At 35.9% G+C, this 57,671-nt stretch carries 54 protein-coding genes, 5 tRNA genes and 2 rRNA genes (1 of these 61 running past the window's edge); 29 read left to right on the forward strand and 32 right to left on the reverse strand.

The annotated features are described in order from the left end of the window. Together Q0Y61_RS02120 and rrf are read left to right on the forward strand one after the other, a co-directional pair. Window positions 1–1,949, forward strand: a 23S ribosomal RNA gene (locus tag Q0Y61_RS02120); the annotation flags it as partial. 246 nt (window positions 1,950–2,195) lie between these two features. After that, a 5S ribosomal RNA gene (rrf, locus tag Q0Y61_RS02125) occupies window positions 2,196–2,311 on the forward strand. Window positions 2,312–2,651: 340 nt separating this feature from the next. Here the strand turns inward: rrf and Q0Y61_RS02130 are convergent. After that, on the reverse strand, window positions 2,652–3,212 hold the full coding sequence (locus Q0Y61_RS02130) for a methyltransferase domain-containing protein (protein ID WP_297810634.1): 561 nt from the start codon (window positions 3,210–3,212) through the stop codon (window positions 2,652–2,654). Between the two features lie 100 nt (window positions 3,213–3,312). Next, window positions 3,313–3,681 carry a PepSY-like domain-containing protein gene (locus Q0Y61_RS02135; RefSeq protein WP_297810637.1) on the reverse strand — a complete coding sequence of 123 codons (369 nt, stop codon included), beginning with the start codon at window positions 3,679–3,681 and terminating at the stop codon, window positions 3,313–3,315. A gap of 255 nt (window positions 3,682–3,936) precedes the next feature. On the opposite strand from Q0Y61_RS02135, the gene rplM reads away from it, so the two are divergent. The 6 genes from rplM (at window position 3,937) to Q0Y61_RS02165 (ending at window position 11,333) form a co-directional block, all read left to right on the forward strand. After that, window positions 3,937–4,365: a 50S ribosomal protein L13 gene (gene rplM / locus Q0Y61_RS02140; protein WP_297810640.1), complete on the forward strand. Its 429-nt coding sequence runs from the start codon at window positions 3,937–3,939 to the stop codon at window positions 4,363–4,365. A gap of 10 nt (window positions 4,366–4,375) precedes the next feature. After that, entirely contained in the window at window positions 4,376–4,765 is a 390-nt protein-coding gene (rpsI, locus tag Q0Y61_RS02145; RefSeq protein WP_297810643.1) for a 30S ribosomal protein S9, read from the forward strand. Between the two features lie 215 nt (window positions 4,766–4,980). Next, window positions 4,981–7,191: an STT3 domain-containing protein gene (locus tag Q0Y61_RS02150; RefSeq protein ID WP_297810646.1), complete on the forward strand. Its 2,211-nt coding sequence runs from the start codon at window positions 4,981–4,983 to the stop codon at window positions 7,189–7,191. A gap of 2 nt (window positions 7,192–7,193) precedes the next feature. Continuing rightward, entirely contained in the window at window positions 7,194–9,059 is a 1,866-nt protein-coding gene (gene asnB / locus Q0Y61_RS02155) for an asparagine synthase (glutamine-hydrolyzing) (RefSeq protein ID WP_297810649.1), read from the forward strand. Further along, on the forward strand, window positions 9,046–9,828 hold the full coding sequence (locus tag Q0Y61_RS02160) for a HesA/MoeB/ThiF family protein (protein WP_297810652.1): 783 nt from the start codon (window positions 9,046–9,048) through the stop codon (window positions 9,826–9,828). The genes asnB and Q0Y61_RS02160 overlap by 14 nt, the downstream gene beginning before the upstream one ends. A 503-nt stretch (window positions 9,829–10,331) precedes the next feature. Continuing rightward, window positions 10,332–11,333 carry an SAM-dependent methyltransferase gene (locus Q0Y61_RS02165; RefSeq protein WP_297810655.1) on the forward strand — a complete coding sequence of 334 codons (1,002 nt, stop codon included), beginning with the start codon at window positions 10,332–10,334 and terminating at the stop codon, window positions 11,331–11,333. Between the two features lie 253 nt (window positions 11,334–11,586). On the opposite strand, the gene Q0Y61_RS02170 is transcribed toward Q0Y61_RS02165, so the two are convergent. The 19 genes from Q0Y61_RS02170 to Q0Y61_RS02260 all read right to left on the reverse strand — a co-directional run bounded on the left by Q0Y61_RS02170 (window position 11,587) and on the right by Q0Y61_RS02260 (window position 33,880). Then, entirely contained in the window at window positions 11,587–13,803 is a 2,217-nt protein-coding gene (locus Q0Y61_RS02170) for an endonuclease MutS2 (RefSeq protein WP_297810848.1), read from the reverse strand. After that, window positions 13,787–14,167: a hypothetical protein gene (locus Q0Y61_RS02175; RefSeq protein WP_297810659.1), complete on the reverse strand. Its 381-nt coding sequence runs from the start codon at window positions 14,165–14,167 to the stop codon at window positions 13,787–13,789. The genes Q0Y61_RS02170 and Q0Y61_RS02175 overlap by 17 nt, the downstream gene beginning before the upstream one ends. Continuing rightward, window positions 14,167–15,507, reverse strand: a complete 1,341-nt coding sequence (gene murC / locus Q0Y61_RS02180) for a UDP-N-acetylmuramate--L-alanine ligase (RefSeq protein WP_297810662.1) — start codon at window positions 15,505–15,507, stop codon at window positions 14,167–14,169. The genes Q0Y61_RS02175 and murC overlap by 1 nt, the downstream gene beginning before the upstream one ends. Further along, the gene (locus tag Q0Y61_RS02185) at window positions 15,498–16,637 is read right to left on the reverse strand and encodes a succinyldiaminopimelate transaminase (RefSeq protein ID WP_297810665.1); all 1,140 of its coding nucleotides are present in this window, start codon (window positions 16,635–16,637) and stop codon (window positions 15,498–15,500) included. The genes murC and Q0Y61_RS02185 overlap by 10 nt, the downstream gene beginning before the upstream one ends. Continuing rightward, complete coding sequence (locus Q0Y61_RS02190; protein WP_297810668.1) at window positions 16,634–18,286, reverse strand: DEAD/DEAH box helicase; 1,653 nt, start codon at window positions 18,284–18,286, stop codon at window positions 16,634–16,636. The genes Q0Y61_RS02185 and Q0Y61_RS02190 overlap by 4 nt, the downstream gene beginning before the upstream one ends. A 53-nt stretch (window positions 18,287–18,339) precedes the next feature. After that, window positions 18,340–19,812, reverse strand: a complete 1,473-nt coding sequence (locus Q0Y61_RS02195) for a hypothetical protein (protein WP_297810670.1) — start codon at window positions 19,810–19,812, stop codon at window positions 18,340–18,342. Window positions 19,813–19,814: 2 nt separating this feature from the next. Further along, a complete protein-coding gene (locus Q0Y61_RS02200) occupies window positions 19,815–20,504 on the reverse strand; it encodes a lysophospholipid acyltransferase family protein (RefSeq protein ID WP_297810673.1) in 690 nt (229 codons plus the stop codon). Next, window positions 20,488–21,897, reverse strand: a complete 1,410-nt coding sequence (locus Q0Y61_RS02205; protein ID WP_297810676.1) for an SH3 domain-containing protein — start codon at window positions 21,895–21,897, stop codon at window positions 20,488–20,490. Before Q0Y61_RS02205 ends, Q0Y61_RS02200 begins: the two co-directional genes overlap by 17 nt. Continuing rightward, window positions 21,894–22,550, reverse strand: coding sequence for a phosphoribosylformylglycinamidine synthase subunit PurQ (gene purQ / locus Q0Y61_RS02210; RefSeq protein WP_297810680.1), 657 nt, complete (start codon window positions 22,548–22,550; stop codon window positions 21,894–21,896). The genes Q0Y61_RS02205 and purQ overlap by 4 nt, the downstream gene beginning before the upstream one ends. Window positions 22,551–22,552: 2 nt before the next feature. After that, entirely contained in the window at window positions 22,553–22,789 is a 237-nt protein-coding gene (gene purS / locus Q0Y61_RS02215; RefSeq protein WP_297810683.1) for a phosphoribosylformylglycinamidine synthase subunit PurS, read from the reverse strand. An 8-nt stretch (window positions 22,790–22,797) separates the two neighbouring features. Continuing rightward, window positions 22,798–23,514 carry a phosphoribosylaminoimidazolesuccinocarboxamide synthase gene (gene purC, locus Q0Y61_RS02220; RefSeq protein ID WP_297810687.1) on the reverse strand — a complete coding sequence of 239 codons (717 nt, stop codon included), beginning with the start codon at window positions 23,512–23,514 and terminating at the stop codon, window positions 22,798–22,800. Between the two features lie 11 nt (window positions 23,515–23,525). Further along, window positions 23,526–24,767 carry a S41 family peptidase gene (locus Q0Y61_RS02225; RefSeq protein ID WP_297810851.1) on the reverse strand — a complete coding sequence of 414 codons (1,242 nt, stop codon included), beginning with the start codon at window positions 24,765–24,767 and terminating at the stop codon, window positions 23,526–23,528. Between the two features lie 160 nt (window positions 24,768–24,927). After that, window positions 24,928–26,082: a GTPase gene (locus tag Q0Y61_RS02230; RefSeq protein ID WP_297810690.1), complete on the reverse strand. Its 1,155-nt coding sequence runs from the start codon at window positions 26,080–26,082 to the stop codon at window positions 24,928–24,930. 115 nt (window positions 26,083–26,197) lie between these two features. Continuing rightward, window positions 26,198–28,096: a tRNA uridine-5-carboxymethylaminomethyl(34) synthesis enzyme MnmG gene (gene mnmG / locus Q0Y61_RS02235; RefSeq protein WP_297810693.1), complete on the reverse strand. Its 1,899-nt coding sequence runs from the start codon at window positions 28,094–28,096 to the stop codon at window positions 26,198–26,200. 216 nt (window positions 28,097–28,312) lie between these two features. Then, on the reverse strand, window positions 28,313–30,424 hold the full coding sequence (locus Q0Y61_RS02240) for a methyl-accepting chemotaxis protein (protein WP_297810697.1): 2,112 nt from the start codon (window positions 30,422–30,424) through the stop codon (window positions 28,313–28,315). A gap of 123 nt (window positions 30,425–30,547) precedes the next feature. Further along, the gene (locus Q0Y61_RS02245) at window positions 30,548–31,282 is read right to left on the reverse strand and encodes a phosphate ABC transporter ATP-binding protein (protein ID WP_297810700.1); all 735 of its coding nucleotides are present in this window, start codon (window positions 31,280–31,282) and stop codon (window positions 30,548–30,550) included. Next, a complete protein-coding gene (locus tag Q0Y61_RS02250) occupies window positions 31,272–32,150 on the reverse strand; it encodes an ABC transporter permease subunit (protein ID WP_297810703.1) in 879 nt (292 codons plus the stop codon). Before Q0Y61_RS02250 ends, Q0Y61_RS02245 begins: the two co-directional genes overlap by 11 nt. 9 nt (window positions 32,151–32,159) lie before the next feature. Next, a complete protein-coding gene (locus Q0Y61_RS02255; protein WP_297810706.1) occupies window positions 32,160–32,999 on the reverse strand; it encodes an ABC transporter permease subunit in 840 nt (279 codons plus the stop codon). Then, window positions 32,996–33,880 (reverse strand): phosphate ABC transporter substrate-binding protein, encoded by an 885-nt coding sequence (locus Q0Y61_RS02260; RefSeq protein WP_297810709.1) that lies wholly within the window; start codon window positions 33,878–33,880, stop codon window positions 32,996–32,998. Before Q0Y61_RS02260 ends, Q0Y61_RS02255 begins: the two co-directional genes overlap by 4 nt. An 85-nt stretch (window positions 33,881–33,965) precedes the next feature. On the opposite strand from Q0Y61_RS02260, the gene Q0Y61_RS02265 reads away from it, so the two are divergent. The 6 genes from Q0Y61_RS02265 to Q0Y61_RS02290 all read left to right on the forward strand — a co-directional run bounded on the left by Q0Y61_RS02265 (window position 33,966) and on the right by Q0Y61_RS02290 (window position 37,311). Continuing rightward, complete coding sequence (locus tag Q0Y61_RS02265) at window positions 33,966–34,091, forward strand: hypothetical protein (protein ID WP_297810712.1); 126 nt, start codon at window positions 33,966–33,968, stop codon at window positions 34,089–34,091. Window positions 34,092–34,120: 29 nt separating this feature from the next. Continuing rightward, window positions 34,121–35,110, forward strand: coding sequence for a cation transporter (locus tag Q0Y61_RS02270; RefSeq protein WP_297810715.1), 990 nt, complete (start codon window positions 34,121–34,123; stop codon window positions 35,108–35,110). A 146-nt stretch (window positions 35,111–35,256) separates the two neighbouring features. Beyond that, entirely contained in the window at window positions 35,257–35,670 is a 414-nt protein-coding gene (locus Q0Y61_RS02275) for a hypothetical protein (protein ID WP_297810718.1), read from the forward strand. A 9-nt stretch (window positions 35,671–35,679) separates the two neighbouring features. Continuing rightward, complete coding sequence (gene fliN / locus Q0Y61_RS02280) at window positions 35,680–36,039, forward strand: flagellar motor switch protein FliN (RefSeq protein WP_297810721.1); 360 nt, start codon at window positions 35,680–35,682, stop codon at window positions 36,037–36,039. Next, complete coding sequence (locus tag Q0Y61_RS02285) at window positions 36,036–36,560, forward strand: hypothetical protein (protein ID WP_297810724.1); 525 nt, start codon at window positions 36,036–36,038, stop codon at window positions 36,558–36,560. Before fliN ends, Q0Y61_RS02285 begins: the two co-directional genes overlap by 4 nt. Next, the gene (locus tag Q0Y61_RS02290; RefSeq protein WP_297810728.1) at window positions 36,547–37,311 is read left to right on the forward strand and encodes an energy transducer TonB; all 765 of its coding nucleotides are present in this window, start codon (window positions 36,547–36,549) and stop codon (window positions 37,309–37,311) included. The genes Q0Y61_RS02285 and Q0Y61_RS02290 overlap by 14 nt, the downstream gene beginning before the upstream one ends. 4 nt (window positions 37,312–37,315) lie before the next feature. Here the strand turns inward: Q0Y61_RS02290 and Q0Y61_RS02295 are convergent, their stop codons facing one another. From Q0Y61_RS02295 to Q0Y61_RS02320, 6 genes are read right to left on the reverse strand one after another with little or no spacing between them, the layout of a single operon-like run. Then, window positions 37,316–38,251, reverse strand: a complete 936-nt coding sequence (locus Q0Y61_RS02295; RefSeq protein WP_297810730.1) for a beta-1,4-N-acetylgalactosaminyltransferase — start codon at window positions 38,249–38,251, stop codon at window positions 37,316–37,318. A 9-nt stretch (window positions 38,252–38,260) separates the two neighbouring features. Next, window positions 38,261–38,566 carry a hypothetical protein gene (locus Q0Y61_RS02300; protein ID WP_297810733.1) on the reverse strand — a complete coding sequence of 102 codons (306 nt, stop codon included), beginning with the start codon at window positions 38,564–38,566 and terminating at the stop codon, window positions 38,261–38,263. Next, window positions 38,567–39,712, reverse strand: coding sequence for a hypothetical protein (locus Q0Y61_RS02305; RefSeq protein WP_297810737.1), 1,146 nt, complete (start codon window positions 39,710–39,712; stop codon window positions 38,567–38,569). It abuts the gene before it with no gap. After that, complete coding sequence (locus Q0Y61_RS02310) at window positions 39,713–40,726, reverse strand: glycosyltransferase (protein ID WP_297810740.1); 1,014 nt, start codon at window positions 40,724–40,726, stop codon at window positions 39,713–39,715. Continuing rightward, on the reverse strand, window positions 40,716–42,134 hold the full coding sequence (locus Q0Y61_RS02315; RefSeq protein WP_297810743.1) for a hypothetical protein: 1,419 nt from the start codon (window positions 42,132–42,134) through the stop codon (window positions 40,716–40,718). Before Q0Y61_RS02315 ends, Q0Y61_RS02310 begins: the two co-directional genes overlap by 11 nt. 3 nt (window positions 42,135–42,137) lie before the next feature. Next, complete coding sequence (locus Q0Y61_RS02320) at window positions 42,138–42,974, reverse strand: glycosyltransferase (protein WP_297810746.1); 837 nt, start codon at window positions 42,972–42,974, stop codon at window positions 42,138–42,140. Window positions 42,975–43,046: 72 nt separating this feature from the next. Here Q0Y61_RS02320 and Q0Y61_RS02325 point away from each other — a divergent pair, with 72 nt between their 5' ends. Further along, complete coding sequence (locus Q0Y61_RS02325) at window positions 43,047–43,859, forward strand: class I SAM-dependent methyltransferase (protein ID WP_297810749.1); 813 nt, start codon at window positions 43,047–43,049, stop codon at window positions 43,857–43,859. Between the two features lie 11 nt (window positions 43,860–43,870). Here the strand turns inward: Q0Y61_RS02325 and Q0Y61_RS02330 are convergent, their stop codons facing one another. The 5 genes from Q0Y61_RS02330 to Q0Y61_RS02350 form a co-directional block, all read right to left on the reverse strand. Next, window positions 43,871–44,986: a glycosyltransferase family 9 protein gene (locus Q0Y61_RS02330; RefSeq protein WP_297810752.1), complete on the reverse strand. Its 1,116-nt coding sequence runs from the start codon at window positions 44,984–44,986 to the stop codon at window positions 43,871–43,873. A 3-nt stretch (window positions 44,987–44,989) separates the two neighbouring features. Then, the gene (gene rny / locus Q0Y61_RS02335; RefSeq protein ID WP_297810755.1) at window positions 44,990–46,561 is read right to left on the reverse strand and encodes a ribonuclease Y; all 1,572 of its coding nucleotides are present in this window, start codon (window positions 46,559–46,561) and stop codon (window positions 44,990–44,992) included. A 152-nt stretch (window positions 46,562–46,713) separates the two neighbouring features. Continuing rightward, complete coding sequence (locus Q0Y61_RS02340) at window positions 46,714–47,391, reverse strand: 5-formyltetrahydrofolate cyclo-ligase (protein ID WP_297810758.1); 678 nt, start codon at window positions 47,389–47,391, stop codon at window positions 46,714–46,716. A gap of 2 nt (window positions 47,392–47,393) precedes the next feature. Further along, a complete protein-coding gene (locus tag Q0Y61_RS02345) occupies window positions 47,394–48,005 on the reverse strand; it encodes a hypothetical protein (protein WP_297810761.1) in 612 nt (203 codons plus the stop codon). Beyond that, the gene (locus tag Q0Y61_RS02350) at window positions 47,959–49,914 is read right to left on the reverse strand and encodes a TonB-dependent receptor (RefSeq protein ID WP_297810764.1); all 1,956 of its coding nucleotides are present in this window, start codon (window positions 49,912–49,914) and stop codon (window positions 47,959–47,961) included. The genes Q0Y61_RS02345 and Q0Y61_RS02350 overlap by 47 nt, the downstream gene beginning before the upstream one ends. A gap of 154 nt (window positions 49,915–50,068) precedes the next feature. Between Q0Y61_RS02350 and Q0Y61_RS02355 the strand changes: the two genes are divergently transcribed. From Q0Y61_RS02355 to Q0Y61_RS02420, 14 genes are all read left to right on the forward strand, one after another. Further along, window positions 50,069–50,144, forward strand: a tRNA-Thr gene (locus tag Q0Y61_RS02355). Between the two features lie 55 nt (window positions 50,145–50,199). Further along, window positions 50,200–50,284: transfer RNA gene (locus Q0Y61_RS02360), tRNA-Tyr, on the forward strand. Window positions 50,285–50,291: 7 nt separating this feature from the next. Beyond that, window positions 50,292–50,368: transfer RNA gene (locus tag Q0Y61_RS02365), tRNA-Gly, on the forward strand. Window positions 50,369–50,437: 69 nt separating this feature from the next. Further along, window positions 50,438–50,512: transfer RNA gene (locus tag Q0Y61_RS02370), tRNA-Thr, on the forward strand. A gap of 113 nt (window positions 50,513–50,625) precedes the next feature. Continuing rightward, the gene (gene tuf / locus Q0Y61_RS02375) at window positions 50,626–51,825 is read left to right on the forward strand and encodes an elongation factor Tu (protein WP_297810767.1); all 1,200 of its coding nucleotides are present in this window, start codon (window positions 50,626–50,628) and stop codon (window positions 51,823–51,825) included. Between the two features lie 8 nt (window positions 51,826–51,833). Continuing rightward, window positions 51,834–52,004 (forward strand): 50S ribosomal protein L33, encoded by a 171-nt coding sequence (rpmG, locus tag Q0Y61_RS02380; RefSeq protein WP_034290214.1) that lies wholly within the window; start codon window positions 51,834–51,836, stop codon window positions 52,002–52,004. A 37-nt stretch (window positions 52,005–52,041) separates the two neighbouring features. Next, window positions 52,042–52,117 (forward strand) — tRNA-Trp (locus Q0Y61_RS02385). Between the two features lie 30 nt (window positions 52,118–52,147). Next, window positions 52,148–52,327, forward strand: a complete 180-nt coding sequence (secE, locus tag Q0Y61_RS02390) for a preprotein translocase subunit SecE (protein ID WP_297810771.1) — start codon at window positions 52,148–52,150, stop codon at window positions 52,325–52,327. A gap of 22 nt (window positions 52,328–52,349) precedes the next feature. After that, on the forward strand, window positions 52,350–52,874 hold the full coding sequence (nusG, locus tag Q0Y61_RS02395; RefSeq protein WP_297810854.1) for a transcription termination/antitermination protein NusG: 525 nt from the start codon (window positions 52,350–52,352) through the stop codon (window positions 52,872–52,874). A 22-nt stretch (window positions 52,875–52,896) separates the two neighbouring features. Then, window positions 52,897–53,322 (forward strand): 50S ribosomal protein L11, encoded by a 426-nt coding sequence (gene rplK, locus Q0Y61_RS02400; RefSeq protein WP_297810774.1) that lies wholly within the window; start codon window positions 52,897–52,899, stop codon window positions 53,320–53,322. Window positions 53,323–53,345: 23 nt separating this feature from the next. Beyond that, entirely contained in the window at window positions 53,346–54,050 is a 705-nt protein-coding gene (gene rplA / locus Q0Y61_RS02405; protein ID WP_297810777.1) for a 50S ribosomal protein L1, read from the forward strand. 91 nt (window positions 54,051–54,141) lie between these two features. Then, window positions 54,142–54,624 carry a 50S ribosomal protein L10 gene (gene rplJ, locus Q0Y61_RS02410; protein WP_297810780.1) on the forward strand — a complete coding sequence of 161 codons (483 nt, stop codon included), beginning with the start codon at window positions 54,142–54,144 and terminating at the stop codon, window positions 54,622–54,624. 16 nt (window positions 54,625–54,640) lie between these two features. Further along, window positions 54,641–55,015 (forward strand): 50S ribosomal protein L7/L12, encoded by a 375-nt coding sequence (gene rplL, locus Q0Y61_RS02415; protein ID WP_297810783.1) that lies wholly within the window; start codon window positions 54,641–54,643, stop codon window positions 55,013–55,015. Between the two features lie 69 nt (window positions 55,016–55,084). After that, on the forward strand, window positions 55,085–57,671 hold the start of the coding sequence (locus Q0Y61_RS02420) for a DNA-directed RNA polymerase subunit beta/beta' (protein WP_297810786.1). The gene runs 6,059 nt beyond the window's last position; the window shows 2,587 of its 8,646 coding nt (coding positions 1–2,587); its start codon is at window positions 55,085–55,087; the stop codon falls past the right edge of the window.

Consider the following 57,671-nt stretch of genomic DNA (forward strand, 5'->3'; position numbering starts at 1 on the left):
GAATACCTATTACCGTATCTTGGGAGTCAGGCGGTGGGTGATAAAATCAATCGTCTAAAGGGGAACAACCCAGACTACCAACTAAGGTCCCAAAGTTCTATTCTAAGTGGAAAAAGATGTGGAGTTACTCAGACAACCAGGAGGTTGGCTTAGAAGCAGCCATCCTTTAAAGATAGCGTAACAGCTCACTGGTCTAGTGATTCTGCGCTGAAAATATAACGGGGCTAAGATAGACACCGAAGTTGTAGATTGTGCTGATGCACAGTGGTAGAAGAGCGTTCGTATCTGCGTTGAAGCCATACCGGTAAGGAGTGGTGGAGCGATGCGAAGTGAGTATGCAGGAATGAGTAGCGATAAAAGTGGTGAGAATCCACTTCGCCGAAAATCTAAGGTTTCCTACGCTATGCTCGTCATCGTAGGGTTAGTCGGGTCCTAAGACAAGTCCGAAAGGGGTAGTCGATGGAAAATTGGTTAATATTCCAATACCAATATTAGTGTGCGATGTGGGGACGCATAGGGTCAAGACAAGCTGACGGATAGAAGTGTCAGTCGAAAGGTGCAAGTTAGGAGATTGGTAAATCCGCTCCCGTATCCCAAACCCAACAGGCTCTTTGAAATCTTCGGATGGAGAGGAGAATTGTTAAGATCGTCGTGCCAAGAAAAGCCTCTAAGTTTAGCTAATATTGCCCGTACCGCAAACCGACACAGGTAGATGAGATGAGTATTCTAAGGCGCGTGAAAGAACTCTCTTTAAGGAACTCTGCAAACTAACACCGTAAGTTCGCGATAAGGTGTGCCATAGCAATATGGTCTCAGCAAAGAGTCCCTCCCGACTGTTTACCAAAAACACAGCACTTTGCCAACTCGTAAGAGGAAGTATAAGGTGTGACGCCTGCCCGGTGCTCGAAGGTTAAGAGGATTAGTCAGCCGCAAGGTGAAGCTTTGAATTGAAGCCCGAGTAAACGGCGGCCGTAACTATAACGGTCCTAAGGTAGCGAAATTCCTTGTCGGTTAAATACCGACCTGCATGAATGGCGTAACGAGATGGGAGCTGTCTCAAAGAGTGATTCAGTGAAATTGTAGTGGAGGTGAAAATTCCTCCTACCCGCGGCAAGACGGAAAGACCCCGTGGACCTTTACTACAGCTTGGCACTGCCGATGGGAGCATTATGCGCAGCATAGGTGGGAGGCTTTGAAATCTTTACTCTGGTAGAGATGGAGCCATCGTTGAGATACCACCCTTAATGTTTCTGTCTGCTAACTAGCTTGAGTTATCCTCAAGTAGGACAATGCCTGGTGGGTAGTTTGACTGGGGCGGTCGCCTCCTAAAAAGTAACGGAGGCTTGCAAAGGTTGGCTCAAAATGGTTGGAAATCATTTGTAGAGTGTAATGGCATAAGCCAGCCTGACTGTAAGACAAACAAGTCAAGCAGAGACGAAAGTCGGTCATAGTGATCCGGTGATTCTGTGTGGAAGGGTCATCGCTCAAAGGATAAAAGGTACCCCGGGGATAACAGGCTGATCTCCCCCAAGAGCTCACATCGACGGGGAGGTTTGGCACCTCGATGTCGGCTCATCGCATCCTGGGGCTGGAGCAGGTCCCAAGGGTATGGCTGTTCGCCATTTAAAGCGGTACGCGAGCTGGGTTCAGAACGTCGTGAGACAGTTCGGTCCCTATCTGCCGTGGGCGTAGGAAAGTTGAGGAGATCTGTCCCTAGTACGAGAGGACCGGGATGGACATACCACTGGTGTAGCTGTTGTCCTGCTAAGGGCATCGCAGCGTAGCTACGTATGGATGTGATAAACGCTGAAAGCATCTAAGCGTGAAGCCAACTCCAAGATGAACTTTCCCTGAAGGTCGCAGGAAGACTACCTGCTTGATAGGGTAGAGGTGTAAGCATAGTAATATGTTTAGCTGACTACTACTAATAGACCGATTGGCTTAATTGATAATAAGCCACTGCCTTAATGAGTGTAAAGCACTCTAAAAAGCAATTAAAATTTATTTGCAAAAGTAAAGATGATCGTCTTATTACTTAAGAATTTCAGGTTTAAGAATAAAAGACTTAGATTTTTCTAGTGTTTCATAATTTTTTCTCTTTTAAAGAGAAAAAAAGAGGAATCTCAAAGTCTTTATAAAAGATTGTATAAGAGTTTTTTATTTTTTATCTGATTTTAGGCTTTTTACATTGTCATCTTCGTGCTAATAGAGAAGAGGTCCCACCTAGCCCCATTCCGAACCTAGCAGTTAAGCTCTTCTTCGCTGATGATACTGCTCTTTGCAAGAGTGGTAAAGTAGGACGGTGCGGAGATGAGAGTGTAAAGAAATAAAACAAGGGTTGTGATTCTATTCTATCTATTAAATTCCTCATTCCTAGTTCTTGTTATCACATAGATTAGAAAATAATGTTTGTTGTTGGCGATAGAACCATAAATGCATTGATAGGTTTATTTGTTTTATGCAATAAATATTATTGTTGCTGTGGTAGCTGATGTTTGAATATTAAGATTCTGCATTATAAATTGTATTCATCAGTGGAAAATAAATTTATATTAGATTATGCTTTGCTAGCATTTGCAAAGATAGAAGGAAGTTATATTATAGGTTTGCACTCAAGCAAGTTAAACTAGAAAGGGTAAGTAAAAGAACTTTTATTTTCTGCAATAATACACAAAAGCGGGTGGAATATTATTCCATACAATTTTAGATCTTTTAATTTCACTAAATATTTTATCTCCATAGATTATTTTACGAAATCTCCGTGCTCCCATTGTGGGTAAAATGTAGGCAAAGGTGGCAAAGTATCCTCCAGGTTTGAGTACATTATAAATATTTTCTAAAATACATTTTTGCGTTACTTGATTTAAGAGTGCCCAAGGAATCCCAGATACAATTACATCAGCGGAGGACATTTGTCTCTCTTGCATTATTGTTTCTAAAAACTCTGCAGAACCCAATGCAACATCAAGATTTGGAAATCTCTTATGTAATTTCTGCGCAATTTTGGGATTAATTTCAACAGCAAAGAATTGAGCTAAATCAGTTTTTTTGCGCAGTATGACTTTTGTAAAAGCTCCCATTCCTGGTCCAATTTCAATAATATTAGAAGCTTGTTCAATGCCAATATTTTTTGTAATCATCTCTGCGAGATATTGTGAGCTAGAGCATAAAGCGCCAGTCCGCTTTGGATTTGCGAGATAATAGGGTAACAATTAATCCTCCCAATTAAAAATTTCTATTTTACGCTTTTAAGAATTAAAAAACTTTAAATATTGAAAGATTATTTCACTTATTTATTAAGACTTTAAAGATTTAATCCCACTTTTGCCATAATAGATTCCCATTCATATCAAATAATAATTCTAAACTATCATTAATTTCAATTTCATAACCAAAGCCTTTATAATCTACATCAGTAATAAATGAACCCGGGTATATTTGCTGCACTTTAGTAAAAATATTTTGCAGAGAAGCACTATAGCCTCCCATTGCATTGTTTGGATAAGTATTCATCGGTTGTGTTGGAGTCATATTTCCTTGTGTAGGTGGTATCTGATTTACTGTTGGAGCAGTTTGTTGCGTTTGGTTTTGTAAGGGGATAGTTTCTTCTATTGGGGTAGTAGGATTTGCCAATAAAGCGGAACTTGAGAACAAAAGAGATAAGAAAAGTTTGGATTTCATTTTATTTCCTTTTTGTTTGAATATCGAACCGAGAGATTAAGATAATTTTGTTAAGTTTTTGTGAAGATTTATCGAATATTTTATTAAGTTTAATTGTAGAATCTCGCTAATTATCATAAGTAAAATTAACTATTATGTCCTCAAACATAATTAATAATATAAAATATAACTTAATTTAAGAAAAAAATTATAAAAATGCGCTATAATTCAGCCTTTAATTCTTAATAAAGATAAATTACTTATGAAAGGTAAAATATGAATATTACCAAAATGGCAAAAGCCAATGAAATTAAACGTGATTGGGTTGTTTTGGATGCGGAAGGTAAAACATTTGGTCGCCTTATCACTGAAATTGCTACTCTTTTAAGAGGTAAGCATAAACCAAGTTATACTCCTAATGTAGATTGTGGCGATTTTGTGATTGTTGTCAATGCGCCTAAAGCAAAATTTAGCGGAATGAAATTAGAGGATAAAGAATATTTTACTCATTCGGGGTATTTTGGCAGCACCAAATCAAAAACACTTCAGGAAATGTTGCAAAAACACCCAGAGAAGCTTTATAAACTAGCGGTTCGTGGCATGCTCCCTAAAACAAAACTAGGTCGAGCAATGATTAAAAAATTAAAAGTCTATTGTGATGCAAATCATCCACATAGCGCACAAGTCTCCAAAGAATCAAAATAAGGATTAATAAATGGCAAAAATTTATGCAACAGGAAAAAGAAAAACAGCAATTGCAAAAGTATGGCTAACACCCGGTAGCGGCAAACTAAGTATTAATGAAATGAATCTTAATGATTGGCTTGGAGGACACGAGGCAATTAAGATGAAAGTAATGCAGCCTTTACTTTTAACAAAACAAGAGAAAAGTGTAGATATTGTCGCTGTCGCTTTTGGAAGCGGTTATTCTGCTCAAGCTGAAGCACTTAGGCACGGAATTTCTAAAGCTTTAGCACTCTATGATGTTAATTTTAGAGCAATTCTTAAGCCCAAAGGCTTATTAACGCGTGATTCAAGAGTGGTAGAGCGCAAAAAATACGGAAAACGTAAAGCAAGAAGAAGTCCGCAATTCTCAAAAAGATAATAGAAATTTTATTTCAAAAGCTTATATGTTTAAGCTTTTGGATAGGTTAATTTCTCTTTCAAGTCGTCTATATAAGTGGTGCATTTCTTAAAATGTTTGTTAATTGTTTTTGAAATCAATGGATTGATACTCAAGGAATCATAGGAATTAATTATACAATCTTGGGGTAATTTAGAAAAATTCTACAAATATCTGCCAATCTAAAGAGAAATAAAATGTTAAAAGCAATAGGGCAATATCTTGATATCCAAACCTTAAATTTTAATCCCACCTTATTGATTCATCTATTCTTTATTTTGGTGTTGTGTTTGATTCATTTAGGATTCCATTTTATAGATTTTCTACATTTAAAAACTCCTCAAAATTTTTTTGAAGGAGCTTTGATTCTCACCTCTATGGACGCTTATCATTATGCTAAAGGTAGCCGTGATCTCCTTGATTTATTAAATATAAATCCCAACATAACAGAGATATTTCAGGTATTTAGCACCTTACATCCTCTTGCGCTTCTTTGTGGAATCTTTGCAAAATGGACGAACTTAGACTTTATTTTAACTTGGAGTAGTGTTCTTTTTAGCACAAGTGTAGGTATTGCACTTTATTGGTTGGTTTATCAAATCCTTATGAATGTTTTACAAGTTTGTTTTTCTGTCAAACAAACCACGGAATCGCAAATCAACAATTTAGAGTTTTGGATATTCTTTATTCCCTTGCTGTCTTTTTTGGGAAGCTTGATTGCGATTCTTTCACCTAGCTTTTATCAGCGTGTAGGAGTGGGATATTTTGATACAGATATGCTCTTGCTAACTTTTCCTTTGCTTGCATTTATTTTTTTATTACAATTTCTACGCAAACCAAATCTTTCTTTTAAATCACTCGTGCTTTTTGCACTTTTTGGATATTTAGCAATTATTTGGCATAATGGAGTCCAAAATTTACTGCTTTTGGGATTCATACTTTTTCTTTGTTTAGAATTTATGGATTTTCTAAAGACACGTAAGATTTTACCAAAAGATATTTTATTAATTTCTGTCTTTTTGGTAATTCTTACCCCCTCGTTTATCAGTTGGTTAATCTTAATTTTGCTTTTAATTGGAATCGCAAGGTTTCCCCAATGGTTTTGGATATGGCTCATTCTTGGCATCTTGTATGCTGCGATTTTTGGATTATTTAATCCCCTTTTTTCACAAATCAACGCTTATATTTTTGGCGCAACACAATATGCAAACACTTATGTGTATGCTTCTGTTGTCAATGGAATCTTAGAAACGATGCCCTCAAACTTACCTACACTGATTGAGAGAAGCGGGGGAATTGGAGTTTTTAGCTGCGCATTTTTAGGATTTTTAAGTTTTGGAATTTTTAGTCTTTGCGTGAAGTTTAATTTTTATCCTTTATTTTTAAAATTCAATTTAAAATTTTTTAGACATTGTTTTATTAATAATCGTCAGGGATTTAAAGAATTTTTATCCATTTTTCTTTTTCTCTTACCCTTTAGTTTATTGGGTCTAGGGGCTATTAAGCTTGGTATGCGTTTTAGCTTTTTTTTAACCCCCATTATTGCTTTGGGTATTGCCTTTTTTATATTTGGTCTTTTGAGCATTTTTAAGCGACTTTCTACTCTAATTTTATTAGCTGTTGCTGTTGTTGTAGCACTTTTCATTGCAAATTTGCGTTATAAGATTCCACCTCCTATTCTAACGCATACAGAAATTAGGGTTTTTAAGAGTTTAGATTCTAAATTAAATCCTCAAGATATTCTATTTTCGTGGTGGGATTATGGGTATGCATTAAGATATTTTACTAAAGCACAAGTATTGCTTGATGGTGCAAGACACTCTGGTGCAATCAACTTTCCAATTGCTAAGATTTTGCTTAGTCCCTCACCCACATTGTTTTATAATTTTTCTTTGAATCTCGCAACTGCTATGCAAACCCTTCCTGCTAAAAAATGGAATCAAATCTTTGAAATACTTTCTCAAGATAAGGGAGCAAATCTCTATTTAAAAGCATTGGAGTTAGAATCAAAACCACCCAAATTAGCCAATGAAGCAAAAGTTTATTGGGTTTTGCCTCTGCGCATTTTGCCATTATTGGCAAATATTGATAGTTTTTCTAATGTGAATTTAGAGAATGGTAAGCCTTTAAAGTCAAACACTTTTATCTTTTGGGATTCCAAGCAAAATCCTCCAAATTTAGCACCTCAAGCCATCATTAATCTTTATAATGGCTTTTATACAAGTTATACAACTGAGCAAATGGATACATTATTAACACAAATCAATTTTGGTGAAAATTCACTTTTGTTAAGCAAGGATTATTTAAAAAGTAATATGATTCAAATTTTACTTTTTGCCAACTATCCTGATAAAATTAGCGCAAGTGGTAACATCGTGCGTATATTGCAGCTTGATGAAGGAGCGTAGAAATGTGTGGAATTGCTGGAATATTAAATGGCGCAAAACTTCCTTTGGACCAAATTTATAGCTTTATGAGACATCGCGGACCTGATGATAAAGGAAGCTTTAGCGATTTTACACAGGGTGGATTGTTGCAGTTTTTTCACGCGCGCCTTAGTATTCAAGATTTAAGTACTTTGGCACATCAACCGATGGTTTATAAGGATTTATGTCTTGTCTTTAATGGAGAGATTTATAATCATTTGCAATTACGTGAGGGATTGGAGTTTGACTTTCAAACTCATAGCGACACAGAGACGCTTTTAGCAATGTTTGCGCATTTTGGTGAGAATTTCTTAGAGAATTTAAATCAATTAGATGGTATGTTTGCATTTGCTCTTTATGATAAAAAGAATCAAAAACTTTATTTTGCACGTGATAGAATGGGTAAAAAACCACTATTTTGCTACAAAAAAGATACTAAATTTGTTTTTGCAAGTGAGTTAAACGCACTTTGTAGGATCGTAAAATCTCTCAATTTATCTTTAGAACTGGATTATGACGCAATTAATTTTTATCTACAAGGCGGTTTTTTCTATCGTGATGGCACACCTTATAAAAATGTATTCGCAATTCCAAGTGCACATTATGGAATCCTAGATGTCCGCACACATAATTTAATATTAAAACCTTATTTCAAGCTAGAATCTTGTTACAAGATGCCAAAAATTAAAGATGAAAATCAAGCTTTAACACTTTGTGAGGAATTGTTAAAGCAAAGTATTCGAAACCGCATAGAATCGTCTGATTTGGAAGTAGGGGCGTTTTTAAGTGGAGGAATTGATAGTTCTCTCATTGTTGCTTTAGCTTCTCAAATAAAACCTAATTTGCGCACTTTTACAATTAGCTTTGAAAACACAGCTTTTGATGAATCTTCTTTAGCGCAAAAAACAGCAAATCAGTTTGGCACTTCCCATCAAAATTTAAAAATTAGCACAAATCTAGTTCAAGATGTGCCGAGAATCTTACAAGCCTATGGGCGTCCGTTTTTTGATAGCTCTGCAATTCCTAGTTTTTATGTGGCACAAGCAGCAAAAGAACATTTGAGTGTTGTGCTAAATGGCGATGGAGCGGACGAGTTGTTTGGAGGTTATCGGCGGTATGTGGGGCATTTGTTAATGCCAAAAATTTTACCCTTTGTCTTTTTGAAAGATTTTTTGCCAAATCCTAAATCTAAGCAATCTCTTTATAATTATTTTTATCGGCTTTTACAAATGGCAGGAGCATATAAGCGAGATTTAGGAGAATATTATTTGCGTGCAAGCACGGATATTTTTGTAGGATTTCATTCTTTTGAGAGTGAAAATTATAAACAATTTCAAACAGAAGTAAAAATGATTTTTAAGGCTGGATATCCCTCTCTCTCACAAATGTTGCTTTTGGATTCTTCTCATTTACTTTTGTGTGATTTATTACCCAAAATGGACATCGCGACAATGGCGCATTCTTTAGAAGCACGTTCACCGTTTTTATCCAAAAGTCTAGTAGAGTTTGCACCCACTTTAGAGGAGAATTTAAAAGTGCGCGGCACAATCACAAAATATTTGCTTAGGAAATTGGCGCAAAAGTATTTAGTAAAAGAGGTTGTTAATGCGCCTAAAAGGGGTTTTGAAGTGCCACTTAGTGCTTGGATAGAGGGTGAGATTAAAGAGTTGGTTTTAGACAATCTACAATCTTCTAAATTCGTGCAAGAATTTTTGCCTAAAAATATGATAGAATCACTCTGTAATGCACCGCAAAAATATCCCAAAGAAAAGCGTGCAAAAATGCTCTGGTGCTTGTTTGCGCTTGAGATGTGGAATCAAAATTTAAGGAAAATCAATGGATCTTATTAAAGAGGAATTAGAACGTTACCATCGCAATTTCTTGTTAAGCGGAATCGGAATAGAGGGACAAAAGAAGCTCAAAAATGCGCGTGTGCTTGTCATTGGGGCTGGTGGGTTAGGCTCTAGTGTGTTATATTATCTCGCAGCTGCTGGGGTAGGGAGTCTTGGGATTTGTGATGGCGATGAGGTGGATTTAAGCAATCTTCAGCGACAAGTTTTGCATAATGTGCAGGATTTGGGTAAGAATAAGGCAGATTCTGCATTTCAAAAGCTTGCTGCACTCAATCCCAACTTAAATTTACGCGTGTTTAAAGAACGATTAAATACAGAAAATATCCAAGCAGCACTCCAAGATTATGATTTAGTGGTAGAAGCCACAGACTCTTTTAATTCCAAATTTCTTGTTAATGATGCGTGTGTGCTATCCAATAAGATTTTAATTCGTGCAAGTGCTCTTGCTTTTAGTGGGCAGGTGATGAGCATTAAGCCAAAAGTGAGTGCGTGTTATACTTGTTTGTTTGATGCTCCGCCAAAGGGTGAAATGCCAACAAGCACGAGTGTTGGGATTCTAGGCGCTACGGCTGGTTTGTTTGGGGTATTAGAAGCCGCAGAAGTGATTAAGATTATCACTGAAGTGGGTGAGCCACTTTTTGATAAGCTCTTAACTTGTGATATTCGCTCTATGGATTTTCGCAAAATTTCTATTAAACGCAATCCAAACTGCCGTGTGTGTGGAGAAAATGGAATCCGTAAGCTAGAGCGTGCTTTGTATAAATAAACCTAATATAAAATCTAGTTTGCTAAGATTCCAATGAAAGGCAGATAAGATAATAGATTTGCAAGTGTGGGCAAAAATACCTATCATTTATGCATTTCTTCGCCTTGCAACGATGGTGGGAGTATCAGGGCGAGTTCTACATTATGGATTAACTCTAAAGAGTTCTGCAAGGACAAAGTGGCTTAAACAACTCAACCTTTAATACCGATTTGTGTCTCTTTACTCTCTGTTTTTACTATTTGTTCCTTTTCCTCTTGTCTTTTTTCCTCAAGTTCTTGCTCTTTGCGTTTTTTTCAAGACTTTCAAGTAGTTTTTCTATCATACTTTTTTATCGGATTTGCCATTGCATAGCAACTAGTTTCATTATTTTGCTTATTTTCTAATACAGAAAGATTCTTATTAAATTAAAATATATGAAGTTTTAAGCAAAAAGGATTGCTATTTTTACATTATTTTAAGGAAATTATTATAAAACTTTGTAGATTGATTTAAGAAAGGATTGTATGGAATCGCAAAGTTTTGGTAGCTTTATGCAAGAGTGGCTTTATGGCACACAAGGATATTATCGTTTGCTTCGTGTAGGCAAGGCAGGGGATTTTTATACCAATGTGAGCGTGGGAAAGTTTTTTGGCTTCACTCTGGGGTTTTATTTGCTTGAGGTTCTAAAGTCTTTAAAAGGCAGAATTGCAATCGTAGAAATTGGAAGTGAAAAGGGCGATTTAATCGCAGATATTGCGGAATTTTTAAATTTAAATGCGATAGATAGTGCAGAGTTTTGGACATTAGAGCCTTTAGAATCCCTGCAAGAAGTCCAAAAGAAAAATTTTCAAACAAGAATACAAAAAGAACTTAGAATTGCCACACAATTAGAGGACTTGGGCAAGCTTGATGTTGCGTTATTTGTAAATAATGAGCTTTTAGACGCCTTTGCTTGCGAGTTGGTTTTTAAAGGAGAAATGGCTTTTATAGAGGAGAAAAAGCTAGTTTTTAAGAGTGCGAGTGCAGAAGTTTTAGAATTTGCAAGTGCTTTTAATGTAGAGATTGGCGAGATTCCTTTGGGCGCATTTAATTTCGTGCAAAATCTTTCCAAAGTTGCGCCAAAATGGTTATTTTTGGGGTTTGATTATGGTGCGCTTAGTGCTAGAAATTCTTTTTCTTTGCGTCTTTATTCAAAGCATAAAACACAAAATCTCTTTCCAAACCCTACTTCTAAGCTTTGCGATTCCGCGCTTTTAGACTTATTTGGCAAGGTGGATTTAACTTATGATGTAAATTTCACACTTTGGAGAGAGGCATTTTTGCGCGTTGGAGGTAGAGAATGCTTCTTATCGAGACAGAATCGCGCCCTTGTAGATATGGGGTTAGATAAGGTTTGCGAATGGTATATTGCATATTTTGGATTAGAGAATTATAAAACACAGAGCACGAAACTGCGCACTTTGATTTCACCCGGAGCTTTTGGTGAGCGGTTCTTTGGATTTTGTTTTGCAAATTTTGAAGTTTAAAAGATTTGCGTAATAGATTAAAAAATCATTGCACCCTAAGAATCTAGCAGAGGATTCTAATTTTTTATCCCTTGCAGAATCTCACTTAAAAGATCTATTGTTTTGGATTTGCGTGTTGATTTGCATAACCCCCCCCCATTCTATTTCTTGTAACTTTTTCTTTGCTCTCCGTGGTATAGTTGCTATTTGCTCCTAATACGATTCCATAATTTAAAACACTTGCGCAAGTGCAAGAAGGAATCTCTAAACTTCCTTAGAGTTTTACGATTTTTGCGCCAAATCCTCCAGCTTTGGGGGGGGCGTCTGCAAAATCTATGACTTTTGGGTGAGATTTTAAAAAGTCTCGAACAATTGATGATAATCTTCCTGTGCCAATTCCGTGATAGATTAGCACTTCATCAAACCCCGCAATGAGGCTATTGGAGATAAATTCCTCTAGTTTTTCTAGTGCATCATCAGCTCTTAAGCCGTGCAAATCAAGTATTACATTAGCGTTTTGTGGGGTTTGGATTTGAATTTTTGTTTGAGGAGGTGTTGGTAAATTGCCATAAGGTTTGATTTCTTTGATAGAAACTTTTAGTTTGATTCCATCTTCTAGCTGAATCAACGCTTTGTCTTTGTTTAAGCTTAAAATCACTCCACGATGATTGCGGTATTTTATGCGTTCATTGGGTGCAAAAACTCTTGTTTCTTGTAAAGTTTGTGATTCTTGAAAATTCGTATTTTTAGCTTTATTTAAAAGTTTGTTTGCAAAACTGATTTGGCGATGAATGTTTTGGGGCGATTGCTCTTTAATCGCTTTTTTTGCCGCATCAATGGCTTCTACATAGGCAGATTCTAGTTCTTTTTGAGATTTTAAAAATACCTGTTCTAGTGCTAATTCTTTGTCTTTTAAATGAAGAATTTTTTGCTCTAAGTTCGCACTTTTCTGCTCCACTTTTAAAATTTCATTTTGTAATTGCATTTCTAGTCGTGAGGAGTTTTCAATTAATTCATTAAGCTTTTCTTTATCTTCGCCATAAAGAATCTTTGCCTCACTCACAAGGGTTTTTGGAATTCCATAACGCAAGGCAGTTTCAAAGGCATAGCTCTTGCCAATCGTTCCACTCAGGAAGCTAAAAGTTGGCATTTCGCGTTCTTCATCAAACAAAGCAGCAAGCAGCTGCACGCGAGAATCTCCAGCCATAAGAGCGGCTAAACGTTTATGGTGGGTTGTGATGATGATTTTGTTTCCTTTTTGCATCAGGTTTTCTAGCAACACTTTAAACAAACTTGCCGCTTCATCACTATCTGTGCCTAACTCTATTTCATCTACTCCGATTAGTCCCCCTCTATCTTTTAAAATTTGGCTAAATTGCACCATACGCCCACCAAAAGTGGAAATGTCATTTTTGCTATTTTGTGGGTCTTCTAGAATAAGATGTAAATGCTTGAAAGAGCCAATGCTAGATTGATGTGCATTAATAGGAAGTGGAATCAAATGTTTAGCTAGAAAGGTTGCACTTAAAATGGATTTTAAAAGCATTGTTTTGCCCCCAGCATTTACGCCAGTTATCATCAAGATTTGTTCTTTAAAGGTAAGGCTGATAGATTTGGGATTCTTTAGAGCAGGGTGGCGAAACTCACTTAATATAATGCTAGAATCTTCTGATTTAGGCGCTAGAAATTCTAAATTTTTGGCGCGTGCAAAAAACAATCTTGCTTGATAGTTGTCAAAGCGGTCAAACTCCTTGTTGATAAAGTTTAAAAACAGAAGATGCTTAGTAAAAGTGTTAGAAATTTCTCGTGAGATGTTGAAAAGTTGCTCCTCTTTTTTATTATTTAATTCATTGTATCGGTCTTTAAGATTTGCAATACTTTGAGGTAAGACATAAAAAAACCCCGTAGCAGAGCGATTTAAAATCTGTCCTTTTAAGATATGGTGGAATCCAGCCTTTAAAAGTAGGCATTCTTCATCGTTGATTAAATGGATTTGCTTATCTACCAAATAGGGATTGAGTTTGTTTTGATTAAGGATTTGGCTCATTACTTGTGAAATTTCTCTTTTGATTCGCTCCATTCCCGCATTAATAGAATCCAACTCTAAGTAGATTCCCTCTTTTAAACTACCATTTTCCAAAAAGGATTTTGAAATTTTAAAAATGGCTTCAGGAATTAGGATTTGGTTAAACCATTCTTCCAAAATTCCTTCACATTTTAAGCTTTTTAAGTAGTGAAAATAACGAATAATTTTGATAAATTCAAAGATTTCCTCAAGTTTCAAATAGCCAAATTTCTTTAAGAGCGCAAGAGAAAAATCTAAATTTTTAACCGATTGAGGAGGAGTGAAACTAAGAGTTTCTAGGGCTTGAATATAGCGCAAGTGGATTTTGCTATCTCCTTGCAAAAACAAGTCTTTGGGACGTGCCAAAAAGCTCTCAAAGTTTTTAAAAAAATCCTCTAAATCTAATTGTTTAATGAGACTTCGTATCATCTTTTAATTTGCAAGCCTTAAGGGGAATCGTTTTGCGATAATAATCACTTTTTTCTTTGCCCATTAGGGTAAGAGTGCCACTAATGAAATTAAAAGTCGCGCGATTGGTTTCAATGTTTTGTGTGCCAACTTGGCAGATGAGACTTTTGCCTTGTAAGAAAAATTGAGCTAAATTGTTAATTTCATCTTCTTTTTTATTTTGAAAAAAGGTAAAAACGCCAATGCCCATTGCAATGACAAGCAATAAAATCCCAAAATATATGCGCATTTTGCGGTTAATAATGTTAAATTTGGAGAGAATTTGTGCTAAAAATGCCAAAAGTGCAAGGATTAAAATAAAAAGAACCCAAAAGCGCACCATCAGATTCCACCTCTTAGCGCGTAAGTCAGATTACCAGCATTAAACCCAACAAGGATTCCATTATCTAAGCAATCTATCGTTTTACCCTCTTGGATAAGTAGGAGTGTATTATTTTGACGCACAATAGAGTCTGCAAAAATAGGCTGGTATCTAGCGAAAAGTTTTTTAAAGTCTATCGGGATTTCACTCTCCCCTACTGCATACACGGGTAGAATGACTAATCTATCCACACCCTCAAAACATTCTACAAACCCTTGCAAATTGTCTGCAACGCGTGAATATTTATGTGGCTGCCAAATTGCTGTAAGAGGCTTAATATGGGTGAGTTCTTGGTATTTTTTGAGAGATTTTAAAGTTGCAGCAATTTCGGTGGGGTGGTGCGCATAATCATCAATAATCATACATTTGTCGTGCGTTAAAATGTCAAATCTTTTTTTGATTCCACGATAGTTTTGGATATTTTTTGTAATTTCTTCTAAAGGTAAAATTTGTGCAGCTGCAAGAATCGCAAGCGCAGCATCAAGTGCGATATGTTCCCCTAATCCATACACATTAAATTTGCCATAATCCTTATTTCCACACACAAGGCGAAATTGGGTTTTGGGAATACCATTTTCTACCAAATAAGTAATTTCTCTTAAATCTTTGCTAGGGTAGAATCTAATGCAAATATTTCCCAAATCGCCTAGAGATTTTAAAAATGAATCTTCTGCATTGATGACGCAACTTTTAGCAGACTTTAAAAAATCTTCATAGGCTTTATGAAATTGTGCTAGGTCGTGGGCATAGGTTTCCATATGCTCTGGTTCCGCATTAGTAACAATAGCACAGCTAGGATTGCATTCCAAGAAGCTTTTATCTGATTCATCAGCTTCAAATACTACGCGCTTACTTTTTAGGGCGCGTGTGTTGGAATGAAACTCTTTGCTTTCTGCACCAATAAGAGCACTAGCGTCTTTTAGAATCGCACTTAGAATCGCAGTTGTTGTGCTTTTGCCGTGTGCGCCTGCAACGGCGAAGACTTCTTTATCTCCTAAAATCATCTTAAGAGATTCTTTACGAGAAAGCACAGGAATTCTTTGTTGGTGCGCTTCTTGCACTTCAATATTGTCTGGTTTAATAATGGCAGAGTGGATAACTAAGTCTTGCCCACAGATAGCTTCTTTGGTGTGTGGAATGCTCACTTTGATTCCCATTTGTTTTAATTCTTTTGTAACACAACCCTCTGCAATATCCGAACCACTCACTTCCGCACCTTGCGCAAGCAAAAATTTAGCAAGTGCAGAGATTCCAATACCTCCAATACCAATAAAATGGATTTTTTTAGTTTTTAAAGCCACTTTTGCAACCTTAAAAGAACTTCTTTAATAATAGATTCTTCATAAACTAGAGCAAGTCGCACGAAATTATCCCCAGGATTTTTTCCCTGTTCTTCTCTTGAGAGAAAGCTACCCGGTAGAACCAAAATATTTTCATTTTTAAGGACATTTTTTGTCCATTCCAAATCATTTGTTACAGGCAACCATACATAAAAAGTCTCACTTGGAATGCGTAAATTTGGAATCTTAGCTCCTAAAATTTCTTTGGCTAATTGTAAGTTTTTGGCATATTGTCTGCGTGAATGCTCTGTATGTGTCTCTTCGCTCCAAGCAAGTGTAGCTGCAAATTGTAGAGGTAAAGGAGAGGCGCAACCTACATAAGTGCGGTATTGTGCATAAAGTTTCAAAAGGGTAGAATCCCCAGCAATAAATCCACTGCGCAAACTTGGCGCACTAGAGCGTTTGGAGATAGAATTAAGAGCCAAGATATTTTTAAAGTTTTTATTCCCTACGGCTACACTTGCTTCTAAAATAGAATGTGGCTTAAGGTCGCTATAAATTTCACTATAACATTCATCATTTAGAAGCAAAAAGTCAAATTCTAGTGCGCATTCCACCCAATGCTTTAATTCCTCAAGGCTTAAAGTAGCACCTGTTGGATTGTTAGGAGAATTGAGAATAACCAAGTCGCAAGCTTGCATTTGTTCTTTAGTGAGCTGTGGTTTAAAGTCATTTTGAAAATCAAGATTCATATAAATAGTTTTTGTTCTTGAGGCAATCGCAGCACCCTCGTAGATTTGGTAAAAAGGATTGGGGTGTGCTAGGGTTGGAGAAGTTTTGTCAAAAAGGTAAAATTGTGGAAAATTAAATAATACTTCGCGTGTGCCAAAAGTTGGAATCAACTCATTAGGGTTTAATGCCACATTAAATCGCCGCTTTACAAAGTCAATCATAGAATCTTTAAGACATTCTTCACCCGCAGTTTTGGGATATTTGTTGAGAAAATTTGCATTTTCGCACAAGGCTTTGCAAATAAATTCTGGTGTATTAAATTGTGGTTCGCCAATCGTTAAAGAGATGCATTTGCCATTTGTTTGGATTCCACCAATGAGAGTGTTGAGCTTTTCAAAAGGATAGGGCTGAAATTTCATTGTTGTTTCCTGCCATAATTTTTAGGTCTAGTGGTTTTTTTACGCGGATTGGAACTTTTGCTTTGAGGCTTTTTGGTTGATTGCTTGTTTTGAGGATTCCAATTTTTTTCTTTAGGGGAATCTTTTTGGCGCTTTGAGTGATTCCGTGATGGGTTACGATTTTTATTGTTTTTTTCATTGCTTATTAGTTTTTTCTGCCCATTATTGTCTAGTTGCATTTGCAGATTCTTTAAGTCATTTTTATTGAGCCCAATTTTGTTTGGTCCTAAAACTTTAGAATCCTGTAGCACGATAGAAAGCAATTTACATACTAATTGTGTAATATCGGTATGAGAGCGGATTTGCTCATAAACACGTAAGGCATCATCTGTGATAGAGTGTTTTAGGATTTTATCTAGCAAATTAGAATCTTGTTTATCCATCGTATCTTGAATATTTGGGATTTCATAAAGATCAATGCTTGCTTTTGTATTTTCCTTGATTCTTCGGATTTCTTTAAACTCCAAAGGAGTTGCAAGTGTAATGGCTATACCTTTTTTACCTGCTCTACCAGTGCGCCCGATGCGATGCACATAGGATTCTGGGTTTAGTGGAATATGAAAGTTAAAGACGTGGCTCACTCCACTAATATCTAATCCACGCGCAGCAATATCCGTAGCGACAAGGATATTAATATTAGAATCCTTAAAAGTATTCATAGATTTTAAGCGTTCTCTTTGTTCCATATCGCCGTGCAATGCCCCTGCTTTGTATCCGCGAGCAAGTAAGCGTTCTGATAAAATATCCGCTTCTTTTTTCATTCGCGTAAAAATAATGGCTTTGCTTGGCATTTCGCTATCAATTAAACGCACAATAGCATCTTCACGCTCACTCTCATTAATAATGTAATAACGTTGCGTTATATCTTGATTGGTTGCATTTTCTGGCGTTACTTTGATAAGTTTTGGATTATCAAGAATCTTTTGAGCTAAATGTTTAATAGGGGTTGGCATTGTAGCGGAAAATAATAGAGTTTGACGCTTATTAGAAAGATAGGTAAAAATTTCTTCTATATCATCTAAGAATCCCATATCTAGCATTTCATCAGATTCATCTAGCACAACCACACTTGGGAAAAAGTTTTTGATTCGGTCATTTCTTAAATGATCTAGTAGGCGACCGGGCGTTGCTATAACGATTTGGGGACATTTTTGTAATAGCTCAAGTTGTCGGCGAATCGGTTGCCCGCCAAAGAGAGAAACGGTTCTAACCTTGCTATATTTGCCTAGTTTAAAGATTTCATCGCCTATTTGCATAGCAAGTTCTCGTGTGGGGGTAATGACTAAGACTTCAATTTCGCCATTGTGCTTTAAATTGTTGATTAAAGGTAAGCCAAAAGCCGCTGTTTTTCCTGTGCCTGTCTGTGCTTGAGCAATAACATCTAATCCATTTAAAATGATAGGAATTGCTTCTTGTTGAATCGGGCTAGGTTCGCTAAAACCTGCTTCTTTGATTCCTCTTAAAATATTTTTTTTGAATCCAAAAGATTCAAATCCATTCGTTCCTTTTTGCTTCTTTGTCGCATTGAAATTATCAAGGTTTTGAGGGTCTTGCTCTTTGTGCCTTTGTGCCTTAGCGGAAGATTTTTGTTGTTTTGTTGTTTTGGTCATTTTTTTACTTTTGGTTAAATTGATTTATGATTATAGCATTAAAACAAGCTATATCATTCTAAAAAACCAAAGCGATTCCCTGAAACATTTTTTGAAAGGATTTCAAAAGGAGTATTTGCATTGGTTTTAAAGGCTTTTGCTTCTTGGATTAAAGTTTCTGGATTTTCCCAAATGTGCGCACTATCAATGTAAATTTTCTCAAAGGCGATTTCATTAATGAGTGAGAAATAAAGGGTGCGTTTATAGGCGGTTTTGACAGAATAAAGTTCATTTTCAAGTAGAATCTTGAGTTTGAGATTGGTAGATTCTTGCTCATCAGTGGTTACAATAAGAAAATGTTTTCTATATTTTTTTCTGATTTTATTAATATAGTGATAAAGACGAGCGTCTAGTTCATTTAATCGGTCTTTATTTAAGTGTTCTAAATATTGTTCAATGAAATAGAATATTGTAGGCACTCGGTCATTCTCGGCATTTTTAAAGAAGTTTTTTTGTAGTGACACAGATTTTAAGATTTTATGGTAAATTTTATCATTTAAAATCGTAATACAAATATCTAAACCACTTTTGATTTTTTTATAAATTCTTTCGTGGGTTTTTTGATAAAGATCTGTAAAGACTTTGAGATAATGTTCTTCAAATTTTGTTTTTAACTGCAAGAGTTGTTTGCAAAGATTGCTGTTATGTCTCTCACTTTCTATCATTTTCTTTAATTCTGATTGCACCTTTTGGAGTTTTTGGGAGTTTTTTTCTAAATCTACTTTAGCTTGGATTCTGCGCTCAAGCAAAAGCGTATCGCTTTTAAGTGCATTAATACGCTTTTGACATAAATTAATTGTGTCTTTTGCATTATTAATCGCTACAATTAAAGCTTGATAGTGGCATTGTTGCAATAAAAAGTTTTCTTTAAAGACATTATCAATATTTACCTTTTGGTAGCGTATAAGGTCGGAATAGGCAGATTCCAAACGTGTCATAATACCAAGCTCTTCAATAAAATCATCTTTTGGAATTGTTTTATCGCTATAAAGCAGGTTGTCTAATGTCTTAGCACTAAATCGCTTTAAATGCGTGTAATCATATAAATTTTTGTCTTTTGGTAGATATAAATCATTTAAAAATGCAATGGCTGAAAATTCTTGTTGAAAGTATTTCTTGAGGGATTCCATAGGTTTTATATCCACAGGAATCGTTTTGAGATTTTGATAATTCGTTGCTTTGTAGATTTTTTGAATCGTGAGGTCGCGTTTGTTACTTAGAAGCGTCTCTAATTGTTCATCGGTTTCGTGATGCCAAAATTCAGATTCCGAAATCATAGAGTTGCTGCCAAAGTCTTGAAATTTAGAAGCCTTGCAGTCTGTGATTTGTCCTGCTTCATTACAGCGAAATTCTACAAACATATCAACCGCTGGGATAACCTTTTTATCGTGCCAAGTTTCTTTTGTAAATTCAAAAAGTTTTCTAGATAAATTAATTACCGCGCCTTTGCCATTGCTACTTAAATAACGAACGATTTTTCCGTGCATTTTTAACCTTTGGATTCCAAATACATTTTAGAATATTCTGCTTGCATTTGTTCTTTTAACTCTTCAAACCATTGCTCTCCTTGCGGGGTAAAAGCAGGTAGATATTTGAGTTTAAAAGGAGTATTGTTGAATCTTAATGCCCCAATATCAAGGCATTGGCGCGTGCCACAGAGGATAATAGGCTGAACCTTAAGATTAAAATGTTCAATTAAGAGTTTTGCTCCGTTTTTAAAAGGCAAGAGTTTTTCCTCTCCTTTGCTACGCGTGCCTTCTGGGAAGATACACAAAGTGCGTTGGTGTTCTAATCTATCTTTTGCTTCTTTTAGCAAAAAGACAATCTCTTTTTTACTCTCACGATTAATCAGAATCATTTTAGGGGCTTTTAGTGCGTGTCCATATAAAAAGGGTTTGCCAAGCTCTTTTTTGGCAATCCAGCAGAGATTATTGGGGTGCATAGCTTCTAAATAAATGACGTCCATAAAGCTTTGATGATTCATCACCAAAATCTGTGCATTTGGGTCTAATTCTCCTTCAACTTTGGCTTGAACTCCAAAGAGCGTAATAAAAGTTTTGGCGGTTATTTGTCTGACTTTGCGTTGAGACTTTTTAAGCCAATACATCAAAAGAATTGCAAAAGGAATCACAAGGAGTGTATAAAGCACACCACTTAAAGCTCTAATTTTGGAGATCATCACGTTTTACCCACCCTATGCGTTCATCTTGCAGGAGAACTTTATAATAATTGCTTCGCTGTGCTAGAATCTCAACTTGCATTGGCTCTTGTGTTGTTAGGATAATAGTAGAATTAAAAGTCGGTTGGATTCTAAGAGAAACATTGGCTTTTAGTGTTGCTGAGGTTTTAAGGGTTAAAAAATAAAGTAACATTCCAAGTGCAAGCACACCAAATAGAATAAAAATCAATTTTCTTTTGTATAAATATAAGCCAAAGAACAAAAGAACCAAGAAAATCATTGAAGTAATTTTAAAAAATTGGTAGTTGTTTTTAGGTTTAATATCACTTTGGGTGCTGACACGTTCCTCAAGTGCAATATTTTCTACTTGTAATTCCGTATATTTGGAAGTGGTCAAATTGAAGTAGTCAAAACGAATCGTATTTAAATCTTTTGGGACAATGGCATAATAAAAGGCTTCGGCTTGTTTATAATCACCACTTTTGCTTTCAATCCCTTGTTGGGGATAGGCTTCTAAATGGAAATCAAATAAATTTCCCATTGTGCTTTGGAGTTGAAAAACTGCTAGGTTATGACGCGTATCATAGTTTGTAATTTTGGTATCCAAGATTTTTAAGTCTTGTGCTAAGACTTGTGAAAAATTGCCTTTACGCTCTAATTTAATCGCTCTTCCACTAAGGTTTTGTGTGCTTTCACTTGCTTCCCCCTCACTCGTATTCACACTGACTTTAATTTGAGGAATTATATAGTTTGGTTGTTTAATCTTAAGATAAAAAGTATTTCTTAAGCTAGAATCCTCTGCATTAAGATTCCAATTTTGCTCTTTATTTAAAATTTCTACACTCCCCTCTTGGACGGCATTTTCAAAAATAAATTCTGTTTTAATTGTGGAATAATCTGATAACACAAGAAGTTTCAAATCTAAAGAAATAATTTGATGGACATATAGAATATCTAAAGGCGGATTTAGTAGTTCTAAATAGACATTTTTGACACTTGGATTAAGGGAGTAATTCTTATCTAGTGTTGGTTGCAAATTTGGGTCTAATTCTTGAGATTCTAGGATATTTTGTGCCGCAGGGGAATCTTGCTGTTGTTGCGGTATCAAAGGAAAGGTTGAATTGTCCTCAAAAGGGACTAGAGTAGATTTTTCTGTGGTAGATTCTTCTTGCAGGTTTTCTTCAATTATTGCATTGGGCAATTTCTGTTCCAAAGTAGTATTTGTTGGAGCTTGTTGTGGGTTAGAATTTTGATTTGCCTCTTCAAAGGTATTTCGTGGAAACATTCTTGTTTCGCCTGCATAGGTATCCTTTGGAGATTCTGAATCTGTATTCTGTGCGATTCCATAGATACATAGCCCTAGAATAAATGCTAATCTTGTGAAAATTTTCATAAAATTTCTGCAAATCCTTCTAACATCTTTAAGCCAATCTCCCCTCCAAGTAATTTTTCTATTGCACGTTCGGGGTGTGGCATTAGTCCAAAAACATTTTTATGTTTATTGCAAATCCCCGCAATGTTGCCTACGGAGCCATTGGGATTATGGACATATTCTAATAAAATTTGGTCGTTGGCTTTTAATTCCTTTAAGCCTGCTTCATCAATATAGTAATTTCCATCGGCGTGTGCAATGGGAATCTTAGCAATTGCATTGGGTTGAAATTTGCTTAAAAATACATTAGCGTTGGAGATAATTTTTAAATCAGAATCTTTGGAGATAAAATGCAGATTTTTGTTGCGCTTCATTGCTCCTGGTAGCAATCCACTCTCAAGCAAGATTTGGAATCCATTGCAGATTCCAAGCACATATCCGCCTGCATTGGCAAACTCTATCACCGCTTTCATAATAGGAGAGAATTGTGCAATTGCTCCACTGCGTAAATAATCCCCATAGCTAAATCCTCCGGGAATGATGACTAACTTTGTCTCTTGTGGTAAAGCAGTTTCTTTATGCCATACAATTTGAGTGGGTATGTGCAGGAGTGAGAAAGCATATTCTACATCGTATTCGCAGTTTGTTCCTAAAAATTGTAGAATCGCAACCATTGTTATATCTTTATAGAGTAATCTTCAATCACAGTGTTGGCTAATAGGGTATCACACATAGATTCCACTTCTTTTTGAAGCTGGATTTTGTCCTCTCCTGAAACTTCAAGTGTGATTATCTTGCCCACATTTACATTCTCTATCCCTTGATAGCCTAGTGATTCTAAAGCGTGGTGGATTGCTTTGCCTTGTGGGTCTAAAACCCCTTCTTTTAATTTTACAATGACTTCTACTTTCATCATATTTCCTAGCTTAAAATTCTTTTTAAAATCTCTTCATAAGCCATTTTAATATTGCCTAAATCTTGTCTGAAGCGGTCTTTATCTAATTTTTCTTTGGTATTTTTATCCCAAAATCTACAAGAATCCGGAGTAATTTCATCGGCAAGCAGAATCACCCCATTTTTATCTATCCCAAACTCTAGTTTAAAATCTACCAAAATAAGATTTTTTTTGTCAAAAAATTCTCTTAAAACTTCATTGACTTTTCGTCCAATTTTACGCAATTTATCTAGTGCTTCAACGGATTGGACACATTGGAGAATAAGAGCGTGTTCGTCATTTATCAAAGGGTCGCCAAGTGCATCATCTTTGTAATAAAATTCCACAAGTGTGAAAGGTAGAGATTCCCCCTCTTTGATTCCTAGACGTTTGCTAAGTGAGCCCGTTGCAACATTGCGCACAACGACTTCAATAGGAATAATGCGAACCAATTTACAAAGCATTAAATCTTCGCCTATTGTTTCTATATAATGTGTTTTAATGCCATTTTTTTCTAATAATTTAAAGATTTCGGTTGAGATTTTGCAGTTTAGAATCCCTTTGCCCTGCTCACTCCCTCTTTTTTCAGCATTAAAAGCGGTTAAATCGTCTTTGAATTGTGAAATAACCAAGTTTTCATCACTTGTTTTATAGAGCTTTTTGCCTTTCCCCTCATAAATCATCTCTTTTTGCTCTACTTGCATTTTCACTCCTTTTATAGAACTTTAAAGATTTTTAGCACATCAATGGCGCTTTTTAGCTGAATATCTTGTAACACTTGTTTATGCGTAATAGTATTTTTGGAATCTTTTGTTTTTTTGTCTTTATTGGATTCAACTTTTGCTAATTCCCCTTCTAAATGTTTTTGTAAATCTGCTTCTTTGATACTAAAGCCGATATTTTCATCTGGCACAATGCCAGGAGAGACTTCAATATCTGGTGTTACACCTACGGCTTGAATCGTGCGCCCACTTGGCAGGTAATAGCGCGCAATTGTGAGCCTTAAAGCTTCTTTTTTCTCTGTTGGGAGAATCACTTGCACGCTGCCTTTGCCAAATGTTCCCTCACCTACTAAAACACCACGTTTGCTATCTTGAATCGCACCAGCGACAATTTCACTTGCACTTGCGCTACCATTATTGACTAATACGACAAGGGGAATCGCAGCATAAGGTGTGCGACTTGTTGCATTATAAACAATATTTTCATCTTTGATTCTCCCTTTTTGAGAGACAATAATCCCTTCTTTGATAAATAAATCACTTAATTCTACGGCTTGGTTTAACAATCCGCCCGGATTGTTGCGTAAATCTAACACAATTCCCTCTATGGTTTTGAACTTTTTTAGCTCCTCTTCTACGTGCTTACTGACATTTTTATCAAAGGAAGTTACGCGTAAATAGACATAATTAGTGTCTTCAATCCCCTTGGCATAGACAGATTCTACTTTGATATTATCCCGCATAATGTCAAAGAGAAGCGGTTTTGGTTCATTTTTACGCACAATAGTTAATTGAACCTTTGTGTTAGGTTTGCCACGCATTCTATTAACCGCTTCATCAATGCTCATATTTAAAGTGCTTTCTTCATTAATCTTTAAGATAATATCTCCACTTTTTAAACCTGCTTTATCGCCCGGTGTGCCTTCAATGGGGGCAATAATAGTCAATGCACCCTCTTTTAGAGCAATCGTGATTCCAACTCCTCCGAATTGTCCATCAGTTTGGATTTTTAAATCTTCAAATTTCTTTTCATCTAAATAAGCAGAATGTGCGTCAAGGTTTGTTAAAAGTCCGTCAATCGCTTTATCTACGATTTCATTCAGACTTAGCTCATCTACATAGTATTTTTCAACCGTTCCAATCACTTTGCGCAGCTTGTTATAAGCATCTAGTCGTGACTCATCTTCTGCAAATGCTGTGTTTTGAAAACTTACAAGTAGCAACGCACTTGCCATAAGCACATAAAAAATTTTTTTAAAATTAAATTGTTTCATAAAAGCAACCTAAAATAGAGTTTAAATGTGCGATTTTAACGCATTCTCTTTAAAACTAAAATAAAAATAAGTAAATCTCAATGGAATCTTACAAAGTGTCGTTGTGATTAATGAAACAGGGTTAAATTACAACCTCATTCTTTTCTTTTACTTCTTTTAAATTTTTGTAGTTTTCTTCTAATTTGGATTGATTGAGATGGTTAATTGAATCTGTAAGATTGTCAAAATTAGAATCCAAATAAGCAATCCAAGCCTTGCCCATAAGACCGGTTGTCGTAGCAGCCATTGTGGCATTCAATGTGCCTCCCGCAAGAGTGCCAACGGCAGGAATGAGCTTAATGAGGCTACCAACAGCGATTTTTACTGCATATCCCACTCCAGCAACTGCAGTGAATGCTCCGACTATCTTTGCAAGATTTTCTTTAGTTAGCTCTATATCATAGACACTACTAATGTGTCCTATCATTGCCATTTGTGTAGGAGCAAGAAGTGCAAAGTCTGAAAAAGGAATGGGTGTAGCAGCCATTGTGGCTGCCGCGGCTGTATATTTGGAAAGCAGGGATTGGGCAGATTGTTTTTTCTTGTCTTTATCGTATGTTTGATGTCTTGCAAACGCTTCTTTTCTACCCTCACCTAAAAGCGCATAAACTTTGTCTATCATCTCATTAATTCCCTTAAGTGGCTTAATGTATCCCTCATCATCTTCAACTGCTAAAGCCCAAATTCTTTGCAAATGTGCATCATCTATCTTAAGCTCTCTTGCAACGATTTCAGAGAATTTTTCTCCATTTTCATCTTTATCTTGCTGAGCTTTGGTAATAACTACAATCGTTGGAATCCTATGTTCTTGCAAAATTTTAAGCATTTCCTTTTCGCTCTCTTCTATGCGCCTTGTGGATTCTTGGATACAGAGTAGGGCAATGTGGATTTGTGCATTGATTCCTTGCTCATTCCTTGTTTCTAAGAAGTTTTTAATGTTTTTTAAGGTTTTTTCATAATCTTTTCTTTCTAAGCCTTTAGAGTCAAAAATGGAAAATTTATCTTTGATTTTGTATTCTTGAATCTCTTGTGTAATGGGCGTCCCGCTTCCTGCTTTTGCTATCTTTTTACCAAAAATAGCATTGATAAGAGTGCTTTTGCCTACCCCCGTAGCACCGATGATGAAGAGGTTAAGGTTTGGTTTTTCTTTTGTCATCTCTTGATAGATATTTTGAGCTTCTCCATATATTTTGTTTAAATCTATTTCGGGTTGTTGTGTTGTGTGATTTGTTTGCATTGCGAATCCTTTAAGTCAAAATCAAAGCCTTTATTATATCTCCCCTCTTTAATAACTTACTTAAAGTCTTCTGAAGTGCAGAATAGAGTTTGCTTTAGGGCAAAAGCACATCAAGCTATCCTTTTTTGTTATGTAAGTGGATATAAAGCTGCAAGACTTCTAAGCTAGCAGGGGTTATCCCACTAATCTCACTTGCTTCAAAGAGGCTTTTAGGATTGAATTTCTTTAACTTTTCAATCACTTCTAAGCTTAAACCTGAAATCCCATCAAATATGAAATCTTGAGGGATTGTAATATTTAGCATTTTGTCCATATTGTTGATGAGGTTTTGCTGTTTTTGAATGTAGTTTGCGTATTTTGCTTCTATCAAAATCTCTTCAAGTGAGCGTGTGGAGTAGTGTGTAAATGGGGATTCTACAATTTCGCAGATTTTAAGGAGTTTTTGTAAATCAAAACTGCGTCTGCTCACAATGACACTCCAAGTTGTTTTATCACTGATTTTTTCTTCTGCAATAGAATCTAAGAATCTTAAAACCCCCGATGTAGGTGTGATGGGAGTTTGATTGAGCCATTCTAGTCCCTCTTGTATATGCTTTTTATCCCGCATAAGTTCTGTGAAATCTGAATCGTCCATTAATCCTAACTTGTGTGCAAGTTCCCCAAGTCTAAACCTAGCATTTCCCTCACGCAAAAGTAAGCGGTATTCCGCACGTGAGCTAAACATACGATAGGGTTCCTTTGTGCCTTTGGTTACCAAATCATCTACTAAGACGCCGATGTAAGCCTCATTACGCTTTAAAGTAATTTCTTTTTTGTTTTGTGCGCTAAGTGCGGCATTAATCCCTGCAAGAATCCCTTGTGCTCCTGCTTCTTCATAACCTGTTGTGCCATTAATTTGTCCTGCACAATAAAGATTCTTGAGTTTTTTAGTCTCAAGCGTATGTTTCAGCTCTGTGGGATTGATATAATCGTATTCAATCGCATAGCCATAGCGCACAATTTCAGCATTTTCTAAGCCCTCAATGCTATGAATCATCTCCTCTTGCACATCAAAAGGCAATGAGCTAGTTAAACCATTGATATAGTATTCATTTGCCTCTAGGGTTTGGGGTTCTAAGAAAAGTTGATGCCTCTCTTTATCGCCAAAACGATGCACTTTATCTTCAATGCTTGGGCAATAGCGCGGACCTATTCCTTCAATTTGCCCTGTAAAAAGTGGCGCACGATGAAAGTTTGAGCGAATGATTGCGTGAGTTTTAGCATTGGTATAGGTTACATAGCAGGGAAGTTGTATAGGATTAAATGTGCCATTCCCTAGCTCTTTTTTTGTTTTTTGGCTAAAAAAGGGTGTAGGAGTATCCCCGCAATGTTTTTCTAGGTTATCAAAGCAAATGCTACTTGCTTTAATCCTTGCACAAGTGCCGGTTTTTAATCGTCCAACTTCAAGCCCAAGTGAGCGCAAATCTTCTCCTAAAGCAGATGCAGGAGGCTCTCCTGCTCGTCCATTGCCAGAAGTACTCTCTCCAATGTGGATTTTGCCTCGTAAAAATGTCCCGGTGGTTAAAATAATCTTTTTTGTATAATAAGTTTTGCCAATAGAGGTTTTTAGTCCAATCACTGCATTTTTGTTTTCATTTAACACAAGAGATTCCACAAGTTGTTGGGTTACTTCTAGGTTTTGGGTGCGGTAGCAAATGTCTCGTGCAAGGATTTTATATCTATCCATATCAATTTGCGCACGCGTTCCACGCACCGCTGGACCTTTAGAGGCATTAAGAGTGCGGAATTGTATGCCACTTTTATCCGCAAGGTAGCCCATCATACCACCAAGCGCGTCAATTTCTTTGACTAAATGCCCTTTCCCAAGTCCGCCAATGGCTGGATTGCAGCTTGCTGCACCGATTTGCTCTACTAGCATAGTAATCAGCAAAGTTTTACAACCCATTTTTGCAGCAATTAAGCTAGATTCAATTCCTGCGTGTCCCCCGCCCACTACGATAACATCATATTCCATTCTTTGCCTTGAAGTTTAAATTTTGCAATTATAGCCAATAATGAGTCATTTGGGATTTATTCTTACAAGTAAAACGAAGTAGCAAGTTTGCATTGCCACGAAAATCTTGCAATTTTCTCGCAAGGACAAGGGGCTAGAATTTGCTAGTTTATTTTGGGTTAAAATAACGAAATAGAATCGTAGAATCACGGGTGTGATTGATTCTATTTAAGAGGATTAAAATTTCTTTTTATGCACATCATTTAAGATATTTTGTGCAATATCATTAACATTTTTGGTTATATCATTCGTCATATTGGCGACTTCAACATTTTCATTTGTAACGGTCTCTAGTTGGACAATCGCTTCATTGATTTGTGAAATCCCTAAACTTTGCTCTTTAATGGATTCACTCATTTCGCTTACATTTTGCACTAGCACATTCACATTTGCTTCAATTTCGCCAAGTGATTTTCCTGTGCGTTCTGCGAGTTTGCGCACTTCATCGGCGACAACGGCGAATCCTCTTCCGTGTTCTCCTGCTCTTGCTGCTTCAATGGCTGCATTAAGGGCTAAAAGATTGGTTTGGTCTGCAATGTCTTTAATCACGCCTACGATTCCTTTAATATCTTCAGCTTGTCTTGTTGCATCACTTGTCTTGTTGCTAACATTTTCCATAGATTGGTTAATCTCTTCTACGGCTGCAGCAGATTGTTGGAGAGAGCTTGCTTGAGTTTGTGAGCCTTCGGTTAGTCTAGTCATAAATTTCTCTAGCTCGGAAGATTGTGCAGAGAGATTTTGTGCGAACCCTGCACTAGCCGTTAGCATTTGGCGGATTTCCTCTCCTAAAGTATTTGTTGTGATTTCTACACTACCTTTTGCATCTTTTACTTCTGTTGTAAAATCAAGGGTTTTATAGGATTCAAAGACACGATGGATTTCATTCATATCACTTCCCACTTTGTTTTGTAAAACATCTAACATATTATTTAGCACATTTTTAAGCTCTACTAATTGCGGATTGGCAGGTTGCTTGACGATTCTTGCCGTTAAATCTCCATTTTCAATGGCTTTAGCGGTTTGAGCAGATTGCTCAATTGCTTCTTCGTCAATTCTTAAAGAATCTTGTGTTCTCTTAATGTTGTCATTGATAAGTTTGCCCATAATTCCTAACTCATCATTCGCATTGATTTTGATGAATTGAGTCTCCTTGCTTTCGTGGTTGATGAATCGGAAGAAAGCAACAAGAGTTTTTACCAACATAGGCAGACGATTCCCCAAATTGACTTTAATATACCAATAGATTAATCCCATTGCTACAACAATAAAGATTAATGAAGCAATGCCAATCGTGTATTGCAAGTGATAAAGAGGGGCTAATACGGAATTTTTGGGTGCAGTTGTTACTACGGCAAAACTTGCTTCATTATCTGCAACAGAGAAGTTTTCTAAACTTGCAAAGCTGGAATTGCCGTGAGTGTCTGTGTAGTCGTAGATGCCATCTTGATGATTTTTGATTGCGTTAATGAGGCTTTGCGCACCGGGAGTAGGATTCACATCTTGAATTTGTTTTAAGAGTTGATTGGAATCTGGAGATGAAATAATTAGCCCATCATTATCTAGGAGTAGTCTTATATCTTGCTCAAATACGCTTTGGTCTGGGTCATTTAGATATGTTGCTATTGTTTCAGAATTGAAGATAAAGCCTATTGCACCTATAATTTGTTTTCTATTATCAAATAGGGGCATAACTAGCCCTGTTCCAATAAAATCATCTTCGCCGATTTGGAATTTTCTTGTTTTACCAAAAAATACCCGATTGCTACCATATTTACCCTCTCGTAGTGCATCTTGAACGCTTGCGAGTTGTGGAAAAGTGTCTCTTGCTTGTTTAGAGGTAATCCCCCCCACTTTGGAAGTGTCTTCGTCATAAAGCATCATAAAAAACTCACCACTTGGAGTAATGTGTAAAGGATTCTCTCTGAAGTGAGCAGGGGCGTTTTTGAGATAGAGAAATCCATAATTTGCATTAGAGGAACTATCAAAAACTCCCTCTATAACATTATAAATCCTCTGAAAGCTTAAATCTCTAATTTCAGCAGTTTCAAAAATGTGATTGAGGATTGAAGAACTCCCCCGCGTGATGGTAATTAATTCTTCTGAAATTCCCTTGATGTGGTCGGCATAACTTTGAGAGGACTTCTCAACAATGTCTTTTGCATTGCGTTGCATATTTTCACTGACGCGATTTGTAACAATTAAACTTAAAATAATGATACCAACAATAAAAATTATGGCAATTACGCTATTAAGCTTAGTTTGCAGTTTAAGGTTTCTGAAAAAATCCATATACCTAACCTCCTTTTAGAATTGAATATTTAAGTTTTTTGAAAGATTGGAATTATGCCAAAAATATTTTAAAAATTTAATAAAGTTCAAAAATTTTGTTTCTATACCATTTTCTAAATAATTTTATATTTTCAAAGCAGTTTCTAGTGCTGCTTTATCTTTGGGAACTTTTAAGAAGTTGCTATTTCCTTTTTGTGTTTGCATTACCGCTAGAGAATCCGCGATTCTTAATGCTTGGTCAATATTATGTGAAACCATTATTAAGGTATGCGTGTGAGCAATTTCAATCAATAATTCTTCAATGATATTTTGAGAATATAAATCTAGCGCACTTGTGGGTTCATCTAAAAGCAAGATTTTTGGCTCTAGGCTTAGGACTCTAGCTAAAAGTAGTCTTTGTTGTTCCCCCCCAGAAAGTCGCAAAGCATTTTCTCGCAAACGATTTTTCAGATTATTCCAAAGACCTACTTGTTGCAAAGATTCGCAAATCTTAGCTTGAATTGTGTGTTTATCTAGGTTTGTCAATAAGGAGAGGGGCAAACTCAAGTTTTTTTCAATACTTAGATTAAAAGGTTGGGGTGTTTGAAAAAGCATACCGACATTTTTGCGCAAAATCTCTAGTGGAATCCTCTGAATGTTTTGCATAGAAGTAGAATCCAAATCTAGTAAAATTTCGCCCATAATCTCCCCACCCATTTCTTCACAAAGCCGATTAATGCAGCGTAAAAAAGTGCTTTTACCGCAACCTGAAGCACCTAAAAGCGTAAAAATTCCATAAGGTTTGATTTGCAAGTTGAGGTTAGAGAAAATCTGCTTCTCCCCAAAGCGCACACCTAAATTTTTCATTTCAAGAATCATTAGAGTTCCTTTTTGCAATTCCTTTTAAGATTCCACCTAGAAGCAACAAAAATCCGCATAGGAAAAGTAGCACTAGGCTTGCTCCCATTGCGTTTTGTAGCTCTCCTTGTGTCTGATAGTTTTGGGAGTTGTAATAGATATAAAACGACAAGGATTCAAATTTGCCTAAAAGCCCATTGGGCAATCCTGCATTTGCCACTGCACCGACAAACATCACCACAGCGGTGTCTTCTGCTACTCTACCAAGCGCTAAGATTGCACCGCTTAGGATTCCATTTCTTGCTTCAGGGAGCAAAAAATACCACAGAATCTTGCCTTTAGGCAAACCTAAGCCCAAAGCATTGAGCATTAAGTCTTGCGGCACAGATAAAAGGGCTTCTTTGGTTGTAGCAATGAGTGTAGGCAAAACAAGCAAAGCAAGACAACAAGCTGCAAGGAGTAGGCAGCTGTTTGCCTCTGGTAGCAAGTGATTTTTAAGCCACAAAATGCTTAAGAATCCAAATAGCCCCATAATCACCGATGGAATCCCTGCAAGAATATCTACCATTGTGTTTAAAAACCACTTTTCAAAAGCATTGGCATAATAGGCAAGATAGATTCCACAGCCAATTCCAGGAATAATCGCAAATAAGAGGCTTAAAATCACAAGCCATAAAGTCCCAAGAATTGCAGGAAAGATTCCATTAAACACTGCTACTTTACCCAAAATCGCGCTAAGAGGTGCAGTATTGCCAAAAAAGAGTTGTAAATCTAGCACAGAGATTCCACGCCAAAATACCCAAAACAAAAGAGAGCAAACGACCAAGACAATGCAAGTGGAACTTAAGAAGCTTAAAAGATAAAGGACATTTGCGATTTTGCGTTTCATTGTGGAATCCTAAAGTGAGTTGGATTTATGCAAAATGCCACGTGCAAAAAGGGCTAAAAGCGCATTGGAAACAATCAGCAAAAATCCAGAAACAAAAAGTGCATTATACGCCTCTCCGATACTCTCATTCGCGGTGATAAGCGCGATATGCGCACTCAAAACGCGCAAAGGGTCAAAAAGTGAAGTGGCAAAATTCAAGGCATTAGAGGAGAGCATTAGCGCAATCATCGTATCACCAAAGGCTCTTCCAAAGCCTAGTAAAAATGCACCTATAAGCACGCCTTTAGCCTTTGGAATCACGATAAAATAAAAAGTTTCAAAGTCGCGCAATCCAAGTGAGAGAGCATTTAAATGCTGATTTAAAAAAGGTTTTTTAAGTCCAGATTCTAAAAGTAAAACCATTGTGGGTAGAATCACGAGACTCAAGACGCAAATACAGGCTAACAGATTTCTCCCACTTCCGTTAAAAGCCTCCCTTAAGAGTGGAACGAGTAAAAACAATGCACCAAAGGCGTAAAGCACGGTGGGAATAGAACCCATAAAACGCACAAGAAAGCTTAAAATGCTCCGCAAAAGCTTGGTTGCTTTGGATTTCATTGGCAAGATGAGAACGCAGACGATAGCTAGACTACAAGGGAATGCAACAAGCAATGTGCTAAAGCTTAGAATCAGTGAATTAACAAACATTGTCAAAACCCCAAATTCATTGGCTTTGGGATTCCAACTAAAGTGAAGTGTCAAGCTAGGATTGGAAGCAAGTGTTTGCAGTCCAAACCCACCAATCACGAGAAAAAGTAGGCAGATTCCGCTTAATGCTATGATTGTCGCAAATATTGCGACAAGTTTCATTTTGGAAGCGGGATATAGCCGGATTGTTCAATAAACTTTGCGCCATCACTAGAATAAATATAATCCACAAAAAGCTTGGTTAGTCCTTGTGGTTCACCTTTTGTATTCATATAGAGAAGGCGGCTGATTTGATAAGAACCTTCTTTTGTCTTTTCTTGGGTAGGTTCAACATTTTCAAATGCGATGCCTTTAATGCTTGTGTCTAAATGCCCGATTCCGACATAGCCAATCGCATTTTTATCTTGTGCAAGAGCAATTTTCATCGCACCATTGGAGCTAACGACATTTGCAGTTTGTGGAATCTCTATGCCTTCGTTTAAACCTTTGGATTCAAAAGTATCGCGTGTGCCGCTCCCATCTTCACGCACATAGAGGTTAATTACACCCTCATTGCCTCCTAGTTCATTCCAATTTTTGACTTCCCCGCTGAAAATTTGGCTTACTTGCTCTTTGGTGAGATTAGAGAGGGGATTTTCTTTATGCACCGCAATGGCAACCCCATCTACTGCAAAAGGAAAAGAAACCAACTGATATTTTTCAATTTCTTGGGGTTTTAGTGCGCGTCCAGTATTACCAATCTGAACTAAGCCCTCGCCAACTTTTGTGATTCCAGCACCTGTGCCACCCCCTGTAATGCTAATGGTGATTTTAGGGTTAAACGACATAATTGCTTCTGCCGCCTTTTTCATTACTGGGATATGCGCAGTGCCTCCTGCAATGTCTATCTTGCCTTGCTCTTTGGCAAAGACTGCCAAGCTTTCACTTGAAGCATTTGTCGCACTAGATTCCGCAGAATCTTTAGAATTAGACCCACAACCGGTAAATGCACCAAATGTGAGCAACAAAACTGAAGCAGATAAAAGTGTAGAGACTTTTAGCATTATTGTTCCTTATTGTGAAGTTTAAAAACGATATTGTAGCGAAATTTCTTTTAAAAATCTGTTTGTCATTGCGAGATTTTGTGTTATGGATTGCCCCATCATTTCATTCCTTGTAATGACGGAGGGGCAAACCACAATATATGGTGTGGGTGTCTTGTTTGGAATCTTGCTTTTAGGGATTTGTAATGAAATCTCTAAAAATGCGTTATAATCTTGATAAATTTATATTTAGGTTAAGTGATGAAATTTAAAATCCCAACGAGTAATTATGGTAGAAAAGTCCGCCAAAATTCCTCCCAACCTTTACAAGCGGCACAGCCCTTGAGGGCAAACAATCGGTGTGAGCAGTTTGTTTTAAAAGTTTCAATGTATAGTGCGCTACTTTTGGCTATTTTGGGGATTGGTTTTGGATTGAGCTTTAAAAGTTCCGCAATCGTTTTTGACGGAATCATCGCATTAGTTTCTGTGGGTTTGGGTCTATTAAGCGTGATTACTTCGCGCTTTGTTTATCGCGAAGATGATGATGTGTTTCAATATGGTTATGTGCGCTTTGAACCAATGGTAAATCTGTTTAAAAGTTTGATTTTGATTATCGTGTGTGTTTATGCGTTTATTGGCGGGATTGAGGATATTTTAAGTGGGGGTTATACTTTGCAAATCAATGGCGCAATGATTTACACAATTTGTGCTTTTATCTTGTGCTTTATTCTCTTCAGCTTTACAGGTTATTTTTCAAGACATCTTGATTCTGAATTAATTGGGGTAGATAATGCGGAATGGAAAATTGATTGTGTCTTGTATCTAGGGGCGTTGATTGCTTTTGGAGTGATTATTTTGTTTGATGCAGAGCAGAGTAAATCTTTGACACGCTATATTGACCCCATTTTACTTGTGCTATTGTGTGTGTTTTTGGCATTGACGCCTTTAAGGATATTCGTTTCAAATTTAAAGGATTTGATGATGGTCGCACCAAAAGAGCTAGATGATAAAATCACGGAAGTAATGGAGGTTTTAAGTATGGAATATGGATTTGAAGATTATGATACACACGTAGCCAAAAGTGGAAGATTCTTTATGATTGAAGTGAATTTCCTAACAACCGATGCAAATGCACAGATAAGTATCAGGGAAATGGACATTATTCGTAACAAAATTGAACAATCTTTAGAGATTCCAAGTTATAAAATTTGGTTACTTGTGAGTTTCACTGCGAATCCCAAATGGCTATAATTTAGAGCATTTTGAGGCTATCTATATATCAATTTCACGACAAAATACTTTAACAAATCCCTACAATTTACAGCAAAGCTAAATAAAATTTGGCTATAATCATTTTTATTAATTTTTAAACTAGGTTTCAATTTAAGGTCATTTGTATGAAAGGAATCATTGAAAAGGCATTTATTCAAGCTATGCAGGATACGCTTGAGAAAACACCCGCGCCTTGTAATAATAAACTTTTGTGTGGTTATCTCTCTAGTATCGATCTTATTTTTGACGATGATACAAAAGGGACGGTTACTTTTGTGAGCTCTAAAGAGTTTTTAAATGTTTTATCCTTTGGGTTATTTGGGGAAAATGCAAAAGATGATTTAAGTCTGCAAGACCTCTCGCAAGAATTAGCGAACTTGACGATTGGGCTTAGTAAAGTGCTTGCAATCAAAGAAGGAAAAAGCTTTAACATCAAAACTCCACGCGTATTTGGCTATGGAGAATTTCAAGATAAACAATACAATCATTTAAATTTCACGCTTGAGGGCGCTTTATGCTCGCTATTTTTGCATAGATAAAGGAAGATTATGTCAGCAGATGAATTTACACTAGCTAAAATTCAAGCACCCAAACAAGAGGATTTGGCGCGATATTTAGACGGAGTTATGAATAATTATAGCGGGCTTTTGGATATGGGAGTGATTTTCAAATCCGATTTGGGCGCTACAAAAATACCTTTGTTAGACATTTTGCGTTTTGAAAAGGGTTCTATTATTGACTTGCAAAAACCTGCAGGTGAGAGTGTAGAGATTTATATTAATGGACGCATTATCGGCAAAGGCGAAGTAATGGTCTATGAAAAAAACTTAGCCATTCGTGTCAATGAAATCTTAGATTCTAATGCCATTATTTATTACTTGACTAGAGAGAGTATTAGCACGGTATGAAAGTGGTTTTGGCACTTTTGTGCGGATTATGTTTCTTTTGTACAATCTTAAGTGCAAATAGCACAATAAGTGAAAATAATACAACTAAACCTTTATTACAGGGAATGAAGCCTGATTCTGAATCTTTAAAGTTTCCTTTTGAAACAGGGAAATCACCCCTGGAGAGTGTGAATATGCTGCAATACTTCGGTGTGATTCTAATTTTAGTCGGGCTTTTGCTGTTTTTGTGGTATGTGAAAAATCGCTTGAATGCTCCTCAAATCAAATCCTCTAAAGCCAATGTATTGGGAGCATTATTTGATAAAGGGGATTTGCAAAGTGTTGTGCAAGTGCAGTCTGTTACGACATTAGGATTCAATAGTAAGCTAGTGATATTTGAAGCGTATAATAGGCGATATTTAGTGGTTTTAAGTCCTAATGATGCAACACTATTAGATTCTTATAATGTAGAATTGTTAGAGAGTGGAGCGCAAGAATTTAAGGAACTATTAGAGCAAGAGATACCCAGTGAAGCGAAATAGCTTTCTTGCGCTTTTTTTATCTTTAGCCATTCATTTTCTTTTGTTTGCACTCTTGTTGTGGGAATTGCGCGTTGATGATTTTTATCGTCCTCAACAAATGGGGGTAAAAGAGGGTGAGCGTGTGAGTTTGAAGCATTTTAGATTCTCACAAGGTGGCGAGAATCAAAAGAGAGAAAATGTAGAATCCCAAATTTCAAAACCAACGCCTCCAAATCCTCCACAAAAGCAGGACAGCAAATCACAAGTTCAGCCAAAGCCCAAGCAGCCAAAACCTGCACCACCTAAGCAAAATAAACCCCCAAAGCCCTCTGTTAATAATGCGTTAGCACAGAGTCTCTCCAAGCCACAACCACAAAGGAGTGTAGGTGCGCTAGATTCCCCCTCTATCTATGATTTTGGCAAAGATATGTCTAATCAAGAGGTAAAAGACCTTTATGGTGAAGAGTTTGGTTCGCTTGATGCAGAGCAGAAGCGATTTATAAAGGATAATCTCAGTGGAATCGGACGCATTACACAAAGGTATTTAAAATATCCGTCTGTTGCGGGTAGAATGGGACAACAAGGGGATAATATTGTAGAATTTTATTTATATCCCAATGGAGATATATCCGACTTGAAACTCCTAACACCAAGTGGCTTTAGACTGCTAGATGAAAATAGCATTCACACGATTAAAATTGCCTATAAAGATTATCCTTATCCAAGCGTGAAAACAAAGATTAGGATTCGGGTGATGTATAGGATTTATTGAGATTCTATCTCTCAAGATCAAACCTCTGATAAAGTTGCAGAATATATTGCTCCTCTAACATTTGAGGGTCTATTTCTATCCCTATTGCTTCATCTTTGCTTGATAAAAAGTCTTTAAGCAGAATTCCATTTGGATTTGCTAATTGCCTCCTATGCTTGACATTGGGAAAATGATAGTTGCAAAATTCAGAGCGAAAAACTTTCTCATAGGGCGAAGAGAAATTTCCCTCATAAGAATCGTAGCCTTTTGACATAAGAGATTTTTGTTCTTGTGTAGGGTTGTTTATAATAAAACTATGATGAAATTTCCCAAAATTTTTGTTTTGCGTAACGATTCTTTCAAAAAATTTCATTCTCCCACTTCGTAACATTTTTTGGTCTCCAGCTCTTTGGTAAATTCCTCTTGTGTGGGTATTTGCTACATAAATTTGATTGTCTTTTACAAAGAAATCTATACGTGAGAGTGCTAAAACATCCCATTTATTTCTAGGCAAATAAAAACTCTTATAAAGATTCTTTGCGTCATAGAGATGATCCACATCAATCTTAATAAACCATTCACCTTTAGGAATAAAAGAGAGAACGAAATTATAATAATTATAAAGCTTGTTTTCCTCTTTTGTTGGATTATGGATTTGCACATTATAAGGATATTTTGCAGGAATAAAACTAGGATAGGATTTGCAAAATTCTAAGATAATCTCCTCACTTCCATCATCGCAATCATTATATCCAATCACACCTCTTTGGATTGCAGGTAAAATAGAATCCAAACTTGCCCTTAGAGTTCTTGCCTCATTTTTCACACGTATATAAGCCCAAGGGTTTAAAGGGGATTTAGGATTGCTAGAGTTTTTATCAAAGTTAAAGAATCCAAAATGTGTGCAAGGATTGTTTGGGTTTGTTTCTATAAATTGCCCCCCCCCCCGCAGAAGTGCCAAGCAATACCTTTAGTTTAAGGCTTTTTGTGATTCTACAACATAAGGCTTAGAAGTTTTAGAATCATTTGTAATTTTAATCCTCTCTTGTATTTCTAAACCTTGCTCTTTGGCAAAGTTAAGGGCTAGGAAATCCTCGTTATTAAAGGAATGGATTAGATTGTGAATAGGTTTAGGGATAAAAGAATCTATCTTATCTCTTGTGATTGTAATACAGCGATTTTCTATCTTTTTGCGTAAGCTTTGGCGCAAAGGCTTGATAGGAATAAAGGCGCAAAGGAATTTTGCCAAGTATCTTTTAAAAGCAATAATTATCATTTAATCCCCTGAAATTTGATTTGTATGTGGATTGCTAGATTGCAAGGAGAGTAGAAAATCGTAGAAATTTTTAGTGATTATTTTGTAATCCATTCTTTTTTGTGCATTTTTGAAAGTCGCTTGTTTTTTATCTAATAAATGTTCTTTGGGCGTATTTAAAATTTTTTCTAGGCTTTGTGTGATGGCATTAAGGTTATTTTGCGTAAAAAACGCAGTGTATTTATCAAAGAGGCGCAAATATTCGGGTAAATCGTTTAAGAGTGGAATCACACCATTACCTGCATATTCCATTGCTTTAATCGGAGAGGAGACACTATAAAGAGGTGTGTTGGGGATAATACCTAATCCAACATCATAAGTGCTTAACCTTGTCACAAGACTGCTAAAAGGCAAGGGTGGGTGTAGAGAGATTCTCGTATCTTTAATGGTGATTTGTCGGATTTTTTCTACTTCTTGATTGGAGCTACCACTAAAAATATCCAAACTAAACTCTCCTTTTACTTTGGAAATCGCCTCTATTATCTTTGCTAATTCTCTGTTTTCATCTATTGCGCCGATGTAAATTAACTTTAAGGGTTGGTTTATAGAAGTAATGTTGCGCATAATGGCTTCATCGTTTAAAAGCTCAAAGTCAATCCCATTTGGTAGTGAAAAGATTGGAATATTTAACTTGTGGAGAGATTTAAAATGCAAAGTAGAGCCAACATAAGCAAGACATTTATTGAGGATTTTATTATGTAAAAAAAACTTGATTTTATATTCTATGGTTTTGCGCCATATCGCCTTTTTATCTCTCTTAGCTTCATAAAGTCGGCGGTAATCGTGCGGAAAAGTTTCCCAAAAAATCACTTGTTTGTGGAAAGGTAAAATTTGTTTTGCGATTCCATAAAAGTTGCGCACGATGATGAAGTTATAGTCTAGTAAATTTCCTCCAAGATTCATAAAATTTTGGATAAATTTTCTGTGCTTCGTAGAATAGGGCAAGATAAAACGATTATTTTCAAAGCAAGGCTTGTATGCTTTGGAATCCTTGGTAAAATAGACGCAATGCACCTCTGCATATTCTAAAAGATATTTTTCAAAGACACCTTTTATAGATGTTTCTTCCTCGTTGTAGGTTTTATCGGTAATGCAGAGAATACGCATTTATTTCCTTGTAAATTTAGATTTTAAATATCGTTTCATTCTCTTTGGGAATCCATAAAGTCTAGGAAAGTAGATAGAAAATCTCCTTTTTATACTCAAAAAATGAGCATAAGGCAACAGATTTTCTTTAGAGATTCCTAAATCCTTAGAATAGCCAAAAATTTTTATCCACTCCATAATCAACATAAGAAATACAGATATTTGCTCTTTGATATGGTTTTGAATAATGGGGGAATCATAGCAAGTTAAGAGATTATTGTAATGCTGAATGATTGTATAATAACTAGTTATTTTTTTCTTTATATAGGCAAATGATATTGGTTGATTGGTTATTGAAGGGATTCCTATACGATAATTATAAAAAGGTTTAGAGTTTATATAGATGGTTTGAGACTTTGGAATTATTTCTAGTAGATAAGGATTGTCTTCGTGTATAATGTTTGGTATAAATATTGCTTTGGAGGTAAAGATAAAATTTGCCTTAAAAACAAAGTTTTGAATTGTATGTAAATTTCTCTTTCCTAAAGCTTCTATCAAATAAGGAGGTGGGACAATAGTTTCCCAAATAGATTTATCTCTTAAATAATAATTCTCTACTAAGGTTTTTTGTTGATTCAGATTTACTTTAAAGATAGAATCGCTCATTATAACATCTATTGAATTTAGAGAGATGATATTGACAAAGGTTTGCAACGCATCTTTCTCCCAATAATCATCAGAATCCAAAAACAAAACATAAGAGTTATCTCCTAGCCCTTGCCATTTTTGTTTAGCCGCCTTTAGCCCTAAATTTCTTGCTTCGGATAGTCCGTGATTCTCTTGCGAAATGAGCGTAAATCTTGTATCTTTACTTGTATATTCTTGTGCGATTTTTCCACTAGAATCTGTGCTGCCGTCATTAACTAAAATTGCTTCAAAGTTGGAATAGGTTTGATTTAAGACGGAATCTAGACATTGAGTCAAATAGGATTCTACATTATAAATAGGGAGAATAATATAGAATTTAGTTTGCATTTTTGCTCCTAATTAAATTTTGAATTACATCTTTCATTTTTTCATTATAAGCAGTGTCGCTGCTTAAGAGAGTAAAGTTTGAGACTATCTCGCTAAAATCTGAATAAATAGGAGTTGCCCCCCCCCCCTCAATTTTTGTTATTGCTTCTTGAAGTGAATCTTTGGAAGTAATTTTAAAGGATTCTTTCAATAATTCTAAAAACAATACATTTTCTCCAAATATTATAATGGGTTTTTTGTGCAATGCAACTGCTTCTAATAAAGCAGAGCCACAGATTGAAGCCACGGCTTTTGCATTTTTTATTAATGTGTTGCTTGGGGTATTAATATCTATTAAAGTGGTATTTGGGAGTGAGAGTATTTGTTGATAAGACTTTGGACTTCTAAACTCGTGAATATTTTTCAAAAAATAATCATATCTATCGTAACAAAAAAATTGACTCGGATGTTCTTTGATATATAGTTTCCAGCCTTTTGGTAAGCATTCAGATAACCATTGAATAATTGAGAGTTGTGAATTTAAAGTTGTTGTCGCCATAATGCTAGCTTCTGGCTCTTGATGTAGCGAATAGTAAATATAGTTTTCTTCTGAAGGTTGGAGAGATATTTTGTCGTATAGTCTTTTAAGATCTTTTACATATAGACTAGCCGCAAATATCTCGTGCTTCTCTAGTAATGGCTGTTTAACAAAAGCCCTTTTGTATTTTTTGTAAGGAGACCTGAAAAGATTAGTAATCAAATACGGAAAAGTTCGGACTTGGCTTTTAAAAAAGAATTTATATGGATTTGAAAAACCAATTTTTTTTCTTTTGAATAAGTTTTTTTGATAATATTCTTGTAACCCATCTATAAAAGCATATATGTGATGATGCGTTGGGCTATTGTTGAGTTTAATAAAATCTTTTGAGTTAAGTAGTATAACTTGTGTAATAGAAGTGTTGCCATATCCTAAAGGATTATTGATATTAAAAGTAGGAATATTTTTGGAAATTCCAATATCAACAGGAATGCAATCATAAGGCATTGAGTGATTTTGCCCTACTAAAAAACAAGCGTCTATTGCGTGAGATTCAAAAATTTCTAGCCAATAGGAAAGAGCAATAAAATATTTTTGCTGGATAATTCCCATATCTGTGAATTGTCTTTGTAGTCCGTGTTCAATTTTTAATTGAGTTGCCCTATATTTTTCTATGTGTGCATAGGTTAAATTATAATTGTTTTTGTAGTTGTTCTCAAAACCTTGCCTTGTCGTAAAAGATAGATAATGTTTGCAATGATTTCCATATTTGGCTTTTACTACTTCAATGTCTCTAGCAACTAAGCAAATGATATCGTATTGCTCTAAAGGAAAGTATTTATCAATAGAATTGCCAATGTGATTAATGATTATGCAACGAGGTTTTGACATTTTTTATTGTAGCAAGTATTTTTCTTTGAAATATTGATAAATACTATTTGGATAAGTAGCATTTTTGTCAAGTTGTAAGTCAAACCATTTTGCATTCCAAAGATGATATATATATATATTAGTATTTATATTGATTTGTGGTTGCGGAATAATGAAGTTTTTAACATCAAAATAATTAATATCGCAAAAATAATGTGGAGATGCAACAAAAGCCCTTAATTCCTCGTGTTGTTTAATAAAATTATCTAAAAATTTTGGACCAATGATGCCCCATTGCACTTTATTTGTGAAATTAAACTTTAGAATATTTTTTAATTTTATTTTGCTTCTATTGTTTTTATTGATAATAGTTTTTTGTGCTTCTGAAATTATCTCTAATAACATAGGAGAATCTTTGGGGGCTTTTATGACACAAGTTGTAATTATAGAAGAACCCTCTTTATTTCTCTCACTTGCAAAAACAAATGGTGTGGCTAGCGATTCTAGGTTTTGGACACAAATTGTGTCAGTATCCACCCACCACCCACCCATTTTATAGAGAATATGGTATCTAAAATAATCACTAAAAGCCGCGATTCCAACATTGCCTCTATCATCAAAAAATATTTTATCTTGCGTAAGTATTTCGTTCGCATCTTTAATAAAAAAATTAGAAAAATTCTTATGGTATTTTAGCTTTTCTTTGAGGTGCAACATAGACGCATCTTGTGGAGTATAAGTATAAAGCACAAAAGAATGATTGCAAGAGAGATAAGAGGCAATACATAAAACTTCCATTGTAGTAATAGCATTTTTGTTTGTATTTTTACTATACCAAAAGCTATGAATCGTATTGGACATATTTTAAAAATCCTTATTTTTCGGTATTATAGCATTAATAAAATAATTTTTATTTTAAAAATAGGAGCGAGAATGGGCAACAATAGTTATGATGAGGATTTTTATCGTTCTCAAATGCAAGAAAGTTACAATTCAGCTAAAGAGGTAATCTCTTATATGAGCGGGGGGGGGGGCTTATTTACTGATATAGAGAGTATTATAGATGTTGGCTGTGGTGTTGGGACTTGGCTTAAGGCTTGGACTGATGCTAAACCAAATTTAAAATATTTTGGTATTGATGGTAATGGTGTAGAAGAGAGTTTATTTTATATTGCTAAAGATTATTATAAGCAAGCAGATTTGACAGCGGATGCTGATGATATTTTTAGGAATGTAATGCAAAATATACCAGAATCTGATAAGAAGCCATTTGATTTAGCAGAAAGTTTAGAAGTTGCAGAACATTTAGAAAAGCAATATGCAGAAAATTTTATTAAACTCTTGACAATGTTTTCAGATATTGTATTGTTTTCTGCAGCGATTCCTCATCAAGGGGGAACAGAACATATTAATGAACAGCCACCAAAATATTGGGCAGATTTGTTTGCAAAATTGGATTATGTATGCTTTGATATTTTGCGTAAAAAAATTTGGAATAATGAAAAAATAGGCTTTTGGTATAGACAGAATCTATTATTATTTGTCCATAAAAGCAAAACCTACTTATTTGAAGGAAAAGGGTTTAGAGCTGAAGAGCCATTATATATTGTAAGGGCGGAGTATGTAGAATATTATTTTAAATGTTGGCAAGATAAGTGTAAAGAAAATCCAATAAGAATTTATTGGCGACATCCTACACAATTTTTCCGACATTTATGTGCATTTATTAGAGGTAAAGATATTTGACTAAATCTAATTTAAGAAAATATTTTCTGCTCCATATTCTTTGATGTAGTTTTTAAGATTTTGTATTTTTTATTCTCATTTATGCTTAATTTTTTTATTAATGTTTCCAACGATTCAAAAATTTGATGAGGAGTAATAAACTCGGGGGATTCTTGTTGGATTTCTATGTGGATTTCTCTATCCTGCAAGATTCCACTTCCTGCAGGAGAAGCACCGCCTAGAAATAAGGCAATACTTGGAATCCCAAGCGCACCGCACAAATGCATAGGACCTGTATCGCCTGTAATAAAACAATGGAGACTTTTTAAAAAATAGGGAAGTTCATCAAGGCTGTATTTTCCGCAATGATTATGGATTCTTTTATGCAAATCTTTTGGAATGAATGAGTAAATTTGGTCGGAATATTCCCTTTCTGATAATGTTCCTGATAAAAATATTGTTGCTGTCGCGTGAGATTCTAAAATCATCGTGGCTAACTTGGCGAAATTTTCTATTCCCCATTCTCTGCGTTCTTTGCTAGTGCGCATTTGGAATCCTATATCCCCCCCCCTCATATTTACGCTAAATGCGTGATATTTGGCTGGGAGTTTCATTTGGATATTGTCATAATTTTCAAGGGTAATGTATGAAAGGCTCTGCAATCTCGCTGGAATAAAATGCGCATACAATGGCAGTTTCGTAGAGAGTAATTGCTCCTTATCGTTATTCCTTGAAGTCTTTAAAATATATTTTGCCCCACTTAAAATAGCCGATGGAATATCCATAGGACCATTGCTGTGAAACATTAATACCAAATCAGGCTTTAAACGTCGCATTTTTAATATGTCGCTAATAAAACTTTTGTATCCTCCTTGATAAACTAAGAAATCATCAACATATTCGTAGTTTTGAAAAAGCGGATAGATGGTTTTAGAGATAAAAAGAGTGATTTTTGCGCTTGGAAAAGCTCGTCTTGTTTGCACTATTGCAGGTGTGCTCATCATTGTATCGCCTAAAGCGGTGTTTGAAAATAAGAGGATATGTTTTATGTTTTGCAGTTTGGTAGGTTGAGGAAGTTTGTGGATTGGGTATTTGGATAAATAAAATCTCACAAACAGATAGACGAAAAAGGTAATAATTTTTTTCAATTTTTACCCTGCCACTGCATAAGCTCTAGTTTCTCGGATTACGCTGACTTTGACTTCACCGGGATATTGCACTTGCGATTCCACTTCTTTGGCGATTTCTTTAGCAAGTAGATAGGATTCATCATCACTTATATCCTCTGATTTCACGATTACGCGCACTTCTCGCCCAGCATTAATGGCATAAGCGTGTAAAACACCCATTTTAGAAGTAGCGATTTTTTCTATCTCGCTGACACGTCTTAAGTAGTTTTCTAACACTTCGCGTCTTGCACCCGGACGTGCTGCAGAGAGTGCGTCAGCCGCACACACTGCAGCAGCCTCAACGCTTTTAATCTCCTCATTTCCGTGGTGTGAGAGGATTGTATTTAATACCACGGGGTGTTCGTTGTATCGTTTTGCGACTTCTGCGCCTAGCTCTACGTGCGTGCCTTTAAATTCGTGTGTGCGGGCTTTACCAATATCGTGTAATAACCCTGCACGTGTGGCAAGCATACAATCTCCTCCAAGCTCTGCTGCAATAATGCCAGCAAGATTTGCCACTTCTAGGCTATGAGTGAGAGCGTTTTGCCCATAACTTGCACGATAACGTAATTTACCAATTAGTCGCTTAATGTCCGGGTGGATTCCATTTAAACCCAAATCTAGCACTACGCGCTCACCCTCTTGATAAACGCTTTCCTCAAAGTCTTCAAGGCATTTTTGGTAAATTTCTTCAATCCGTGCAGGTTGAATCCGCCCATCCTCTACTAAGCGATTAATTGTTTCTACTGCAATTGCACGCCGATAGAGATTATGAGAGCTTACGATAATCACATTGGGTGTATCATCAATGATTATATCCACTCCGCAAATCATTTCTAGACATTTGATATTTCGCCCCTCTTTGCCAATAATACGCGCTTTTAAATCATCGCTTGGCAAGATGATGGTATGAATTAGTCGTTCTGCGGCAAACTCCCCTGCAAAGCGCGAAGTGGCTATGGCTAAGATATAATTTGCTTTTGCCTTTGCTTCTGCTTTTGCGTTTAATTCTTGTTCTCTAATGATTTTTGCACATTCTTGCTCGGATTCCTCTTTGATGTGTTCTAGTAGCATCTTTTTTGCTTCACTTTTGGTCAAACAAGAGATTTTGGATAAATTCTGCGTGAGTTCCTCTAGCTTTTGCTGATAGGATTTTTTAAGGTTTTTGAGTGCATTTTGTTCTTCAAAAAAGGCATTGCGTTCTTTGCTTAACATTTGTTTTTCGTGGTCAAGTTTGCAAAACTCTTTTTCAATGCGTTGTGATTCTTTTAATTTGTCTTTTTCAAAATTTAATAAATTCAACTCATATTCTTTAAAGATTCTAGCAGCCTCTTTGTCGTATTTTTCCTTTGCTTCTATTTCAATATCTTTTGCTTTAATTTTGGATTCTTGCAAAAATTTTTCTGCCTCATATTCTATTGCCTTTGCCTTTGCCTTTGCTTGCTCTAGCAGCACTTCAGACTTTGCGCGTGAGAGTTTGCGTGAGATGAGATAACTACCCCCTCCAGCAATTAAGGCAGACGCAATAGAGCCTGTAATTACCCATATAACCATAATAATGTCCTTAAGTGGGGTTTAGGAAGCAAAAGTATTAAAGAATCAAGTAAAATTATTAAAAGATTTTTTAAAATTTGATAATTTTATAGTTATTGGATTTGCTTACCTAAACTTAATTGATTTGTTTATTTTGTGTTTTGTTGTTAAACTTATTGTATCACTTTAAAACTTTTTGTTTTATAAAAGCATTTGTGTGCTTTTCTCTTGGATAGATTGGATAAAGAAAATGTGCTTTTGATAAGTTTTGAAGGAGTGAGATAATAATCACCTTTAATATCGTAATCTTGAGTAATGATTTTTGTAGTGAAATTAAATTTTCTACAAATAAAAATAATTTTTGGAAGTTTGTTAGAATCTGCACTAAAGAATCTATCATACATTCCTTTGCCAAAACCTATGCGCCTAAATGCTCTATCAACACCAAGCACAGGAATAAGAGCGCAATCAATTTTAGAGCTTTTGATATAGAATAAAGAATCACTGGGTTCATAAATGTCAAATGTATTTTTTGTTAGAGGCAAACGATATTTTACCGCTTTAAAACTCTCTTGATGCACTAGGGGCAAGAAAATCTCCACTCCTTTTTGTTTGCGATAGAATCTTAAAATTTTTCTTATATCAAATTCTAAGGTGAGTGGATAGTAAAAAAGTAAGTTGATAGGACGTTTAGAGCGAAGTTTATGGAATCGTAAAATAGAATCTAGCTGAATTTTAAGATTTTTTTGTAGTTTGTAATCTAGCATATAAGTTTTGTTAGAATCATAAATCTTAGTCAGCTTTGCTTTAAAGATTTTGCGGTAAGTTGCTTTTAAATCTTGAGATTCCATTTCTATCCTCTGGATTTGAAAGAATAATAAAGGGTTAAAAATATAATAAATTGTAACAAAAGTAATAGAAAATGTATCCAATAAACTTGCGATTCTTTTTGCAAAATCCCAAAAAACTCTAAAATTACATAAAATACAAATGCGATTCCAAGTCCTAAAAGATAGCCTATTTGCTTGCATTTATCTAGCCAAGACAGAATCACTTTACGAGAGAAAACAAGTGTCTCTGTGCGCCCTAAATAATCCCCAAAAATAAATCCCACTTGATAAAGTGTATAAATCACAAGAGAGCCCAAAAAGGTGTCAGGGAAAAGCAAATACACCAAAAGATATAAAAAAGGTAGAATCTCTAAACTCAAAAGAATCATTTTATAAGACTTTAGGTTTAAAATTTTGGTATAAAAAAGTGCCAAGATAAACGCTCCAAATGCGAGTGCGATTCCACCAAGTGAGTAAGTTTTAGGGCTTAATGGGGCATAGATTGTAAAAATTGTTCCTAAAGAAACTCCCAAAAAAAAGGAGTTTAGAAGTTTGTAAGTGAGATAAAATCGTAAATGTATCATTGATTTACCAAGTGTATTTAATCCCACCACCAAAAATCCGCTCAAACTCATAAGGATAATATGCCTCACTCACGACAATCGCATTTTTGTGGTCTGTGAGATTTTGCACATAGGCATAAATTTCAAAATCTTTGAGCTTATAACTTGCGGTTAAATTGAGGCTTTGGTAATTGGGGGATTTGGGTAAAACATTATCAAAATCGTTATAATCATACGCTTTAGAACCATATTTATAAGAGATTCCAAGATTGAGCTGTGTAATAGGTGTGTAGTTTAAAGCTGCACCTAAAGTGTGTTGAGAGACACCAGGAATCGTATTGCCCTTATATCCCTCATTGCCACGCATTATTGCATCAACATAGGCATAACTTAGACTAGAATGCACTTGCGCATTAAAATGCGTAGTGAATTTCGCTTCTCCTCCGATTCTATGCGTTTTATCAAGGGTTTGATTCCTAAAAGTTATCGGCTCAAAGTAGGCTTCATCACTTCCTTCAATCCAAAAAAGATTCGCACTTAGCTCGTGGATTCCAAATACACTCTTTGTGCCGATTTGATAAGTATCAAAAGTCGCTGTATCTATGAAATTATTAATATGCCCCTGCAAATCAAACATATAATCCACATTAGGCACTATGAAACTACGAGAATAAGAGGCAAAAAGCGAAGTTTGCGCACTTAAGGGATAATGAAATCCCAGCTCACCACCCAAAAGATTTTCTTGTTTGGATTCGTTGTTTTTACTAATTACTCGTTGCGCGGAGATTCCGCCATTTAAAGTGGAATCCCCAAAATATTTTTCACCATTAAGATAAAGGAGCATTTCATTTACTTGTGCTTTTAAGTCGGGATTCTGGAGCCGTTTGCTTGTGTTAAGTTTTCCACCAATTTCCACCATCAAAGAATCGTTTTTAAATTGAGAGTTAAAATCTCCAAAGATTCCCTTGCCATCATATCGGTTTTGGAAGTTGATAAACTCACTCTTGTTGCGTATTCCTCCGAAATTAACATCTGTTATGATTCTAGAATCTCCAAAGTGCGTGAAGCCTAAATTATAAGCTAAATCCCAACGCTGTTGATGCGTGAAAGTATCTCCTCCCCAAGCATTTGGAAGTGGTGCTTGTGTCGGATTGCTATCAAATTGTGCTTTACTTAGAGGACTTGCATATTTAATAGCATATTTGGAATAGTTGAGATTAGACTTTAAAATGGTGGAATCGTTAGGATGGTAAAAGGCTGTGATTCCACCATTTTTATTATAGCCGCCGTTTTTTTCCTCGCTTCCTTGAGTGATGAGTTGCTCTCCCCTGTTATGTTGGTATTGCCCAAATGCTCCAATGTTCAAAGTATCTCCTACATAGCGTGAAAAAAACTGCGAATTTTGGCTATTATAACTCGCATAATTTAGATTTAACGCACCTCCACCTTTGCGATTTGTAGTGATTTTTAGAATTCCGCTTACTGCACCATTGCCGTATTTTGTCGTGCCTTTACCTCGGATAATTTCTATCTTTTGGATAGAATCTAGCGGAATATTGCTTAAAGACACAGGTGTAGAATCAATATTATTTAAACGCATTCCATCTACGATAATAGTAAGACTTTTATGTGCATTTTGTCCAAATCCGCGCAAATCAATATTTGCAGTGTAAGGATTGCCATAATTTGTTGTAACTTTGAGTAGAGAATGTTGATTTAAGAAGTTGTAGATATTTTGAGCATTGGATTGTTGAATCTCCTCTGCGCTAAATTCTTCTTTGAAATCCACATTTTCTACAAACTCTTCTACGTGGGTAATAGAAAGCTTAAGGTTTTGAGATTCTACCTCTTGAGATTTTTCATTCAATGCAATATTTTGACTCTGTGCAAGCAGTGCGCTATTAAGTGCTAAAATCGCCGTGAGTGAAAAATATTTCTTTCTAAAACCTTTAGGATAAAGATTTTTGTAGTTGTGTTTCATAAATTTAGAAACTCCTTTTTTAAAAATAGCTTCATTGTAAAACAAGGCGGTGCAATTATACATAAAATTAACATTAAAGTATTGACAATTAAAATAAAAAGTAGTAAAATCTCGTCTCGTTTTCGTTTATGAAAATGCAAATGTTATGTAAAACGCTGGCGTAGCTCAGTTGGTAGAGCAGCTGCCTTGTAAGCAGCAGGCCGGGGGTTCGAGTCCCTTTGCCAGCTCCATAAAATTTATATAATTTTCAGTGTTTGACCAGTTTTTAATATTTTGAATAATTGGGGTGAGATACTCAAGTGGCCAACGAGGGCAGACTGTAAATCTGCTGTTTATGACTTCCGTGGTTCGAATCCACGTCTCACCACCATAGCCATGCGGGAGTAGCTCAGTTGGCTAGAGCATCAGCCTTCCAAGCTGAGGGTCGCGGGTTCGAGCCCCGTTTCCCGCTCCATACTGGGAGCTGATTCTACGAAATCTTCATTTAATCAGCAAAACACTATTATTTATTTTTATTGGTTATGCCCATATAGCTCAGTGGCAGAGCACTTCCTTGGTAAGGAAGAGGCCGGCGGTTCAATCCCGCTTATGGGCTCCAGTTTTTCAAAGATTGCGATGGAATTGTAGAAAATGTTACGATTCTTAATTTTAAAATTGGTAAAAATAGTGTAGAATTACCGCTATTTAACTTAAAATTATTAGGAGAAGCTTATGGCTAAGGAAAAATACGTTAAGTCTAAACCCCATGTAAATATCGGAACAATTGGGCATGTTGACCACGGCAAAACAACTTTAAGTGCTGCAATTTCTGCTGTTCTATCCACAAAAGGTCTAGCAGAATTGAAAGATTATGATAATATTGACAATGCTCCAGAGGAAAAAGAGCGTGGTATTACGATCGCAACCTCACATATTGAGTATGAAACAGAAAAAAGACACTACGCACACGTAGATTGCCCCGGACACGCGGATTATGTTAAGAATATGATTACAGGTGCTGCGCAAATGGACGGAGCGATTCTAGTTGTTTCTGCTGCAGATGGTCCAATGCCACAAACAAGAGAGCATATTCTTTTGTCTCGCCAAGTTGGTGTTCCTTACATTGTAGTGTTTATGAATAAACAAGATATGGTAGATGATGAAGAGTTACTAGAATTAGTAGAAATGGAAATTAGAGAGCTTTTATCAAGTTATGAATTTCCAGGTGATGATACACCTATCGTCGCTGGTTCAGCACTTAAAGCATTAGAAGAAGCAAAATCTGGTGCATTAGGTGAATGGAGTGAGAAAATTATGAAACTTATGGACGCAGTAGATGAGTATATTCCAACTCCAGTGCGCGAAACAGATAAAACTTTCTTGATGCCTATTGAAGACGTCTTCTCTATTGCAGGTCGTGGAACAGTTGTTACAGGAAGAATTGAAAGAGGTATTGTAAAAGTTGGTGATGAAATTGAAATTGTAGGAATTCGTCCAACACAAAAGACAACTGTAACAGGTGTTGAAATGTTTAGAAAAGAGCTTGACCAAGGTGAAGCGGGAGATAATGTTGGTGTCTTGTTAAGAGGAACCAAAAAAGAAGAGGTTGAAAGAGGTATGGTTCTATGTAAGCCGTCATCTATCACTCCACACAAAAAGTTTGAAGGTGAAATCTATGTCTTATCTAAAGATGAAGGTGGAAGGCATACGCCATTCTTTAATGGTTATAGACCACAATTCTATGTTAGAACAACAGACATTACAGGTTCAATTACATTACCAGAAGGTGTAGAAATGGTAATGCCTGGGGATAACATTAAAATTACCGTTGAATTAATCAATCCAATTGCACTAGAAGATGGAACACGTTTTGCAATTCGTGAAGGTGGTAGAACCGTTGGTGCAGGTGTTGTTACAAAAATCATTGAATAGGCTAAATTATGGCTAAAGGTAATCGTGTAAAAATCGGACTCAAATGCTCTGAATGCGGCGACATTAATTACAGCACTGTAAAAAATGCAAAAACCACGACAGAAAAACTGGAGCTTAAAAAGTTCTGCCCAAGACTAAATAAACATACCATTCACAAAGAAGTGAAATTAAAAAGCTAAGGGAATTTTCCTTAGCACCCATACTTAATAAATTTATAGGTCAGTAGCTCCAATGGTAGAGCGTCGGTCTCCAAAACCGAATGCTGGGGGTTCGAGTCCCTCCTGGCCTGCCATTTTTGGAATAAAGAGAGACAAGCAAAGTTATGAAAAAACTAATTAGTTATTATAGACTATCTAAAGAAGAACTATCTAAAGTAATCTTTCCTACAAAAGAACAAGTAAGAAATGCTTTTATTTCTGTTATTGTTGTTGTAACAGTCATTGCTCTATTTTTAGCATTAGTTGATTTCATTCTTGGTAGTTTTGTTTCAAGTATTTTATAATTATTAGGATTTGTTTATGGCGTTGTATTGGTATGCAATTCAAACATATTTTGGTAGTGAGCAAGCTGTAAAGCGTGGCATTGAAAATCTCGTTAAAGAACATCATCTAGAAGAGAGGCTCACAGATATTGTTGTTCCCACAGAAGATATTATTGAAGTGAAAAACAATAAGAAAAAAATTAGTGAGAGAAGTCTTTATCCGGGATATGTTTTTATCAAAGTTGATCTTGATACTGCATTATGGCATACCATTCAATCTTTACCAAAAGTTAGTCGTTTTATTGGCGAGGCAAAAAAACCTACACCTTTAAGTGAAGCGGATATTAATCATATTATTGAAAAAGTGCAGAATCGCGCAGCCCCTAAACCGAAAATTATTTTTGAAACAGGAGAAGTTGTCCGAATTATTGAAGGTCCTTTTGCGAACTTTACAGGCACAGTCGAAGAATATGATATGGAGCATAGAAAGTTAAAATTGAATGTTTCAATCTTTGGTCGTAGCACTCCAATTGAAATACTTTATTCACAAGTGGAAAAAATAGTTTAATAACTAAAAACAAGGATAAGTTATGGCAAAAAAAATTATTGGCGAACTTAAGCTTCAAATCCCTGCTGGAAAAGCTAATCCATCGCCACCTGTAGGTCCAGCATTAGGGCAACGTGGTGTCAATATTATGGAATTTTGCAAAGCATTTAATGAAAAAACAAAGGATATGGGAAACTTTAACATTCCTGTGATTATTACGGTTTATCAAGATAAAAGTTTTACATTTATTACTAAAAAACCCCCTGTTACTGATTTAATTAAAAAAGCGGCAGGAATCCAAAAAGGTTCAGACAATCCTCTAAAAAATAAAGTAGGAAAGCTTACAAAAGCTCAAGTTTTAGACATTGTTAAAACAAAAATGGACGATTTAAATGCAAATACACAAGAGGCAGCAGTTAAGATTGTTGAAGGAAGTGCTCGTAGTATGGGCATTGAAGTTGTAGATTAAAAAGACGCGTTGGAGTATAAAATATGGCAAAAAAATTAACAAAAAGAATGCAAAATCTCATCAATAAGGTAGATTGTAAAAAAATATACGATATTACAACCGCTTCTGCAACTGTTAAATCTTTGGCATCAGCTAAGTTTGATGAAACGGTTGAAGTTGCATTAAGTTTGGGTGTTGATCCAAGACACGCAGACCAAATGATTCGTGGAGCTGTTGTATTGCCTAATGGCACAGGTAAAAGTGTGCGTGTAGCAGTTTTTGCAAAAGGTGCCAAAGCAGATGAAGCAAAGGCGGCAGGTGCAGACATTGTAGGCGATGAAGATTTAGTAGAACAAATCAAAAATGGAGATTTGAATTTTGATATAGTGATTGCAACACCTGATATGATGGCGCTTGTAGGTAAAGTAGGTAGGATTTTAGGACCAAAAGGTTTAATGCCAAACCCTAAAACAGGCACTGTTACATTAGAAGTGTCCAAAGCCGTTAGCAATGCAAAAAGTGGGCAAGTTAATTATCGTGTGGATAAAAAAGGTATTGTGCATGCACCTGTTGGGAAAGCAAGTTTTGAGGCAAAAAAACTTGAGGAAAATATTATCGCATTAGTAAAAAATATTAATAAACAAAAACCAGCAAGTGCTAAAGGCAAATATATTAAAAATGCAACATTATCTTTGACAATGAGTCCATCTGTAACGCTGGATGCTCAAGAATTAATGGATATGAAATAATTTATTCTTGTTTTTATCTTAGGCTAATGACTATGGGGGCAAATGCTTAAAAATTACCCTATATAAGTCTTTCGTCTGAAAGGAGGTTAAAATGACAAAAGTAGAAAAAACTGCTCTAATTGAAAATCTTACTACTGATTTTAAGGCGTCTAATGCTATTGCAGTATGCGATTATAAAGGGTTAAGCGTTAAGCAATTAGAATCTTTAAGAGCCAATGCAAGAGAGCAAAAGATTAAAGTCCAAGTGATTAAAAATACACTTGCTTCTATCGCATTTAAAAATTTTGGAGTTGAAGATTTAGAGTTAAAAGAGAATAATATTTTTGTTTGGGGCGAAGACCAGATTTCTTTAGCTAAAACAATTTGTAAATTCTCAGATTCTGTGGGTGGTAAGCTTGTAATCAAAGCGGGCTATTTTGAGGGTGAAATTGTAGATGCAAAATATATTGAAGCTGTTTCAAAATTACCTTCTAAAGAAGAGCTTATTGGTATGTTGTTGTCCGTTTGGACTGCTCCTGCTCGTTACTTTGTTACAGGGTTGGATAATTTACGCAAACAAAAAGAAACACAATAAATTTTAGGAGAAAATTATGGCAATTTCAAAAGAAGATGTATTAGAGTATATCGGGAATCTTTCTGTTATGGAGCTTTCAGAGCTTGTGAAAGCGTTTGAAGAAAAGTTTGGTGTTTCAGCAGCACCAACTGTTGTTGCAGGTGCAGCAGCTGCAGGTGGTGCAGCAGCCGTAGAAGAAAAAACGGAATTTGATATTATCTTAACCGATAGTGGTGATAAAAAGATTAATGTCATCAAAGTAGTGCGTGAGGTAACAGGTCTTGGCTTAAAAGAAGCAAAAGATGCAGTGGAGAAAACTCCATTTACCGTTAAAGAGGGTATTAAAAAAGAAGATGCAGATGCAATCAAAGCAAAATTTGAAGAAGCAGGTGCTAAAGTCGATATTAAATAATTTTAGGGAGATTTTTTCTCCCTTTCATTTTTCTTCCAAAATTCTACAATTATATATGAGGTAATAAATATGCCAGTAAGTTTAAAATCCGGAAATAGATTAAGAGTTGATTTTACTAAAATCCCTCAAAACATTGCTGTTCCAAATTTGCTCCAATTACAAAGAAATAGTTATGATACTTTTTTGATGGCACAAGATGGAGGTGAATCTGGAATTGAAAAGGTTTTTAAATCTATTTTTCCAATACACGATGCACAAAATAGAATCAGCCTTGAATATGCAGGTTGTGAATATGGTAAGCCCCGCTACACCGTTAGAGAAGCTATGGAGAGAGGTTTAACTTACTCAATTCCCTTGAAGATAAAAATCCGATTGGTGCTTTGGGAGAGAGATGAAAAGACAGGTGAAAAGTTAGGCATTAAGGATATTAAAGAACAAAGTATTTTTGTGCGTGAAATTCCATTAATGACCGATAGAACGAGCTTTATTATCAATGGTGTAGAGCGTGTAGTTGTTAATCAGTTGCACAGAAGCCCTGGTGTCATTTTTAAAGAAGAGGAATCTACAAGCGCTTCTAACAAGCTAGTTTATACAGGACAGATTATTCCAGATAGAGGCTCTTGGTTGTATTTTGAATATGATGCAAAAGATGCTCTGTTCGTGCGCGTCAATAAACGCAGAAAAGTGCCCGTAACCATCTTGTTTCGTGCATTGGGCTATTCACGTCAAGATATTTTAAAGATGTTTTACCCGCTTTTGAATATCAAATTTAAAGGGGGAAAATATCTGATTGCTTTTGACCCAGAAGAGTTTGTAGGACGTGTAGAATTTGATATTAAAGATTCTAAAGGAAATTTGATTATTGCAGCAGGTAAGCGTCTAACAGCCAAAAAGGCAAAGACACTTAAAGAAGAAAAGCTAAATATGATTGAGTATCCCATAGATATTTTAATGGAACGTTATTTAGCAGAGCCAATTATTCATAAAGAAAGTGGGGAGGTATTATTTGACGCACTGACATTGATGGACGAAAGTAAGCTCAAAAAACTTGCAGAGCTAAATATCAATGATTTTGTAATTGCCAATGATTTGGCAGTAGGTGTAGATGCGTCTGTGATTAATGCTTTTATTGCTGATGCAGAATCACTAAAGCTTTTAAAACAAACTGAAAAGATTGAAAATGAAAACGACTTAGCAACGATTCGCATCTATAAAGTAATGCGTCCGGGTGAGCCGGTTACAAAAGAAGCAGCAAAGCAATTTGTGCAACAACTCTTTTTTGACCCAGAGCGATATGATTTAACCCGTGTAGGGCGTATGAAAATGAATCATAAATTGGATATTGGTGTCCCAGATTATGTTACGGTTCTGACGCACGAAGATATTATTAAAACCGTGCGTTATCTGATTCACGTTAAAAATGGACAAGGACGCATTGACGATAGAGACCATTTGGGGAATCGTAGAATCCGTGCTATTGGTGAGCTTCTAGCAAATGAACTCCATACGGGATTAGTAAAGATGCAAAAAGCGATTCGTGATAAACTCTCTACTATTAGCACAGGTTTGGAAGAATTAATGCCTCATGATTTGGTGAATTCTAAAATGATAACTGGCACAATTTTAGAGTTTTTTACAGGTGGGCAACTTTCACAATTTATGGACCAAACGAATCCTCTTTCTGAAGTAACACATAAAAGGAGACTTTCTGCTTTAGGTGAAGGAGGCTTAGTAAAAGAAAGAGCAGGGTTTGAAGTGCGAGATGTGCATCCAACGCATTATGGGAGAATCTGTCCAATTGAAACACCAGAGGGACAAAATATCGGTTTAATTAATACGCTTTCTACTTATGCAAAAGTGAATGAACTAGGATTCATTGAAGCACCTTATCGTAAAGTCATTGATGGTAAGGTAACTGATGAAATTGTTTATTTGACTGCTACACAAGAAGAAGGGGCAGTGATTGCGCCCGCAAGCACTTTATTAACAAGTAATCAAATGATTAAAGAAGAATTGATTGAAGTAAGAAAAGATGGTGAGATTGCGCTTATGGAATCTAAAAAAGTGGATTTGATTGATTTAAGTCCTAGAATGGTTGTCGGGGTTGCCGCGAGTTTGATTCCATTTTTAGAACACGATGATGCAAACCGAGCGCTTATGGGTTCTAATATGCAACGTCAAGCGGTGCCTTTGCTGAATCCTGACGCACCTGTTGTTGGCACAGGAATTGAAAAAATCGTTGCAAGAGATTCTTGGGAAGCGACTAAAGCAATACGTGCTGGAATCGTAGAAAAAGTAGATTCTAAGAATATCTATGTATTAGGTGAAGATGAAAATGGGGCTTTTATTGACCATTATTCTTTGCAAAAAAACCTACGCACAAATCAAAATACTTCATTTTCTCAGCGTCCAATCGTTAAGGCAGGCGATAATGTAGAAGTGGGTCAAGTGATTGCAGATGGTCCTAATATGGACCAAGGTGAGTTAGCATTGGGTAAAAATATTCGTGTAGCTTTTATGCCGTGGAATGGATACAACTTTGAAGATGCGATTGTAGTGAGTGAGAAGTTGATTCGCAATGATGCTTTTACTTCTATTCATATTTATGAAAAAGAGATTGAAGCAAGGGAGCTAAAGCACGGAGTGGAAGAAATCA

The sequence above is a fragment of the uncultured Helicobacter sp. genome, assembly GCF_947367035.1.
GTDB lineage: Bacteria > Campylobacterota > Campylobacteria > Campylobacterales > Helicobacteraceae > Helicobacter_D.

Coding starts and splice junctions, on each gene's coding strand:
- Q0Y61_RS02245 (WP_297810700.1), bottom strand. CDS start 31,282: ATGATTCTTGAAATGAAAAATTTAGGTGTGCGCTTTGGGGAGAAGCAG.
- mnmG (WP_297810693.1), bottom strand. CDS start 28,096: ATGGAATATGATGTTATCGTAGTGGGCGGGGGACACGCAGGAATTGAA.
- Q0Y61_RS02260 (WP_297810709.1), bottom strand. CDS start 33,880: ATGCTAAAAGTCTCTACACTTTTATCTGCTTCAGTTTTGTTGCTCACA.
- rplM (WP_297810640.1), top strand. CDS start 3,937: ATGAATATTACCAAAATGGCAAAAGCCAATGAAATTAAACGTGATTGG.
- Q0Y61_RS02350 (WP_297810764.1), bottom strand. CDS start 49,914: ATGAAACACAACTACAAAAATCTTTATCCTAAAGGTTTTAGAAAGAAA.
- Q0Y61_RS02190 (WP_297810668.1), bottom strand. CDS start 18,286: ATGACCAAAACAACAAAACAACAAAAATCTTCCGCTAAGGCACAAAGG.
- Q0Y61_RS02240 (WP_297810697.1), bottom strand. CDS start 30,424: ATGGATTTTTTCAGAAACCTTAAACTGCAAACTAAGCTTAATAGCGTA.
- Q0Y61_RS02310 (WP_297810740.1), bottom strand. CDS start 40,726: ATGCAAACTAAATTCTATATTATTCTCCCTATTTATAATGTAGAATCC.
- tuf (WP_297810767.1), top strand. CDS start 50,626: ATGGCTAAGGAAAAATACGTTAAGTCTAAACCCCATGTAAATATCGGA.
- Q0Y61_RS02165 (WP_297810655.1), top strand. CDS start 10,332: ATGGAATCGCAAAGTTTTGGTAGCTTTATGCAAGAGTGGCTTTATGGC.
- asnB (WP_297810649.1), top strand. CDS start 7,194: ATGTGTGGAATTGCTGGAATATTAAATGGCGCAAAACTTCCTTTGGAC.
- rplJ (WP_297810780.1), top strand. CDS start 54,142: ATGACAAAAGTAGAAAAAACTGCTCTAATTGAAAATCTTACTACTGAT.
- Q0Y61_RS02325 (WP_297810749.1), top strand. CDS start 43,047: ATGGGCAACAATAGTTATGATGAGGATTTTTATCGTTCTCAAATGCAA.
- Q0Y61_RS02320 (WP_297810746.1), bottom strand. CDS start 42,974: ATGTCCAATACGATTCATAGCTTTTGGTATAGTAAAAATACAAACAAA.
- Q0Y61_RS02195 (WP_297810670.1), bottom strand. CDS start 19,812: ATGCACGGAAAAATCGTTCGTTATTTAAGTAGCAATGGCAAAGGCGCG.
- Q0Y61_RS02270 (WP_297810715.1), top strand. CDS start 34,121: ATGAAATTTAAAATCCCAACGAGTAATTATGGTAGAAAAGTCCGCCAA.
- Q0Y61_RS02150 (WP_297810646.1), top strand. CDS start 4,981: ATGTTAAAAGCAATAGGGCAATATCTTGATATCCAAACCTTAAATTTT.
- rpsI (WP_297810643.1), top strand. CDS start 4,376: ATGGCAAAAATTTATGCAACAGGAAAAAGAAAAACAGCAATTGCAAAA.
- Q0Y61_RS02225 (WP_297810851.1), bottom strand. CDS start 24,767: ATGGCAAGTGCGTTGCTACTTGTAAGTTTTCAAAACACAGCATTTGCA.
- purC (WP_297810687.1), bottom strand. CDS start 23,514: ATGCAAGTAGAGCAAAAAGAGATGATTTATGAGGGGAAAGGCAAAAAG.
- Q0Y61_RS02285 (WP_297810724.1), top strand. CDS start 36,036: ATGAAAGTGGTTTTGGCACTTTTGTGCGGATTATGTTTCTTTTGTACA.
- Q0Y61_RS02200 (WP_297810673.1), bottom strand. CDS start 20,504: ATGATCTCCAAAATTAGAGCTTTAAGTGGTGTGCTTTATACACTCCTT.
- Q0Y61_RS02250 (WP_297810703.1), bottom strand. CDS start 32,150: ATGAAACGCAAAATCGCAAATGTCCTTTATCTTTTAAGCTTCTTAAGT.
- Q0Y61_RS02300 (WP_297810733.1), bottom strand. CDS start 38,566: ATGATAATTATTGCTTTTAAAAGATACTTGGCAAAATTCCTTTGCGCC.
- rny (WP_297810755.1), bottom strand. CDS start 46,561: ATGGTTATATGGGTAATTACAGGCTCTATTGCGTCTGCCTTAATTGCT.
- Q0Y61_RS02315 (WP_297810743.1), bottom strand. CDS start 42,134: ATGTCAAAACCTCGTTGCATAATCATTAATCACATTGGCAATTCTATT.
- rplK (WP_297810774.1), top strand. CDS start 52,897: ATGGCAAAAAAAATTATTGGCGAACTTAAGCTTCAAATCCCTGCTGGA.
- rplL (WP_297810783.1), top strand. CDS start 54,641: ATGGCAATTTCAAAAGAAGATGTATTAGAGTATATCGGGAATCTTTCT.
- purQ (WP_297810680.1), bottom strand. CDS start 22,550: ATGGTTGCGATTCTACAATTTTTAGGAACAAACTGCGAATACGATGTA.
- Q0Y61_RS02160 (WP_297810652.1), top strand. CDS start 9,046: ATGGATCTTATTAAAGAGGAATTAGAACGTTACCATCGCAATTTCTTG.
- Q0Y61_RS02340 (WP_297810758.1), bottom strand. CDS start 47,391: ATGGAATCTCAAGATTTAAAAGCAACTTACCGCAAAATCTTTAAAGCA.
- secE (WP_297810771.1), top strand. CDS start 52,148: ATGAAAAAACTAATTAGTTATTATAGACTATCTAAAGAAGAACTATCT.
- Q0Y61_RS02345 (WP_297810761.1), bottom strand. CDS start 48,005: ATGAGTTTGAGCGGATTTTTGGTGGTGGGATTAAATACACTTGGTAAA.
- purS (WP_297810683.1), bottom strand. CDS start 22,789: ATGAAAGTAGAAGTCATTGTAAAATTAAAAGAAGGGGTTTTAGACCCA.
- fliN (WP_297810721.1), top strand. CDS start 35,680: ATGTCAGCAGATGAATTTACACTAGCTAAAATTCAAGCACCCAAACAA.
- rpmG (WP_034290214.1), top strand. CDS start 51,834: ATGGCTAAAGGTAATCGTGTAAAAATCGGACTCAAATGCTCTGAATGC.
- Q0Y61_RS02175 (WP_297810659.1), bottom strand. CDS start 14,167: ATGGTGCGCTTTTGGGTTCTTTTTATTTTAATCCTTGCACTTTTGGCA.
- Q0Y61_RS02205 (WP_297810676.1), bottom strand. CDS start 21,897: ATGAAAATTTTCACAAGATTAGCATTTATTCTAGGGCTATGTATCTAT.
- Q0Y61_RS02305 (WP_297810737.1), bottom strand. CDS start 39,712: ATGCGTATTCTCTGCATTACCGATAAAACCTACAACGAGGAAGAAACA.
- rplA (WP_297810777.1), top strand. CDS start 53,346: ATGGCAAAAAAATTAACAAAAAGAATGCAAAATCTCATCAATAAGGTA.
- Q0Y61_RS02255 (WP_297810706.1), bottom strand. CDS start 32,999: ATGAAACTTGTCGCAATATTTGCGACAATCATAGCATTAAGCGGAATC.
- Q0Y61_RS02230 (WP_297810690.1), bottom strand. CDS start 26,082: ATGCAAACAAATCACACAACACAACAACCCGAAATAGATTTAAACAAA.
- Q0Y61_RS02135 (WP_297810637.1), bottom strand. CDS start 3,681: ATGAAATCCAAACTTTTCTTATCTCTTTTGTTCTCAAGTTCCGCTTTA.
- Q0Y61_RS02275 (WP_297810718.1), top strand. CDS start 35,257: ATGAAAGGAATCATTGAAAAGGCATTTATTCAAGCTATGCAGGATACG.
- Q0Y61_RS02265 (WP_297810712.1), top strand. CDS start 33,966: ATGGATTGCCCCATCATTTCATTCCTTGTAATGACGGAGGGGCAAACC.
- Q0Y61_RS02185 (WP_297810665.1), bottom strand. CDS start 16,637: ATGAAATTTCAGCCCTATCCTTTTGAAAAGCTCAACACTCTCATTGGT.